The sequence below is a fragment of the Bacillus solitudinis genome, from assembly GCF_002797395.1.
GTDB classification, from domain to species: Bacteria; Bacillota; Bacilli; order Bacillales; family Bacillaceae_D; genus Halalkalibacter_A; species Halalkalibacter_A solitudinis.
This window is the reverse complement of record NZ_KZ454943.1, coordinates 254,066-311,736: the sequence shown is the minus strand read 5'-3', so window position 1 is coordinate 311,736 and position 57,671 is coordinate 254,066. Positions and strand designations below refer to the sequence as shown.

The following is a 57,671-nucleotide window of genomic DNA, read 5'->3' as shown; positions in this document are numbered from 1 at the left end:
CTCCAAACCCGGTGATTGACACATTAGAACTGGGACGCTTTTTATACCCTGAATTGAAAAATCATCGCTTGAATACACTTTGTAAGAAGTTTGATATTGAGCTTGTTAGTCATCACCGTGCAATTTATGATGCCGAAGCAACAGGATATTTACTTTGGAAAATGGTCAAGGACGTAGACGAACGGGATATTCACTATCATGATGAACTAAACAACCACATGGGTGAAGGTAATTTTACTCGTCAACGCCCATCGCACTGTACAGTTTTAGCTCAGACTCAAGCAGGTCTGAAAAATTTATATAAACTTGTTACTCTCTCCCACGTTGAACACTTTTTTCGAACGCCACGAATCCCGCGTTCTCAATTACAAAAGTATAGGGAAGGTCTTTTGATTGGGAGTGCATGTGATAAAGGTGAAGTGTTTGAAGGGATGATGCAAAAGTCGCCGGAGGAAGTTGAAGCAATCGCAAAGTTCTACGACTATCTCGAAGTTCAACCTTTATCAAACTATCAGCATTTAATTGAAAGAGAGCTTGTTAAAGATGACGAATCGCTAAAAGAAATTATTACAAATATCGTTTCGTTAGGCGAGAAACTCGAAAAACCGGTTGTAGCAACAGGGAATGTTCATTACTTGCAAGAAGAGGATTATATTTACCGCAAAATTTTAATTGCATCTCAGGGAGGAGCTAACCCGTTAAGCAGGCAAACTTTGCCAGAGGTTCATTTCAGAACAACTGATGAGATGCTAGAGGCATTTTCGTTCCTTGGTGACAGCGCAAAAGAGATTGTGGTAAATAACCCGCAGAAAATCGCAAATTTAATTGATGACATTCAACCTGTTCCGGATGAATTGTATACTCCTAAAATTGAAGGGGCAGATGAAGAAATTCGACAGATGAGTTATTCTATGGCCCGGAAAATCTATGGTGAAGAGATACCAGAACTTGTTGAAGCTAGATTAGAAAAAGAACTAAAAAGTATTATCGGGCATGGATTCGCCGTGATTTATTTAATATCTCATAAACTTGTTAAAAAGTCGCTAATTGATGGCTATCTAGTTGGCTCTCGGGGGTCTGTAGGATCGTCTTTTGTTGCAACGATGACTGAAATTACAGAGGTTAATCCGCTCCCGCCACACTATGTATGCCCAAGTTGTCAACATTCACACTTTTTTGATGATGGTTCAGTTGGTTCTGGATTTGATTTACCTGATAAAAAGTGTACAGAGTGTGGAACACCGTATGTTAAAGATGGCCAAGACATTCCATTTGAGACGTTTTTAGGGTTTAAGGGGGATAAAGTCCCTGATATTGATTTGAACTTTTCGGGTGAATATCAACCAAGGGCCCATTCTTATACGAAGGAACTATTTGGAGAAGAGTATGTATACCGTGCTGGTACTATTGGTACAGTAGCTGAAAAAACTGCCTACGGTTATGTGAAAGGCTTTCAAGGAGACCATGATTTACTTTTGCGTGGTGCTGAAATTGATCGTCTTGTTTCTGGCTGTACTGGGGTGAAACGAACAACAGGTCAACATCCAGGTGGAATTATTGTTGTTCCTGATTACATGGATATTCATGATTTCTGTCCGATTCAATTTCCAGCAGATGATAGGAAGTCGGAATGGAAAACGACTCATTTTGACTTCCATTCGATTCATGATAACTTATTGAAGCTTGATATACTTGGTCACGATGATCCGACAGTCATAAGGATGCTTCAGGATTTAAGCGGAATCGATCCAAAGACTATACCGACTGATGACTCGGAAGTGATGAAAATATTTAGTGGACCAGATGTGCTTGGTGTAACTGAAGAACAAATAATGTGTAAAACAGGAACACTAGGAATACCTGAATTTGGGACAAGATTTGTACGACAAATGCTTGAAGAAACAAAACCAAGCACATTCTCGGAACTTGTCCAAATTTCGGGTCTCTCACATGGAACGGATGTGTGGCTAAATAACGCAAATGAATTAATATACAACGGTACTTGTGAATTAAAGGATGTTATCGGCTGTCGTGATGACATAATGGTTTATCTAATTTATAAAGGACTTGATCCCTCTCTAGCGTTCAAAATAATGGAGGGTGTTCGAAAGGGAAAGGGCCTTTTACCAGAACAGGTAGAAGAGATGAAGAAGTATGATGTGCCCGACTGGTATATTGAGTCATGTATGAAAATTAAATACATGTTCCCGAAAGCTCACGCAGCTGCCTATGTATTGATGGCTGTAAGGATAGCTTATTTTAAAGTTCATCACCCCATTCTTTATTATGCTTCTTATTTCACGGTTCGTGCAGATGATTTTGATTTGGATACAATGATTAAAGGCTCAGCAGCTATACGTGCAAAAATCGAGGAAATTAATGCTAAGGGGCTGGATGCAGCTCCAAAGGAAAAAGCGGTAGTTATCGTATTGGAACTTGCCCTCGAAATGTGTGAACGTGGATACTCGCTCCAAAAAGTAGATTTATACCGTTCAAGTGCTACGGAATTTATTGTAGAAGGGAAAAGTTTACTGCCTCCATTTAATGCAATGACTGGTGTTGGAACAAATGCGGCTATTAATATTGTTAAAGCAAGAGGAGATGGAGAGTTTTTGTCTAAGGAAGATCTCCAGCAACGAAGTAAGCTTACAAAAACTGTACTTGAGCATCTTGATGAGCATGGTTGCCTAGAAGGAATGCCTGATTCAAATCAATTATCACTTTTTTAAATCAGTCCTCGAAAGCCCTGTATACGTAGGCTCACTGTTGCAAAGGCATGTAGAGTATGATATTGTATTTATGGTAATACTTAGAATAGGGTCGTGAAAAGAGTGGGGAAACCCACTCTTTCGTTGTTCGCTGAGATATTTTATAAACTGTTCGGAAAAGTATATGATTTTACTTTAACTGCAAGGAGGGTACAGGTTGAGTAAGAAGATAACGGAGATTGCAGCTGAAATAGTTACCCCAATTCTAGACGAGCTTGAATTGGAATTGGTTGATGTAGAATTTAAAAAGGAAGGACCGAATTGGTTTTTAAGAATTTTTATCGATTCTGATTCCGGTGTCGACTTAGAAGACTGTGGAAAGGTCAGCGAAAAACTAAGTGAGCAGATGGATAAACTTGACCCAATTCAACAGGCTTATTTCTTGGAAGTTTCCTCTCCAGGAGCTGAGCGTCCACTAAAAAAGGATGCAGATTTTAAGAAGTCAGTAGGGAGAAACATTCATGTAACCACATACGAGCCAATAGATGGAGAAAAAGCATTTGAAGGGGTTCTCCAATCCTTTGATGGGGAAGCTATTAGCATCGAAGTGAAAATTAAAACACGTAAAAAGGTTTTTACCATTCCTATTGATAAGGTTGCAAGTGCACGATTAGCCATTATTTTCTAATCCTGATTTCTTGTTGTATTTATAAAAATGTGGAATTTGTAAATTTTCTTTATATTGAAAGGGGGAAAGAAATCCATGAATAGTGAATTTATGGATGCGCTATCTACGTTAGAAAGAGAAAAAGGGATAGGTAGGGAAGTTATTACTGAAGCAATTGAAGCCGCTCTTATCTCAGGATATAAACGTAATTTTAACCAAGCACAAAATGTTCGTGTAGATGTGAATCGTGAAACGGGGAGCATCCGGGTTTTTGCAAGAAAGACTGTAGTGGAAGAAGTATTTGACGCTAGACTTGAGGCTTCCTTAGATGAAGCTAAAAATATGAACCCAAACTATGAAGTGGATGACATAATCGAAATCGAAGTCACTCCAAAGGATTTCGGACGCATTGCTGCTCAAACGGCTAAACAAGTTGTGACACAACGTGTGCGTGAAGCAGAAAGAGGGATTATTTATTCTGACTTTATTGACCGCGAAGAAGACATTATGACAGGTATTGTTCAACGACAAGACCATCGATTTATCTATGTTGACCTCGGGAAAGTTGAAGCTTTGCTCCCTTTAAATGAACAAATGCCTAATGAGTCTTATAAACATAACGATCGCATCAAAGCTTATATTACGAAGGTTGAAAGAACAACAAAAGGACCACAAATTTTAATTTCTCGATCACATCCTGGTTTATTGAAAAGGTTGTTTGAATTAGAAGTTCCTGAAATTTATGATGGAACTGTTGAAATTAAATCGGTTTCTAGAGAGGCAGGCGACCGTTCAAAGATTGCAGTACATGCTGAAAATCCTGAAGTTGATCCTGTAGGTGCCTGTGTCGGACAAAGAGGGCAACGAGTCCAGACGATTGTAAATGAATTAAAAGGTGAAAAAATTGACATTGTAAGATGGTCAGAAAATCCTGTCGAGTATGTGGCAAATGCTCTAAGTCCGTCTAAAGTTGTGAAGGTCAATGTTAATGAGGATGAAAAAATGACACAGGTCATTGTTCCTGATTATCAACTTTCATTAGCCATTGGTAAACGTGGACAAAATGCTCGTTTAGCAGCAAAACTAACTGGTTGGAAAATTGATATAAAGAGCGAATCCGAGGCAGAAGAACTTGGTCTTTTAGACAATCCAAACTTCTTAGAACCAGTCGGTGTTGAAACTTCATTTGACACTGAAGATCAAGATTAAAGTAGAAGGAGATGGGGCATATGAAACAACGTAAGGTTCCTCTTCGAAAATGTATTGTTACAAATGAAATGAGACCAAAACAGGAATTAATTCGGATTGTTCGTTCACCTGAAGGAGAAATCGCCATTGATCCTACTGGGAAAATGAATGGTCGTGGAGCCTATATAAGCAATAGTCAAGAATGTTTCGAACTTGCAAAGAAAAAGGATGTTCTTTCAAGGCATTTGCAAGTGAAAGTGAGTCCAGAATTGTACGACAATCTTGAAATGGCTCGTTTAAGAGGTCTGAAGCAATGAATGAAAAGCCCAAATGGATTTCGTTACTTGGTTTAGCAGCAAGGGCGAGACAGTTAGTTACAGGAGAGGAGCTCGTCATTAAAGATGTGAGAAGGCGCTCTTTGGCGCTTGTATTATTATCTAGTGATGCAGCCGAACAAACAAAGAAAAAGGTATTGGACAAATGCGGACATTATAGTATACCCGTGCGAATTCTATCTGACCGAGCTACTTTAGGGCAGGCCATTGGGAAGGCAGAGCGTGTCGTAATAGGTGTCAAAGATGCAGGGTTTGCTAAGAAAATGACCGCGTTAATTGACCAATGAAAGTGGAGGTAAGTGTATGAAAAAAATGCGAATATATGAATATGCAAAAGAAAACAATGTTCAAAGTAAGGATGTAATTGAAAAATTGAAAGGTTTTGGCGTGGCTGTTACAAATCACATGTCTATTATCGATGAGGACGCGATTCAAAAGTTAAAAGGCTCAGGGGAAAAGCCGAAAACAAACTCAGAAGAACGCTCTGTAACGAAAAATGATAAATCAGACTCAAAACCCAAGCAGCAGCAAAAGCAAGGTGGTAACATGAAAAAACCTCAAAATCAGCAACAACGTGGTGGTAAACAAAGAAATCAAAGAAATCAGGGGAATCAAGGAAATCAAGGAAAGCAGACTCGGGAGCCTGTTAAGCCAAAGCCTTTGCCAGAAAAAATTACATATTCTGGCTCATTAACAGTAGGTGAAATAGCTAAAAAGTTATACAAGGAACCATCAGAAATTATTAAAAAGCTAATGGGACTTGGAGTAATGGCTACCATAAACCAAGAGCTTGATAAAGACTCAATTGAATTAATTGCTGGAGACTTTGGTGTCGAAGTTGAGGAAGAAATTATCATTGACGAGATGGACTTTGAAAACTATGTGAATGAAGATAAGGAAGAAGACCTTCAAGAACGCCCACCAGTTGTAACAATTATGGGGCATGTTGACCATGGTAAAACTACACTTCTTGATTCGATTCGACATACGAAAGTTACAGCAGGAGAAGCTGGTGGAATTACACAACATATTGGTGCTTATCAAATCGAAGCAAATGGCAAGAAAATCACATTCCTTGATACACCTGGTCATGCTGCGTTTACAACAATGCGTGCACGTGGAGCAAAGGTGACTGATATTACGATCCTTGTTGTGGCAGCAGATGATGGTGTTATGCCTCAAACAAAGGAAGCAATCAGTCACGCAAAAGCAGCCGGTGTTCCAATTATTGTTGCTGTAAATAAAATTGATAAAGAAGCAGCAAACCCAGACCGAGTGATGCAAGAGCTAACGGAGTATGAGCTTGTTCCTGAGGCATGGGGTGGCGAGACAATATTTGTGAATGTTTCTGCTTTAGAAGGAACAGGAATTGATGACCTTTTAGAAATGATTTTGCTTGTTTCAGAGGTTGAAGAGTTGAAAGCAAATCCTGATAAATTAGCTCGTGGTACAGTCATTGAGGCTGAGCTTGATAAAGGTCGCGGCGCCGTGGCGACGTTACTTGTGCAAAGTGGAACATTAAAAGTTGGTGACCCGATCGTTGTTGGTAGTTCTTCTGGTCGTGTTCGTGCAATGGTTAATGATCTTGGTCGTCGTGTGAAATTGGTAGGGCCATCAACTCCGGTGGAAATAACTGGGTTGAATGAAGTTCCTCAAGCTGGTGACCAATTCCAAGCATTTGAAGATGAGAAGAAAGCACGTCAAATCGGAGAAGCTCGAATGTCTCGTCAACGTGAAGCAAACCTTTCAGAGAACTCTAGAGTTAGCCTAGATGACCTATTTAATCAAATTCAACAAGGTGAAGTTAAGGATATTAACATCATCATCAAGGCAGACGTTCAAGGTTCTGCCGAAGCGATGAAAGGTTCCCTTGAGAAGATTGAAGTAGAGGGAGTTAAAGTTAATATTATCCATGTTGGGGTTGGAGCAATTGCTGAATCAGATGTTATTTTAGCATCTGCGTCGAATGCAATTATTATAGGGTTTAATGTTCGTCCAGATGTAAATGCTAAACGTACAGCTGAAGCAGAAAAGGTTGATATTCGTCTACATCGTGTAATTTATAACGCTATTGATGAAATTGAAGCTGCAATGAAGGGTATGCTAGATCCTGAATTTCAGGAGAAAGTTATTGGTCAAGCCGAAGTTCGTACAATATTTAAAGTATCAAAAATTGGTATCATTGCAGGGTCTTATGTGACTGAGGGTAAAGTCTCACGTGATTCAACGGTTCGTTTAATTCGTGATGGAATTGTTGTTTATGAAGGTGCTATAAATGCCCTCAAACGATTTAAAGATGACGCGAAAGAAGTTTCTGCTGGTTATGAGTGTGGTATCACACTTGAGAAGTATAATGACATAAAAGAAGGCGACATTATTGAAGCGTATATTATGGAAGAAATTGAAAGAAAATGATTATAGCTTCTGTTCGATGTGAACTCCTTATCTATAATACCAATTCGTTAAAGGCAAAAAGATCCGTTCTAAAAAGCATACAATCTCGCTTAAAACAACGGTATAATATTTCAGTCGCTGAGACGGATTTTCAAGATATATGGCAAAGAGCAGAGCTTGGCATTGTAACAGTTTCTAATGACCGTGTCGTTTGCGAAAGAGAGCTTCAACGAGCGTTAGCGCTCATTGATAGCGAGATAGAGGTGGAACGCACGGTCACTAACTATGAATGGCTTTAATGCGAATTTAATTAGCCACTTAAAATTGAGGTGAACAGCTATGAGCAACGTTCGTGCGCATCGTGTTGGGGAACAAATGAAAAAAGAACTTAGCGATATCATTATGCGAGAGTTAAAGGATCCTCGGGTGACATTTGTAACTGTTACAGGAGTTGATGTTACTGGTGACCTTCAGCAAGCGAAAGTATATATTTCTGTTCTAGGTAGTGAGGAACAAAAAGAATCGACCTTACTTGGTCTTTCGAAGGCAAAAGGATTTATCCGAACTGAAATCGGCAAAAGAATTCGACTTCGAAAAACACCTGAGATTATGTTTGAAATGGACCAATCTGTTGAATATGGAAATCGGATTGAGACATTATTAAGTGATTTGAATAAAGAACAACGTTAAAAGGATAGAGGGCTTATGCTCCTATCCTTCTTTTGTATAATGAAGAGGTGATTAGATTGAATATTTCAGGTATTTTACCCTTGATGAAGCCAGCTGGTATGACGTCCCATGATTGTGTTGTGAGAACTCGCCGTTTGTTTCAAACAAAAAAAGTAGGGCATACAGGAACGCTAGATCCAGATGTGATAGGTGTATTGCCAATCTGTATCGGCAAGGCAACTAAAGTGGCTCAATATATGTCGGATTATCCAAAGACATATGAAGGTGAAGTCACAATTGGTTTTTCCACAACGACAGAGGATCGTTCAGGTGAGATAGTCGAAGAAAAACAAGTAAAGACAGCTTGGTCTCAAGAAGATATTCAGAGTGTACTTCAAACCTTTGTAGGGGAAATTGAGCAAATTCCTCCTATGTATTCCGCTGTCAAAGTAAAGGGAAAGAAATTATATGAGTATGCACGGGCAGGGCTTGAAGTTGAACGCCCCGTGCGTAAGGTGACGATTTTTTCTTTGAAGTTACTCGGAGATGTCATTCAACATGAGAAAACAACTTCTTTCAGGTTTCAAGTTCATTGTAGTAAAGGAACGTATGTAAGAACTCTTGCAGTTGATTTAGGGAAAACATTAGGGTATCCAGCACATATGTCCGACTTGCAGAGAATAGCGTCTGGTCCTTTCAAACTGGAGCAATGCATTTCTCTTGAACAGTTAGAGGAGATGGACGTAGAAGAACGTTATAATGAGTTGTTTCCACTAGAGACAGCAATTTCCCATATTCCTATGTGTAAAGTGAACCGAGAATTAGAAATTCAGGTTAAAAATGGTTCAGTTTTACCTGAAGAGCTTGTATTAGCACAAAAGCGCTTTACGATTTATAATGAGGATGGAGATTGTTTAGCGATTTATCAACAGCACCCAACAAAACCAGGTCTAATCAAGCCGGAAAAAATGATTTGGACCTCTTAAGGACAATGATTGGTAAGGGGAGTCACCATGGAAATTATCTATTTGCAACATCCAATTGTAGCATCAACTTTACATGTAAGGCCATCTGTTATGGCAGTTGGCTATTTTGATGGAGTACATAATGGTCATAAATGTGTGATTAATACTGCTTCTAAAATAGCAGAAGAGTTTGAAATTGACTTGACGGTCATGACATTTGATCCGCATCCGAAAGAAGTTCTTCGTCTTTTAGATGAGCCCATGCAATTTATCACCCCGTTACAAGATAAAATAAAAAAAATTGAACGTCTCGGCGTGGATACTTTATATGTTGTCCGCTTTACACCTGAATTTGCAAAACTAACCCCTCAACAATTTGTTGACGATTATTTAATTGATTTAGACGTTAAACATGTTGTCGCTGGTTTTGATTTTACGTACGGAACGCTTGGAAAGGGGACGATGGAGACGTTACTTTTCCATGCAAGAAATCGATTTACAAAAACGACCGTGGATAAGTTTAAAGAGGGCGATTTTAAGGTGAGTTCAACTGAAATTCGAAAAAGATTGGCTGAAGGTCGAGTCGATGATATTCCTCGTTTTCTAGGAGAAGAGTATCGGGTAACAGGAATTGTTATTGACGGTGAAAAACGTGGTAGAACAATTGGCTTTCCCACAGCTAATATTGAACTAGTTGACCGCTATGTTGTTCCAAAATTGGGTGTTTATGCTGTAGAAATGAAAATTGGCTCGAACGTTTATCAAGGGATTTCTAATATCGGTTACAAGCCAACGTTCCATGAACAATCGAATTTACCGACGATTGAAGTTCATCTTTTTTCTTTTGATGAAAACATTTACGGAGAAACGGTTGAAATTATTTGGAAAAAAAGAATTCGAAATGAAAAGAAGTTTTCGGGTATTGATGATCTGGTCAAGCAAATATCTCTTGATAAAGAAGAGGCTATTCAGTATTTTAAAGAAAACTGTTGATGAGTCCTTGCATTCTCTTTAAAAGCCATGTATAGTAGTCCTTGTACTCTATGTACGAATCCGTTTCTTGGCAGTTCGAATCACCGACGTTTGCTAGGGAATTGGAGATTTTGAAAAGGAGGTGAATGGGATGGCATTAACACAAGAACGTAAAAATGAGCTTATTGCTGAGTTCAAAACGCATGACACGGACACTGGTTCTCCAGAAGTTCAAGTCGCTATCCTTACAGAACAAATTAACACATTAAATGAGCACTTACGTACTCATAAGAAGGATCATCACTCACGTCGTGGTCTTTTAAAAATGGTAGGTCAACGTCGTAACCTGTTAACATACCTTCGTAACAAGGATGTTACTCGTTATCGTAATCTTGTTGACAAGCTTGGCTTACGCCGATAATTGTTGATGAAAGCGGGAGAACTCCCGCTTTTTTCTTAGGTTAAAAATTGAGGGAAAATTTCCCTCTTTCTTCTAGACAATTTTAGCGAGTTTTTCTTTTATTTTTCGTATAGATAGGCAATAATAAAAATTAGTGAATAATTTTGTGTACGAGAGGAGTACGCGTATGGAACAAGAAAAACAAGTGTTTTCAATGGACTGGGCTGGCCGGAAATTGACGGTAGAAACAGGTCAACTAGCAAAGCAAGCCAATGGTGCTGTACTTGTAAGATATGGTGATACAGCTGTATTGTCTTCAGCGACAGCTTCAAAGGAACCAAAAGATTTAAACTTTTTCCCTCTTACGGTTAATTATGAAGAGAGATTATACGCAGCTGGGAAAATTCCTGGTGGTTTTATCAAGCGTGAAGGTCGTCCAAGTGAAAAAGCTATTTTAGCTAGTCGTCTTATTGACCGACCAATCAGACCACTTTTTCCTGATGGTTTTCGCAACGAAGTTCAGGTGATTAGTATTGTCATGAGTGTTGATCAGAACTGTTCTTCGGAAATGGCGGCAATGTTAGGTTCTTCCTTAGCTCTTTGCATCTCAGATGTCCCGTTTGATGGACCGATTGCAGGTGTAACGGTTGGGCGTAAAGATAATGAATTTATTATTAACCCAACAACTGAGCAGCTTGATCAAAGTGATATTAACCTTGTTGTGGCTGGAACAAAGGATGCCATTAACATGGTAGAAGCTGGAGCAAATGAAGTACCAGAAGAAGTTATGCTTGAAGCGATTATGTTTGGACATGATGAGATTAAACGATTAATTGCATTCCAAGAAGATGTCGCCAAAGCAGTTGGTAAAGCAAAGAAAGATATTACTTTAAAGCAAGTGGATCCTGAATTAGAGGCTGAAATCCGTGGCATAGCTGAAACAGATTTAAAAACGGCTGTTCAAGTTCAAGAAAAGCACGCACGTCAAGAAGCAATTGATGAAATAAAACAACAGATTATTGCTCAGTTTGAAGAGCGAGAAGACATCAAAATTGGTGATGTGAAAGAGACGCTACAAAAAATTGTTAAAGAAGAGGTTCGCCGTCTGATTACAGTTGAGAAAATCCGTCCGGATGGCCGTGGCGTGGATGAAATCCGTGCACTCTCTTCTCAAGTTACATTGCTACCTCGTACCCACGGGTCAGGGCTTTTTACAAGAGGACAAACACAAGCCCTTAGTATTTGTACTCTAGGAGCACTTGGTGATGTACAAATCTTGGATGGTCTTGGTATCGAAGAATCTAAACGCTTTATGCACCATTATAATTTCCCACAATTTAGTGTTGGTGAAACTGGACCTATTCGTGGGCCAGGTCGCCGCGAAATAGGACATGGCGCTTTAGGTGAAAGAGCACTTGAACCAGTCATTCCGAATGAAAATGACTTCCCTTATACAATTCGCCTTGTATCAGAAGTACTTGAATCAAATGGTTCAACATCACAGGCGAGTATTTGTGCAAGTACACTTGCGATGATGGATGCTGGGGTACCTATTAAAGCACCAGTTGCAGGTATTGCGATGGGACTTGTAAAACAGGGAGAACACGTTACAGTGTTAACCGATATTCAAGGTATGGAAGATGCTTTAGGAGATATGGATTTTAAAGTAGCGGGAACAAAAGAAGGTATTACCGCTTTACAAATGGATATTAAAATCTCAGGAATTAATCGTGAAATTTTAGAAGAAGCGTTAGCTCAAGCTAAACGTGGACGTATCCACATTTTGGAAAATATGCTTTCTTCAATTAATGAATATCGAAGTGAACTTTCTGCTTACGCACCAAAAATCATGACAATGAAGATTAATCCGGATAAAATCCGTGATGTTATTGGACCAAGTGGAAAAATGATTAATAAAATCATTGAAGAAACTGGTGTTAAAATTGACATTGAGCAGGACGGAACGGTCTACATTTCTTCAGTTGAAGCAAAAATGAATGAGCAAGCTCGGTCAATTATTGAAGACATCATCCGTGAGGTTGAAGTTGGACAAACGTACCTTGGAAAAGTAAAACGAATTGAAAAATTTGGTGCGTTTGTGGAGTTATTTAAAGGCAAAGATGGTCTTGTTCATATATCTCAGCTTGCGGAAGAGCGCGTAAATAAAGTTGAGGATATCTTAAAAATTGGTGATGAATTATTAGTCCGTGTTACGGAAATTGATAATCAGGGAAGAGTAAATCTTTCTCGCAAAATCATCTTAAAAGAAGAAAAAGAACGACAAGAGCAGCAATAAATTAGTGAGACTGGGTTTGTTGCCAGTCTCTTTTTTTATCTATCACTCCCTTCACCACCTCGGTTCTAACCTGTCCATGTTTTGCATAGGATTGGACTAAGTAGAGGGGGGACTGTCTTGAAGAAACTCATCGTTCAAGCATGTGTGTTTTTTTGTATTGTCATTGTTACATTTGGTGCGGTGCAAAATCCGTTTACCATTCAATACATAGATAGCCTAAAACAGGATAGTATTATGGTAAGTGGAGAAAATAATTCGCTTTATGAAGAAATCAAATTTAGAGCAAATGAATACACTTACGAAGCAATAGATGCCAGAATTGATCAGGTGTGGAAGGCTGTACCAGGTTATAATGGTCTGGTTGTTGACGTAGAAGAATCCTATGTTAAGATGAAGAAGCTTGGCTCTTTTGATGAGAAACGACTTGTTTTTAAAGAGGTAAAACCAAATATAATGTTAAATGATTTACCGTCGTCTCCGATTTATAAGGGGAATGAAGCAAAACCAATGGTTAGCCTACTTGTGAATGTTGCATGGGGAAATGAATTTTTACCTGAAATGTTAAAAGTGTTGAATAATCAAGACGTGAAAACAACATTTTTCTTAGATGGATCTTGGGTGAAAAAGAATCCATCCTTAGCATCGATGATTATAGAAGAAGGTCATGAAATTGGAAATCATGCATACTCTCATCCAGATATGAAAACGTTAACTACAACAAGAATTGATGAAGAGCTAAAAAAAACAAATGATGTCATTAAAGCGACATTGGATGTAACACCCGAATGGTTTGCTCCTCCAAGTGGCAGTTTTAATCAAGTTGTTGTCGATAGAGCAAACACGCTTGGAATGAAAACCGTGTTATGGTCTGTGGACACTGTTGATTGGCGTAAGCCTAATTCAGATGAAATGGTTCAACGTGTGCTATCAAAAGTACATCCGGGGGCGATGATTTTAATGCATCCGACGAAACCGACAGCACAAGGTCTTGAGAACTTAATCAAAGGTATAAAAGAAAAAGGTCTATTAATTGGACCAGTAGGAAGCTTACTATCCGAATCTAGGGTGAATCAGAGTGTAAGTGAAGACAAGAATAGGAGGATAGAATTTGATACAAAAAATTGAATTAGCTAATGGAGTCAGAATTATGACTGAATCGATTCCAACTGTACGTTCTGCTTCAATTGGAATTTGGGTTGGTACGGGGTCAAGGTTTGAAGAAACAAATGAAAATGGAATTTCACACTTTTTAGAGCATATGTTTTTTAAAGGAACAAAAACGCGTTCAGCAGCAGAAATTGCGGAGTCATTTGACCGTATTGGTGGGCAAGTAAATGCGTTTACGTCAAAGGAATATACATGCTATTATGCGAAGGTGCTTGACCAACACGCGACGTATGCTGTGGATGTTTTACAGGATATGTTCTTTAATTCTGTATTCGATGAGGCTGAACTAGCAAAAGAAAAAAATGTAGTGTTTGAAGAAATTAAAATGGTCGATGATACTCCAGATGATATTGTTCATGACTTATTAAGTGAGGCTACATATGGCAAACATTCATTGGGATTGCCGATACTTGGAACCATTGAAACATTAACTCCTTTCAATGGGGATTCATTAAGAAGCTATATGGATCGATATTATACAGGCGATTACGTTGTTATTTCCATTGCTGGAAATATAACGAATGAGTTAATTGAAGAAGTGAAGGAGATTTTCTCCAAGGTTAAGCCGACCACACACTCTTTTAATATGTCAGTCCCACCATTTTTATCCAATAAGGTAGTCAGAAAAAAAGAAACGGAACAAGCACACGTCTGTCTAGGATATCCTGGTCTTGCGGTGGGAGATGAAAATATCTATGCACTGGTTTTGTTAAATAATTTGCTTGGAGGCAGTATGAGTAGTAGGTTGTTTCAAGAGATAAGGGAAAAGCGTGGATTATGCTATTCTGTCTTCTCTTATCATTCCTCCTATCAAGATAGTGGTATGTTAACTATCTACGCTGGAACCGCTCACCAGCAACTCGATGAATTGCTTTTGGCGGTTCAAGAAACGACTAAATATTTAGCGGATAATGGGATGAACGAGAAGGAATTAGGAAATGGAAAAGAACAACTTAAAGGGAATCTAATGCTTAGTCTCGAAAGCACAAACAGCCGCATGAGCCGAAATGGTAAAAATGAGCTTTTACTTAAAAAACACCGAACATTAGATGATATTGTTGAAGAAATAAATTCAGTAACGTTGGCGGATGTTAATCAGTTAGCGCAAAGCATTCTATTAGAACAACCAGCTGTTTCGTTAATTAACTCAACGGGAGAGGTTCCTTTAATCTTAAAATAGATCGTTGACTAGCCTTCTTGATGGGCTGGTCTTTTTTATTATGTGAACTCATACACTCATAAAAATAAGGTTAAAAGGAGTGGTAAAGATGCGATTAAGTGAAATAAGTAATAAAGAAATTATTGACTTTCAAAAGGGTGAACGGTTAGGGATATTAGGTCAAACTGATTTATTAATTAACGAAGAAACTGGTGAAATTGAGGCGTTTATGATTCCAACAATGAAATGGTTCGGATTTGGGAAAAAGGAAAAAGAGGTAACCGTATACTGGGATCAAATCAAAAAAATTGGTCAAGATATGATTATTATCGACATTGGCTATTCTGAATAAGAAAACTACCTTAAATCGGCTTCAAAAAATATGGTTACAAGAAGGCATTGGATAAATCAAGACAAGGGGAATTTGACGAAGACTATGAAATTTAAATAGAAAATATAATTGTTCAAGGGTGTTCCTAAAGGTTGATTTCAACCAGTAGGGCACCCTTTTATTTTTAAAAACGTGGTAAAGAATTCACCTATTATAGGTTCTCATCATATGCTATCGTGAATCGTTATTGTTCATCCCTCCACCCTGTCATAGGGAAGCGATTGAAAAGAAAGGGGAAAGAACGCCATGTTAACAGACAAACACATCGTCATTATTGGAGGCGATGCAAGACAACTTGAAATTATTCGTAAGCTTTCCACACTGGATGCAAAAATTTCGCTAGTTGGTTTTGAGCAACTAGACGACGGCTTTATTGGGGCATCCAAGCAAACAATGAATGAAATTGAGTGGAGCACCGTGGATGCAGTTTTATTACCAATTAGCGGGATGAATCAAGATGGTGAAATAGATTCAATTTTTTCAAATGAAACACTTCAGCTAGAACTAGAACAATTAAAAAGAACACCAGATCATTGTGTCGTTTATTCGGGTATTAGCAATGAGACGTTAGATCAGTTAACGACGAATGCCAATCGAAAATTAGTTAAATTAATGGAACGTGATGATATAGCTATTTATAACTCAATACCGACAGCTGAGGGTGCTGTAATGATGGCCATACAGAATACTGATATTACAATTCATAGTGCAAATGTAGTAGTTCTTGGCTTAGGTAGAGTAGGAATGACCGTTGCAAGGTCGTTTGCTGCACTTGGCGCAAACGTCAAAGTAGGTGCACGAGAATCTCAACATTTAGCTCGTATCACAGAGATGGGGATGAAGTCATTTCATACCGCTAATATAATCGAAGAAATGCGCGAAGTAGATATATGTATTAATACAATTCCAGCTCTTATTGTTACTTCAAAAGTGTTAGCAGAAATGCCTATGCACACTCTTATAATTGATTTAGCCTCTAAACCAGGTGGAACAGACTTTCGTTACTCTGAAAAACGCGGGATGAAAGCTTTACTTGCCCCAGGCCTACCTGGTATTGTTGCGCCTAAAACGGCGGGTCAGATTCTAGCGAACGTCTTGGCGACATTGCTAGTAGCTGAATAAGACTAAATAAGGAGGAGTATGTATGTCTTTAAAAGGAAAACATATTGGGTTTGGTTTATCAGGGTCACATTGTACGTATGATGCAGTGCTTCCTGAAATGAAAAAACTTGTGGATTTAGGGGCTAAGGTTACCCCCTTTGTTTCATATACTGTCCAATCAACGGACACAAAATTTGGTGACAGCGCGGATTGGTTAAAGAAGATACAAGAAATCACACCAGAGCCTATTGTTGACTCAATCGTGAAAGCAGAGCCATTTGGACCTAAAACACCATTAGATTGTATGCTGATTGCTCCGATTACTGGGAATTCTACAAGCAAATTAGCTAATGCACTAACTGATTCACCAGTTTTAATGGGGGCAAAAGCAACGCTTCGTAGTGGGAATCCTGTCGTTTTAGGAATTTCAACAAACGACGCCCTTGGTTTAAATGGTATGAACATTATGAAGTTAATGGCAACGAAAAATATTTATTTCATTCCATTTGGTCAGGATGATCCTGTTAAGAAACCAAACTCACTTGTTGCTAGAATGGGAGCATTAGTCGATACCGTTGAGTCTGCGATAGCTGGGAAGCAATTTCAGCCCGTACTCATTGAAAAATTCAAAGATTAACGCTTTGGTGCAGTTGCATAAAAATAACTTTTCCCTTAAAGTTTAATAGAGCAATAGAGGATTCTCACGAAGAATTAAGAGATTTTATGCTATAATCGTGTAATCATCCTTGTGATGCTATAAAACTTGTGAATGTATGAAGGGAGAACGAATCATGTCAACGAATTATCATGTAGCTGTAGTCGGAGCAACCGGTGCAGTAGGTCAGCAAATGCTAAAAACATTAGAGGAACGTGATTTTCCAATTGCGAGCTTAAAATTACTATCGTCGAAGCGTTCTGCGGGGAAGACGATTACATTTAAAGGAAAAGAATATACTGTAGAAGAGGCTACACCTGAAGCGTTTGAAGGAGTTCAAGTTGCATTGTTTAGTGCAGGAGGATCTGTTTCTAAGGCATTAGCTCCTGAAGCGGTGAAGCGTGGTGCCATTTGTGTTGATAATACAAGTGCTTTTCGAATGGACCCCAATGTTCCACTCGTTGTGCCAGAAGTGAATGAAGCCGCTCTTCACAGTCACAATGGTATTATTGCCAACCCGAACTGCTCAACGATCCAAATGGTTGTAGCACTTGAGCCACTTCGTCAACAATACGGTTTAAAGAAAGTCATTGTCTCTACGTATCAAGCTGTTTCTGGTGCAGGACTTAATGCTATTAACGAAATGAAAGACCAAACCAAAGCGATACTTGATGGTGCCGAAGTAAAGGCCGAGATTCTTCCATGTGGATCTGACAAAAAACATTACCAAATTGCATTTAATGCCATTCCACAAATCGATTTGTTCCAAGATAATGGTTATACATTTGAAGAAATGAAAATGATTAATGAAACGAAAAAAATTATGAATATGGGAGATTTAGAAGTAGCAGCGACTTGTGTACGTCTACCTGTTGAAACAGGGCACTCCGAATCTGTTTATATTGAAACCGAAAAAGGCGGTGCTTCTGTAGCAGAAGTTAAAGAATTACTTGCCGCATCTCCAGGTATTACGTTACAGGACGATCCAGAAAACCAAATTTATCCTATGGCAGCAGAGTGCGTTGGGAAAAATGATGTGTTTGTTGGTCGGGTTCGTCACGATTTAAATCGTGATAATGGCTATCATATGTGGATTGTCTCTGACAACTTATTAAAGGGAGCAGCATGGAATTCAGTGCAAATTGCTGAAAGTCTTGTAAAGCTAAATCTTCTTAAGTAAATTAAAGAAGGTGGCCTATGAAAATCATTGTTCAGAAATTTGGTGGTACGTCGGTTAAAAACGAAGATGTTCGCAAAAAAGCAGCACAGCATGTTTTTAATGCCGTTCGGGATGGTTATAAAGTCATTGTGGTCGTATCTGCTATAGGGCGAAGTCCGGATCCTTATGCGACAGATACATTACTTGGCTTGGTAGATTGTCAGCGTATTTCCAAACGTGAACAAGATCTCCTCGTTTCTTGTGGTGAAATTATCTCCTCTGTTATTTTTTCAGAACTTCTTAATGAAATGGGTTTGTCGGCTTCAGCTTTAACTGGAGCTCAAGCCGGTTTTGTAACAAATAATGAATTTACAAATGCAAAAATTTTGGAGATGAGGTGTGATCATCTCAAGAAACGATTGGAGAAGCAAGATGTACTTGTCGTCTCAGGGTTTCAAGGTCAAACAATTGCAGGAGAGACCACAACACTTGGTCGAGGAGGTAGTGATACCTCAGCTACAGCATTAGGAGCAGCCGTCGATGCAAAATGGGTTGATATATTCACTGATGTTGAAGGCGTAATGACTGCCGATCCAAGAATCGTATCTGATGCGCAACCACTTGAAACAATGACCTACACGGAAGTTTCAAATATGGCATACCAAGGGGCAAAGGTTGTACATCCTCGTGCGGTAGAGATTGCAATGGAATCTAAAATTCCAATACGCATTCGCTCAACAAATTCCGAAAAAAAAGGTACTCTCATAACATCATTTCTTCCTGAAAAAAAAGCACGTGATGTTCAAAATCGTCTAATCACAGGAATTGCACATTTGGCAAACGTAACGCAGATTAAAGTGCTTGCCAAAGAGGGGCAGTATGATCTTCAGGAAAAAGTATTCAAAGCCATGGCTGCCGAGAACATAAGCGTAGACTTTATTAATATAAATCTAACAGGTGTCGTTTACACTGTGCTTGATGAAGTAGCAGACAGGGCTATTCACGTTTTAGAAGAGATGGGTTTTTCTCCTAAAGTGCAGAGACATTGTGCAAAAGTATCTGCAGTAGGAGCTGGGATGGCTGGTGTTCCAGGTGTAACGGCTCAGATTGTTGGAGCTTTAGCAAAAAATAATATACAAATCCTGCAATCTGCTGATTCCCATACGACCATCTGGGTTTTAGTTAAGGAAGCAGATATGAGGAAAGCTGTAAATGCACTCCATCAAATGTTTCGACTTGAAGAGGTAGGAAATAATCACCATGAAGCAGATCGTAAACCCTCGTAAGGAGTTGAGCTGTTATGGAATTCGGCCACATTTGTACGGCGATGGTCACTCCGTTTGACGCGAGAGGGAACATCGACAAGGAAAAAACGAAACATCTTATCGATTATCTCATAGCAAATGGGAGTGATTCACTTGTGATTGCTGGGACTACAGGGGAATCGCCAACTCTTTCAACGAAAGAAAAGCTTGAATTCTTTCAGTTTGTAACGAACTATGTTAATAATCGAGTAGCTGTTATTGCTGGAACAGGAAGTAATAATACATTAGCCTCAACTAACTTAACTAAAAAAGCTACAAGCCTTGGTGTAGATGGTATCATGGTTGTTGCTCCATATTATAACAAACCTTCTCAAAGTGGTATGATTGCGCATATGAAAGAAGTCGCTGCTTCAACGACTTTGCCTGTTATGCTTTACAATGTGCCAGGTCGGACAATGGTAAATATGACGGCTGAAACGGTCGTTGAGTTATCGAAAGTTCCAAATATCGTTGCTTTAAAAGAAGCAAGTGGCGATTTAGAACAGATGGCTACCATTATTCAAAAGACAGCAGATGACTTTTATGTGTATAGTGGTGATGATTCCTTAACGTTACCTTCGATGGCTATAGGTTCTTGTGGTGTAGTGTCGGTTGCATCCCATATTATTGGTAAAGAAATGCAAGAGATGATTCAATTATTTTTAAAAGGTGACGTAAAAAAGGCAGCTGCTACACATCGTCAACTCTTACCACTTATGAAAGGTGTCTTCTTAGCCCCTAATCCCACTTGTGTAAAGTATGCTTTATCTGTTTTAAAGGGAATTGACGTGGGTGAAGTACGGATGCCTCTGCTACCATTAACCACTTCAGAAAAAAAACAAATCGAACAAATAATGTATCATATATAGCAGTCAATCTATTTCAGATTGGCTGTTTTTTTCTATACTACTAAAATAATTATTTATTGGAAAGTCGTGATTTACCAATAAAAATATAGAATTCGTTATTGGAGAAAATTGTGATTAACGTGCAATTAAGGAAGTTGAGTCTTGTGTTTCATTTCAACTATAAGGTATACTTGTTTCAGTTGATTCGTTCGGGTTGTTATACGTAGTCTCATGGAGGTTACGCTGTTACCAATTACCTTTTAAAACCATCTGGCCAAGGATGATATTGAAAGTAGATGCGTTTTTCATTAACGAGAGAAAACGTAGAGTTTCGCACGGAATATAACAGATATATAGTAGAAAAATAGGAGGAACGTCCATTGTCAAAGCAACAAAATGAAAAAGTTCGTGTTTTTGCATTAGGTGGAGTCGGAGAAATTGGCAAAAATATGTATGTTATAGAGGTAGATGAGGATATATTAGTCGTAGACTCCGGATTAATGTTCCCAGATGATGATATGCTTGGTATTGATATCGTTATTCCAGACGTATCATATCTTGTAGAACACCAGGACCGGGTAAAAGGTATTATTTTAACACATGGTCACGAAGACCATATTGGTGGTTTGTCTTATGTTCTTAAGAAAATAAATGTACCGGTATATGGTACGAAGTTAACCCTTGGCTTAGTGGAAGAAAAGTTAAAAGAAGCAGGATTAATCCGCTCGACGACGTTGAAGCTGATTGATGCGAATTCTCGTATCAAAATTGGCTCTACGAATGTTTCATTTTTCCGAACCAATCATAGTATTCCTGATTCGGTTGGTGTTTGTATTGACACATCTCAGGGAGCAGTTGTTCATACAGGTGATTTTAAATTTGACCAAACACCAGTTGACGGTAAACAAGCAGATATCGGAAAAATGGCTTCTATCGGACATCGAGGAGTCTTGTGTTTGTTATCTGATAGTACAAATGCTGAGCGTCCTGGTACCACCCTTTCAGAAACCCATGTGGGTCAAGGGATTATGGATGTGTTTCAAAAAACAGAGGGACGGATTATCGTTACAACTTTTGCATCAAACGTCCACAGAATTCAGCAGGTAATTCAAGCAGCTGAAAGATCGAATCGAAAGTTAGTTGTAGTTGGAAAGAGTATGGTTCGAGTTCTAACAATTGCAAGTAAATTAGGCTATTTAAAAAGTCCAGATGGGTTAATAATTGAGATGGACGAAATAGGGAAATATAAAAACAATCAACTAGTCATCTTAACGACTGGAAGCCAAGGTGAATCAATGTCCGCTTTAACTCGTATGGCTAAAGGGGCACACCGTCAAATCACGATTACAGAAGAAGATACGATTATTATCGCAGCTTCTGCTATACCAGGAAATGAGCGCCCTGTCTCAGCAATTATAGACCGTCTTCATCGAATAGGTGCTGAGGTTGTCTATGGTCGAGCTAATGTACATGCTTCTGGTCATGGTAGTCAAGAAGAGCTTAAATTGATGTTAAACCTCATGAAACCGAAATATTTTATTCCGATTCATGGTGAGTTTCGAATGCAGCATGCTCATCGAGATTTAGCTATTGACGTTGGGGTGAAAGAAGAACGTATTTTCCTTGTTGATAAGGGTGAAGTTATTGAGTTTGCAAATGGACAAGGTCGTCGTGGGGGGAAGGTTCCTTCAGGAAATGTCTTAATAGATGGTTTAGGTATTGGTGATGTTGGAAACATTGTATTACGTGACCGAAGATTACTCTCAAAAGACGGAATTTTAGTGGTTGTCGTAACATTAAATAAACAAAATGGATCAATTGTCTCAGGTCCAAATATCATTTCAAGAGGATTTGTTTATGTGCGTGAATCTGAAAAGTTACTCGAAGATTCAAATGAGCTCGTTAGTGACATTTTAAAAAGGTGTGTAACAGAAAATGTTAACGAGTGGTCTTCGCTTAAGAGTAATGTACGTGAAGGACTAAGTCGTTATTTGTTCGAAAAGACAAAACGCAGACCAATGATTTTACCAATTATTATGGAAGTCTAACCAAAGGAAACATGCCATTGCTGGCATGTTTTTTTGTTTGAGTTAGATTAAATTTTCTAATCTGAGAATGTTTAGGATAATCAACGTTCATACTAGATGAAGACACATTGAAGGAGGACAAAGATATGATGGATACCCCCAATACAGACCAACCTTCTAGCCCGGATCAACCGAAAAAGGAAATAAAAGGGTCGGGCATCTTAGACAAAATCCAAGAATTAGGGCAAACGAATGTACCGGATATGGATCACTCGAACATTCATTGTATGACGATTATTGGTCAAATTGAAGGACATATGCAATTACCACCACAAAACAAGACGACGAAATATGAGCATATTATTCCACAGCTTGTTGCGATTGAACAAAATCCGAAAATTGAAGGCCTTCTGCTCATATTAAATACAGTAGGGGGAGATGTTGAAGCAGGTTTAGCTATTTCTGAAATGGTTTCGTCAATGTCAAAGCCATCGGTTACCCTTGTACTTGGAGGCGGTCACTCAATTGGTGTTCCGATAGCAGTAGCAGCTAATCATTCATTTATTGCAGAATCAGCGACGATGACAATTCATCCCGTTCGTTTAACGGGTCTTGTAATTGGTGTTCCCCAAACATTTGAATACCTTGATAAAATGCAAGAACGTGTTATCAACTTTGTTACAAATCACTCATCAATATCGGAAGAAAAGTTTAAAGAGCTTATGCTATCAAAAGGAAACTTGACTCGAGATATCGGGACAAACGTGGTGGGAACAGACGCAGTTGAGTATGGTCTAATCAATGAAGTAGGTGGAATAGGTCCGGCACTAAAAAAACTTAATGCTCTCATTGAGGATTATCGAAACCAGAACCAAGATGAGGTGATCCAATGATTTTATATACAATGATGCCGCATGAGTTAATATTTCCTCAAGAAGAATCGATCTATGCCACATATCATACAATTCCATGTGAGGATGGGCATCTGATTGTTGAGCAAACAAATACATCTGAATATAAAGTAGTCCGTTTAATCAGTGGAAACCCAATGAATTATTTGAATCAAAAATATACTCCTGGTACGGTAATTCAAGCAAAACCTCAACTTTAACTGTGTAGCCAAGCTTTGTCTTATGCTATAATGATTCCATCCAAGGATGGTTAAAGCAGCCAATATTGGCTGCTTTCTTAAATTTGTCATGAAGTAGAGGGTGAACCAAATGGCTAGACGAAAAAAACGAAAGAAAACAGAGTGGAAATCACAGCTCACCTACGAATTATTTGGACTCGGATTGCTTGTCATTGCTGTTGTTACACTTGCTCGTCTAGGAAGCGTTGGCGAGACTTTTGTTAGGTTGTTTCGATTTTTCTTAGGCGAGTGGTTTATTGTACTTGCACTTGGTATGTTAATTATTTCTATTTATATTATGATGAAACGACAGAAGCCGAACTTATGGTCAAGGAGAATGGCTGGTTTCTATGTAGTTATTTTGTCATTTGTTCTCTTTAGTCACGTAGGCTTATTTCATAATTTACAGAGTGCGGAAGGTTTTGAAGATGGGTCCGTTATTAGGAACACGTGGAATTTGTTTTGGATGGAAATGAGGGGGGAAGTTCCACCTTCTGACCTTGGCGGGGGAATGGTTGGTTCCATTGCTTTTGCTGTCAGTCACTTTTTATTTGCAGAACCAGGAACCTACTTTTTAAGTGTTGTTTTATTTTTGATTGGACTTATTCTAATGACAGGACGCTCAATTTCTGAAATGCTTTCAAACGTACTAAGGAAAATGTATGTCTTTGTCGTTGATACTCTTCAGTTAATGAAGGAAGAGTTTATACAGTTTAAAGAAAAAACCAAAGAGAAACTAAATGAAGAGAAGGCAGCTCAAAAACAAAGAAAAAAACAGCCCAAAAAAGAGGAAGTAGATTCCTCCGAGATACCTAATGGTGAAAAAGAAAATCCAATTGAACCAGAAATTGTTGATTTTTCTCAAAAATCTTATCAATCACAAGCGGTTGGTAGTCAAGAATCAAAAGACATAAAAGGGAAGACAATAAATTCGGAGGAAAAAAAGGAAGACGAGCATTCAGGTGTACAAGCTCCACTCATTACCGCTTCCGAAACGAATGAGTCTTATAAACTTCCGGAACTGGATTTACTGAAATTGCCGAATAATACAGGACAATTTCATGAAAAACAACAATTAACTTCTAATGCGAGAAAGCTTGAGCAAACACTTGAGAGTTTTGGAGTGAAAGCTCGAGTTTCAAAAGTACATCTCGGTCCGGCTGTTACGAAATATGAAGTAAATCCAAATGTAGGCGTTAAGGTGAGTAAAATTGTAAATTTATCTGATGATTTAGCCTTAGCACTTGCAGCAAAAGATATTCGTATTGAAGCACCTATTCCCGGAAAGTCTGCAATTGGAATTGAGGTTCCAAACCAAGAAGTGGCGATTGTTACACTTCGTGAAGTATTGGATTCCGAAAAGTCAAAAAGCGAATCCAATGTATTGGCTGTGGGATTAGGAAGAGATATATCTGGGGAGCCTGTCCTTGCACATCTAAATAAAATGCCCCATCTTTTAGTAGCAGGGGCTACAGGAAGTGGTAAAAGTGTTTGTATTAATGGAATTATTACGAGTATCTTAATAAAGGCAAAACCTCATGAGGTTAAATTAATGATGATTGACCCAAAGATGGTCGAATTAACTATGTATAATGGGATTCCTCATTTACTAACACCAGTAGTTACAGAGCCAAAGAAGGCCTCTCAGGCGTTAAAAAAGGTTGTTTCCGAAATGGAGCGACGTTATGATTTATTTTCCCATACAGGTACTAGAAACATTGAAGGCTATAATGAACTCGTCAGAAAGGAAAATAACATATCCGAGGCAAAACAGCCATTGCTACCTTACATTATCGTAATTGTTGATGAACTTGCAGATTTGATGATGGTTGCCTCGAGTGATGTGGAGGATTCCATTGCTAGATTAGCACAAATGGCTCGTGCTGCTGGCATTCATATGATTATTGCGACGCAGCGTCCTTCTGTTGATGTTATTACAGGTGTTATTAAGGCAAATATTCCTTCAAGGATCGCCTTTGGTGTGTCCTCTCAAACCGATTCGCGAACAATTTTAGATTCTGGCGGAGCAGAGAAGTTACTCGGTCGTGGAGACATGCTTTATTTACCGATGGGGGCAACAAAGCCAACAAGAATACAAGGGGCTTTTTTATCTGATGAGGAAGTCGAGAATATTGTCGACTTTGTTATTTCTCAGCAGAAAGCGAAATATCAAGAAGAAATGACTCCAACTGAGGAGACAGAAGTTACATCTGAAGTGAATGATGATGTTTATGAACCTGCCGTTGAACTGGTTATGGAAATGAATACGGCTTCGGTTTCTATGTTGCAGAGACGTTTTCGTATAGGCTACACTCGAGCGGCAAGACTAATAGATGAGATGGAGTTAAGAGGAATTGTCGGTCCGTATGAGGGAAGCAAGCCAAGGGAAGTCCTTGTTCAAAAGCCGCGAAATGATGAGGTTTCTTCCTCGTAGAACGGAGTGATAGACGTGATAAAAACGGATCAACGGCCATTGTATCTACAAGTGATTGATCGTATTAAAAATGACATTGAAAACAATGTGTTTAAAGAAGGAGAGAAACTGCCTTCAGAATATGAATTATCAAAACAACTAGGGATTAGTAGGGCTACCTTGAGGGAGGCCCTACGTCTTTTGGAAGAGGAGAGTATCGTTATTCGTCGTCATGGTGTTGGGACCTTCGTACATACGAAACCGTTGTTTTCTGCGGGTATTGAAGAATTATCTAGTGTCACTGATATGATTACGCAGGCGAATATGGTGCCAGGTACTATTTTTCTCTCGAAATCTGTCAGAGAGGCAAACGAAGATGATGTTCGTCGATTTGAACGAGATGATTTAGACAAAATCATGGAAATGGAAAGAGTTCGAACTGCCGACAGTGTACCACTTGTCTATTGCCTTGATCGAATACCTAATGAGCTCGCAGAAAATTATTCAATTCATGAAACGAAGTCCTTATTTCAATATTTAGAAGATATAGGTCACACAATCACACATGCAGTGACCTATATTGAACCTATAGGTTACCACGAGATGATTTCGGAGATACTAGAATGCGAACCAGAAACATCCTTGCTTTTATTAAAGCAAACGCATTACGACCAGACAGAGTGCCCGCTTTTATATTCATTGAATTATTTCAGAGCAGATAAATTTAAATTTCACGTAGTAAGACGACGATTGAAAGCATAACCTAAGCCTAGCTGAAACGAAGGAGATGATAGTCATGAAGGGTATGATTGAAAAGAACCACCATTTGCCAGGTATGAATGTACATACCGTAAAAACAGATAAATATAAAACAAACACTTTAGTGTTAATGTTAAAAGCTCCCCTCTCTAATGAAACTGTCGCGAATAGGGCTTTATTACCTCAAGTCCTTCAAAGCTCTACAGCGGGATTCCCCTCAAGAAAACAGTTTAGAGAGAAATTGGATTCTATGTATGGAGCGATGCTCACTACAGATGTTCAAAAAAAAGGTGAGCAGCACGTTATTACATTGCGAATCGATGTAGCTAATGAACGTTTTTTATCTGACTCCACTCCACTATTCCATCAAGCCATTGAATTATTAGGAGAAGTGTTGTTAAATCCTCATGTTGAAGGAAAAGGTTTTACAACATCGGCTGTGGAGAATGAAAAGCGAGCATTGATTCAAAAAATTCAATCAGTTTATGATGATAAGATGAGGTATGCAAACGTTAGAATTACGGAAGAAATGTGTAAGGACGAACCATTTCGCTTAACCGCATTTGGTACGGAACAACAAGTTGAGACACTTTCTAGTGAGTCATTATATGATTATTATCAAACATTACTTAATACCGATCGCATTGATTTATACATGATTGGGGCAATATCAGAAGAAGATGCATTACAAAAAGTTACAGAAGTATTTGGAAAACTCTCTTCTCGTCAAGCCTCTCTTGGCGACGGGCGGCCAAGTTCTCCAAGTCCTGAAGTTAGGAATGAAAACGTTGTTCATGAGGAACAGGATGTGAAGCAAGGTAAGCTTCATATTGGTTTTAGAACATATACAACGTATGCTGATGCTGATTATGTGGCAATGCAGGTGTGTAACGGTTTGTTTGGTGGTTTTTCACACTCAAAGTTATTTATCAATGTTCGTGAGAAGGAAAGTTTAGCTTATTATGCAGCATCAAGATATGAGAGTCATAAAGGGATTCTGGTGGTTATGGCAGGCATTGAGTTTTCTAAATATGAACGGGCTGTAACCATTATAAAAGAACAACTTAAAACGATGCAGTCAGGTGAGTTTACAGAAAAGGAAGTAGAGCAAACAAAAGCGATGCTTAAAAATCAAATACTTGAAACAGTCGATGTCGCTAGAGGGCACGTCGAAATCTCTTATCATCAAGTTGTTAGTGGCTATAATCGGTCTCTAGAGCAATGGATAGAGGAGATCGATGCAGTGACAAAAGAAGATATGATTCGTGTTGCAAAAAAAATTAAGCTCGATACGATTTACTTTTTAAAAGGTAGGGAGGAGAGCCAATGAAACCGGTGAATTTTGAACAATTAGGTGAAACATTATATCATGAGGAACTGAGTAACGGTCTTAATGTTTATATTTTGCCAAAGGAAGGCTTTAATAAAACATTTGCAACATTTACAACAAAGTATGGATCAATTGACAATCAATTTACTCCGCACGGTCAAAAAGATACAATCCGCGTCCCTGATGGAATTGCTCACTTCTTAGAGCATAAAATGTTTGAGGATGAAGAAGGTGATGTGTTCCAAGAGTTTAGTAAACAAGGCGCATCAGCCAATGCATTTACAAGTTTTACGCGAACAGCCTATTTATTTTCGAGTACCTCTAATCTTGTGGAGAATCTTGAAACATTAGTGGATTTTGTTCAACACCCATATTTTACAGAGGAAAGCGTTGAGAAGGAGAAGGGTATTATCGATCAAGAAATTACAATGTATGATGATAACCCAGATTGGCGCGCTTATTTTGGAGTAATTGAAAATATGTTTAAAAAGCATCCTGTTAAAATTGATATTGCAGGAACAGTTGCTTCTATTTCGGATATTACGAAAGATTTGCTTTACACGTGCTATGAGACCTTCTACCATCCAAGCAATATGCTTCTTTTTGTCGTGGGTCCTGTTGACCCTGAGGTAGTTATTAAGCAAGTGAAGGATAATCAGGAGAAAAAGACTTTTACGCAACCTGAAAAAATCGTTCGGTTCTATCCAGAGGAGGACGCAGTGGTTGCAACAAAAAAGAATGTTATTCATATGCCTGTTCAAACGCCAAAATGTTTAATGGGATTTAAAGATAAAGAAACAACACGCCAAGGGACTGAATTATTAAAGCATGAATTAGCTCTAAATGTTCTTTTGGATCTAATGTTTGGCCAAAGTTCAACAAATTATCAGACGCTGTTTGATGAAGGATTAATTGATGATTCATTTTCTTTTGATTATTCAGCAGAGTATGGATTTGGTTTTACTGTTATCGGTGGGGATACAAAATACCCAGATAAATTAGCGGAACGTATTGAAGAAATGGTCCAAACATTTGTTAATCAATCACTAACACAAGATGACTTTGAGCGGGTTATTAAGAAAAAAATCGGCACATTTCTAAGATCCTTAAACTCCCCAGAATATATTGCCAATCAATTTACTCGTTATCAATTTAACGATATGAATTTATTTGATGTGGTTCCAACGCTAGAAGGTTTAACGGTTGATTATTTAGTTGGTGTGATGAAAGAACATTTTAATTTTGAACGATTCACTGTTTGTCAAGTTAAAGCAGAAGGATATGAAGAGTAAGATGAAAACAATTTTAATTACGGGTGCTTCTGGTGAAATTGGCTCAGCGATTGCGCTGGAGCTCGCTTTACCAGGGCACTCGCTTTTTTTACATTATCACCAGAATAAGAAAGCTATACTAAAGATTAAGCAACAATGTGAGCAAAAGGGGGCATTTGTTACTCTTATACAGAGTGATTTATCTCTCCCTGAAGGTGATGAAATTCTATTAAATCATCTACCAAACTTGTCTATAGACGTTCTAATTCATAATGCAGGTATGAGTCAAACCGGATTATTTACAGAAGTCAAAAATGAAGAGATCCATTCAATAATGAACACTCACTTGTTAAATCCGATGAAAATTACCCGTGCCATACTCCCAACTATGATTCGCAAACGTTCTGGAAAAATCATTGTTATTTCCTCCATTTGGGGTCTGACTGGAGCATCGTGTGAAGTCACTTATTCGGCTGCTAAAGGTGGATTAAATAGTTTCGTGAAAGGCTTAGCAAAAGAAGTTGCCCCAAATAATATTCAAGTAAATGGTGTAGCCCCAGGTGCGATTCAAACGAGAATGCTTGATGATTATACAGCTGAAGAAAAACAACTTCTAATGGATGAAATTCCTGCAGGGGTTTTGGGTCTCCCAACTGATATTGCCCATTCAGTTAGCTTTCTATGTTCTGCAAAATCTACATACATAAATGGTCAAATTTTGTCTGTTAACGGTGCATGGTACTGTTAATAATTTATGAAAAGATGTATAAAGTACCCGTTGTTTTGAAAAAATAAGGGCGAAGTACATTTTCAAGGAGGGGTTTTCAATATGTCTGTACTCGACAACTGGAATCAATGGAAAGATTTTTTAGGGGATCGACTTCAACAAGCAGAAAGTGAAGGAATGACAGAAAATGTTATTAATGATGTTGCTTATCAAGTTGGTGAATATTTGTCACAACAAGTTGACCCTAAAAATGAACAAGAGCGTGTTTTAGCCGAGCTTTGGAAAGTTGCAGATGAGCAGGAACAACATGCGATCGCCAATATGATGGTAAAGCTTGTTCAAAACGAAGGGTAATTTTTTGTGAAACGCCGCGATAAGCGGCGTTTTTTCTACTATATACATATTAGACCTTAATTATTACTTAAATAAAGAGAAGCGTTTGTATAGAGAAAGTCCTTTCAATTATAATGAAGATCAATTATCATTAAAAAAGAAGAGAAATTTACATGTTCTTGTCAAAATTTAGATGGTTTGGATGATTAGGTTTGGTTTAGAGAGGGTGACGATTATGGAAGAAAAAGAATGGTATTTAGAATATCAAATACTTAATAATCGTCCAGGGTTGCTGGGAGATATTTCATCTTTGTTAGGGATGCTATCCATTAATATTGTGACGATTAATGGCGTAGATGACAAAAATAGAGGAATGCTTATGAGAAGCCATAGTGACGACCATATCGCTCGTTTTCGCGCCATCCTCGATAAGATAGATAGCATTGCTGTTATGAAATTTCGGCAGCCAAGATTACGAGATCGTCTTGCAATTAGACATGGACGCTATATTGAAAGAGATGCAGATGATCGTAAAACATTTCGCTTTATTAGAAGTGAGCTAGGTCTTCTCGTTGATTTTATGGCGGAGCTTTATAAGCAGGATGGTCATTATTTAGTCGGTATTCGAGGAATGCCACGTGTTGGGAAGACAGAATCCATTGTGGCAGCGAGTGTATGTGCAAGTAAGAGGTGGTCATTTATTTCCTCAACACTTTTAAGGCAGACTGTGCGAACCCATCTTTCAGAAGAAGAGGTCAATAATGATCATATCTTTATCATTGATGGGATTGTTTCGACAATGCGTTCTACGGAAAAGCACCGCTTATTAGTGCATGATGTGATGAGAATGCCAGCTGTGAAGGTGGTCGAGCATCCGGATATTTTTGTACGTGAAACTGAATATGAACTAGATGATTTTGATTGTATGATTGAATTAAGAAATGATGAAGGAGAGAAGATTTCTTATGACGTATTAGAGTCGGGCTTCTCCTCTTTTGATATTAGTTAAAGTAGTAGGCAGGTGTTAACATGTCAGAGTTAGGTCAACATTTAAAAGAGGTACGTGAGCAAAAACAGATTTCTCTTGATGATCTTCAACGAACCACGAAAATTCAAAAGCGTTATTTACTCGCTATAGAGGAAGGGCGCTTCGAAACTTTGCCCGGTTTGTTTTATGCAAGAGCTTTTGTTAAGACTTATGCGGAGGCAATTGGATTAGATTCAGAGCCATTGTTTGCTGAATATCGAGATGAGCTTCCTAATCCAAGGAGAGAATCTGTTGAGCTCCCATCTAGAACAGAACGTTCTAAAGCGCCCCCAATAACAAATAAAAAGAAAAGAGTAACATCTTTTATGCCGGCTCTTATATGGGTTGCATTGGTTCTTATAGCCGTAGTCGGCATTTGGGTCGGGGCCAAGTGGTTGAGCCAACAAAGTGGAGAGGTTGTGACTCCTGATGAGACGAGTGAAAATCTGGATGCTGATTTAGGGACGATTTCGGAAGTTGACGACCCTGAAAGTGAACCTAATACAGGCGAAACTGATGAGGAAGAAGAGTCCGCTGAAGAAGTAACAGAAGAAGAGCCTGTTGAGGAAGCTAAATTGGTATTTATTGAATCACGAGGGAATACGTCGTACTTTGAAATTGAAGGAACAGATCAATTCAAAGCTTTTGTTGAAATAAGTGACCGTTCATATGTTGATATTAAGAATGGGTTAGGTAATACATTCTATTCAGGAGAGCCCACCACGGGTGTAGAAATTTCTGAAGACTTTAGTGCTGAAGAGGAAATCATCTTTAATTTTGGTGCATCTCAGAATGTACAACTAACGATTAATGAAGAACCAGTTGAATTCCCTTTGAATAATGCACATCAAAAAATTAATGTCCGTTTTTCAGAAGAATAAGAGTGAAAGTGTGAGGTTGGAAGTTCTGACTTCTTAAATTAATCAGGTTTACTTTTTCAGCCGAGCGTTTATTGCTCGGCTATTCATTTGCATAATCGTAGAAGTTTATTAAAATAGACCATATTATGGTACAATAAAATGTGTAATAGTGAGCTGCAACCTTTATGTAACTTTTATTCAATTAGATGCTACGAGTGATGCTTAAATATATCTTTTTGCATGCTCTGTACAAGAAAAATGACTAGGTTAAAGTGAAAGGGTGATTTCTATGGCAAAGGAACATTCCTTTGACATTGTTTCAGAGGTAAACTCTCAGGAAGTCGATAACGCGATTGGACAGGCAATGAAAGACATAACAAACAGGTATGATTTTAAGGGGTCAAAAAGTTCAATTGAGCGCACGAGTGATGAATTGATTACTATTATTTCTGACGATGAATATAAGCTTGAAAGTGTTATTGATATTTTACAAATGAAATTTATTAAACGAGGTCTCTCACAAAAATCAATGGAATTCGGGAAAATTGAGAGAGCTTCTGGAGGTACCGTTCGTCAAGTTGTTACACTCGTAAGCGGTTTAAGTGCTGAAAGGGCAAAAAAGGTTTCAAAACTTATCCGTGACTCCGGTTTAAAGGTGAAGGCTCAAATTCAAAATGAACAGGTTAGAGTTACAGCTAAAAATATAGATGACCTGCAAACCGTTATTCAGGAATTAAAGCAACAAGATCTTGATTTTCCTGTTGAGTTTGTAAATATGAGATAACATTTGAAAGAAGGGAGGAACCTTGTGTGAACTTACCAAATAAAATAACAATCTCTAGAATTTTCTTAATCCCCCTTTTTATGGTGTTTCTCTTAGCGCCTTTGCCACTCGGTGAAGTAGAGCTACTTGGTACCATAATTCCTGTTTCTCATCTAGTTGCGACAGGAATCTTTATTTTTGCATCTGCGACGGATTGGCTTGATGGGTACTATGCTAGAAAATTGAATTTAGTTACAAACTTTGGCAAGTTTCTTGACCCGTTGGCTGATAAATTATTAATCACAGCGGCTTTGATTGCCCTAGTGGAGTTACAGATTATTGCAGCGTGGATGGCGATTATTATTATTAGTCGCGAGTTTGCTGTTACTGGAATTCGGTTAGTTGCAGCTGCAGATGGAGAAGTAATTGCAGCAAGCCAATTAGGGAAGCTAAAAACCGTATCTCAGATTGTGGCGATTTCCGCTTGTATGTTACATAATATTCCATTTGCGTTTGTGTCACTACCTTTCGATATGTTGGCTATCTGGATAGCAACAATCCTCACTCTTATCTCAGGAATTGATTATTTTCTTAAGAACCAACATATATTGTTGAAGTCAAGGTAATGAAAGGGTGAGAGGCATGAATGCAGAAATTATCTCAGTAGGTTCAGAATTATTACTAGGTCAAATTCTTAATACAAATGCAAGGTTCATTTCAAAAGAGTTAGCAGAACTCGGGATTGATGTGTATGTACAAACAGTGGTAGGAGATAACGAAACGAGGCTAGCAGATGCTCTTTCACAAGCGAAAGCAAAATCAGATTTAATTATCCTTACTGGTGGGTTAGGCCCAACAAAGGACGATCTCACAAAAGAAACGGTTGCAAATGTCTGTGGGCGAAAATTAGAATTTAATGAAGAAGCGCTTAATTATATAACCGATTACTTTATCCAACGTCAACGTCCAATGACTGAAAACAATAAGAAACAAGCGCTCATTATTGAGGGAAGTAAAGTTCTTGCTAACCATTTCGGAATGGCTCCAGGCATGGTTGTTACGGAAGAAGATTGTACATTCGTTTTACTCCCAGGTCCTCCAAAAGAAATGGAGCCAATGTTTAAATTTGAATTAAAACCTTATTTATTGTCTAAGCTTCAGATGAATACCCCGATTACATCAAGGGTATTACGTTTTTTTAATATTGGTGAGTCGCAACTAGAAAGTGAAATTTTAGATTTGATTGTTAACCAGTCAAATCCAACCATCGCTCCGTTAGCTGGGGATGGTGAGGTCACACTTCGTTTAACTGTTAAGTCTTCTTGTACCAAGGAAGCTAAACGGCTGTTAGATGAAACCGAAGAGTTAATAACAAATCGAGTAGGTTCCTTCCTTTACGGTTATGATGATACTTCATTGGTCGAGCAGTTATTTCAACATTTAAAAGATAATGGGCTGACGATTTCTACTGCTGAAAGTTTAACAGGGGGATTGCTAGCTACAGAGTTAACATCCTTCCCTGGAGCGTCTACTGTTTTTAAAGGTGGAGCAGTGTCTTATTCAACTAGTGTAAAGGAAAATTTGTTAGGTGTGTCGAATACTCTTATTGAAGAGCATGGTGTCATTAGTGAACAGTGTGCAAGCGAAATGGCAAAAGGGGCAAAGCGTGTTTTTCAATCAGATGTAGCGGTAAGCCTTACAGGGGTTGCCGGTCCTGGTTTACAGGAAGAAAAAAAGCCCGGAACTGTATATATAGGTATTAACGGACCAATTCACCAAAAGGTAATTGAGTTGTCCCTTGGTGGAAGTCGACAAGCTATTCGAGAACGAGCTATAAAACATGCATGTTTCGAGCTTTTGAACGAATTGAAAAGGTGGAATTTAGTAAAATGATTTATTTTAAAGATTTTCAAATCTCAGAACCAATTCAAAAAGCGATTAAAGACATGGGCTTTGAAGCGCCCTCACCTATCCAAGAAAAGGCTATTCCAGTTATTCTTGAAGGCGGCGATGTTATTGGGCAAGCCCAAACAGGTACAGGAAAGACGGCGGCTTTTGGAATTCCAATTGTCGATAAAGTGACGACAGAACGTCATGTTCAAGCATTGATTTTGACACCAACGCGTGAACTAGCAATTCAGGTCTCTGGAGAGCTACAAAAACTTTCTACACATAAAAGAATTCGTACATTACCCATTTACGGAGGGCAATCGATTAGTCATCAAATCAGGGCATTAAAGCAGGGAGTTCAAGTCATCATTGGAACACCTGGTCGGATTTTAGATCATCTGCGTAGACAAACTTTACAATTAGATAAAGTTCATACAATCGTTTTAGATGAAGCTGATGAAATGCTTGATATGGGTTTTGTAGAGGACATTGAATCAATTTTGAGACAAGTTAATAAAGATCGTCAAACATTACTATTTTCTGCAACAATGCCATTAGCTATTAAAAAGCTTTCAAGCAAATATATGAATTCACCTAAAATAGTAACGATAAATAAAGGAGAGGTAACAGCTCCTTTGATTAATCAAATGTATTTTAAAGTGCTTGAAAGAAATAAAATTGATTCACTTTGCCGCATTATTGATAGCGAAGATATTGAATTGGGTATTTTATTCTGTCGTACGAAAAAAGGTGTCTCTGAATTAGCTGAAGCACTGCAAGCTCGTGGGTACCTAGCGGATGGTTTACACGGCGATTTAACACAATCACAGCGAGATAGTGTAATGAAGAAATTCAGAGATTCATCAATTGAGTTTTTGATTGCTACTGACGTTGCTGCTCGCGGAATAGATGTAGAAAATGTTACACATGTTATTAATTACGATATTCCACAAGACCCTGAGAGCTATGTTCATCGGATTGGCCGCACAGGAAGAGCGGGTCGGAAAGGCTTAGCTTTAACCCTTGTTACTCCGAGGGAGATGAAGCATTTACGCTCCATTGAAAATGAAATAAAAATGAGCATACCATCACAAGATGTTCCGACGATTGAAGAGGTTGTGGAAAAGCAGCAAAGCTCATGGAAAAAACTAATAAGTGATACAATTGAAACTGGTGGGAAAGAAATGGAGCTTTTCGCTCCACTTGTATCAGAAATCCTTGAAAATCATACTCCGGATCAAGTAGTATCTGCATTGTTGAAAATGAATTTCTCCTCTGATTCACCAGGTGATGAAGCTGGTTACAATTTCGGTGAAACAGGCGGAGCAAAAGGAATGGTTCGATTCTTTATTAATGTCGGACGAAATGTGAACATGAGTCCTAAAGTACTTACTGAGGAAATTTCCGAACTAGTTGGGATTCCAGGAAAAGCTGTTGGTCGTATTGATATTTTTGAGAACTTTACTTTTGTGGAAGTCCCTGAAGAAGTAGCTCCTTTCGTTTATGAGGCACTTCGTTACTCTAGAATTAATGGAGCCAGAGTGAATCTTGAACCAGCAAAACCTCGTCCAAAGCGTGAAAATCGTACGCCTTCTCGATCAAAATAGGTTTGATTAACCCCAAATTTAAATAAACGAAATCAATATGTAAAGCTGCTGTTGGTGTTTAGATTATTCTAAACTAAGAGCCTGTTATGAAACGATTTTTCATAGCCAGCTCGCAGCAGCTTTTACGTTTTTCAATTGCTGTACACATGGTTTCTTCTTTTTACTTTCCCCCTGAAAATAAAAACCCGAATAAATGTTCGTAAAAACTATTGGCAAACGTCGAAAAAAACGTTATGATAATAACGTAGGAAAGATAGATTAGTAATTTTCCAATAAACATAGTTTATTATATATAGAGGAGAGATAATCAATGAGTGATCGCAAAGCAGCTCTTGATATGGCATTACGTCAAATCGAAAAGCAGTTTGGGAAAGGTTCAATTATGAAATTAGGGGAGCAATCTGAACAACGAGTATCGACTGTTTCAACAGGTTCACTTGCTCTTGATATTGCTCTTGGGGTAGGTGGTTATCCACGAGGTCGTGTTATTGAAGTTTATGGACCTGAATCTTCAGGTAAAACAACGGTTGCACTTCATGCAATCGCCCAAGTTCAACGAAATGGTGGCCAAGCTGCTTTCATTGACGCTGAACATGCACTCGATCCATCATATGCAAAGAAATTAGGAGTTAATATTGATGAACTATTACTCTCACAGCCTGATACCGGTGAGCAAGCATTAGAGATTGCTGAAGCTCTTGTTCGAAGTGGCGCAGTAGATATTGTCGTTATTGATAGTGTGGCTGCTCTAGTACCAAAAGCAGAAATTGAAGGGGAAATGGGCGACAGTCATGTCGGTTTACAAGCGCGACTCATGTCCCAAGCGCTCCGCAAATTATCTGGAGCAATTAATAAATCAAAAACCATTGCTGTTTTTATCAATCAAATTCGTGAAAAAGTTGGAGTTATGTTTGGTAACCCTGAGGTAACGCCGGGTGGGCGAGCATTAAAGTTCTATTCTTCTGTTCGTTTAGAAGTTCGTCGAGCTGAAACGTTAAAGATAGGAAATGATATGGTCGGAAATAAAACAAAAATTAAAGTTGTTAAAAACAAAGTGGCTCCACCATTTAAAGTAGCAGAAGTTGATATCATGTACGGGGAAGGGATTTCCCGCGAAGGATCAATTCTTGACATTGCATCTGATCTTGATATTATTCAAAAAAGTGGAGCGTGGTATTCCTTTAATGAGGAGCGTCTTGGGCAAGGAAGAGAAAATTCAAAGCAATTTTTGAAAGAAAACTCTGCAATTACCGAAGAGGTTGAGAAATTAATCCGCGATCATCATGGCCTGAATGGTGAAATTCTTGTTGATGCTCCAAGTGAAAATGAACTTGAAGATGTACCATTAGACTTAAAATAATAAATGTTTTAAGAGGAAGCACCTTTATAGGTGCTTTTTCTTTTCTGATAATCAGTCATGCATTATCATTGTAATTGATGCATTGGTTTTTTTGAATTGAATGAGCGTTACAATAAATGAGGTGTTCGTTTGAAGTTTTTATATTTTACTGATACACATATTCGAGGAACCACTCCTAAAAATCGATTAGATGTGTTTTCGGATACATTAAAGGAAAAGATTGAAGAAATAATGTGCATAGCTGAGAAAGAGCAGGTGGATGTTCTTTTACACGGTGGGGATGTGTTTGATCGACCGGATTTATCTCCAAATGTTGTTGGCGAGTTTGCTAGAATATTTCGAAAAGCAACGATGCCTTTTTACGGTATTTCAGGAAATCATGATACGTTTGGCCATAATCCTCAAACGATTTCACGTACAATGCTGGGTTTACTAGATTCGTTTGGTTTAATTACTATTATCCATCCAAATGAACCGATTTGTATCGAAAAGAATGGAGTCAAGGTTCAAATTTCAGGTCAACCCTATCATTATGATATAGATCAAAGAGATCCTAAACTTGACTACTACCCAACAAATGACCATCAAGCCGACTATATGATTCATATCGTTCATAGCATGTTAGTTGAAAAAGCACTACCTGAGGGGATACCATATACGCTAGTGGATCATATTTGGTCAACAACGGCAGACATTCTATTAACAGGTCATTTTCATGGGGGCTTTGGAATTAAAGAAAAGGATGGCACATTTATTTGTAATCCAGGAGCTATTGCTCGGATTAATAATCACTGGTCAGAAATAGCAAGAAAGCCAAAAGTCATTCTTGGAACAATCACTAAAGCCGGGATAAAGCTTGAAGAAAAGGTATTAGATTGTTCAAAAAAAGGCGATGAGGTTCTTGATCGAAGCTTCTTGGAAAAGGCTGTTCATCAAGAGGAAAAACTTCATGCTTTTGTCCAACAAGTAAAAGAGCAATCTGATTTTCGTTCATTAAATATGGGTGATATCATTAAAGAGTTAGCTATGCTTTCTAATGTGGAGGATAAGGTTAAACACGAAGCGCTTCGAAGAATGACGGTCGTTGAAGAAGTGTGGAAGGGGGGCGAGAATGAGTAATATTAAATCTGTTCGTCTAGAAAACTTTCAATCTCATTTAGATACCCATTTGGATTTACATGATGGTTTAAATGTTCTTGTTGGCCAATCTGATAGTGGGAAAACAGCAGTATTGAGAGGGATTCGTTGGGTATTATTTAATTTACCTCGAGGCACAGACTTTATTAAAGTTGGAGCGGATTTTGTTCGTGTTAGTATTACATTTAGTCATGAGACGACAATTATCCGTGAGCGTACATCTTCGAAAAATCGCTATATCATCCGAAAACCAGACCAAGATGATTTGATACTCGAAGGCTTTGGCACTCATGTTCCGGAGGAGGTCATTCGAGCTCATGGGATGAATTCATTACGAATTGATCGTGATCACGAATTGTTTCTGCATATTTCACAACAGCTAGACGGACCGTTTTTGCTTGAGCAAACAGGTTCACTAAGAGCAAAAACAATTGGACGAATTAGTGGGGCCCACTATCTTGACATGGCGATTCGAGATACATCGAAGGATATTTCACAGCTACAACAACGAGTGAAACTTGATGAACAAGAGATTACAGAACTATCTGACCAACTACAACCGTTTCAAATGCTCACATCATCTAAAGAAAAGTTAGATGTTGTTCAGCAGAAACTAGAACAGTTAACCTTTAAGAAGGATCGTCTAAGCAAATTAAAAGAAAAAAGTGAAACGGCGCAAAGTATTGAAAGAAACTTTAGAAGGACCGATCAAATCATTAGATATGTTCAGCCTCTTGAGGAATGGGAAAAAGTTCATGAAAGTCTAAAGTTACTTGCGAATCGTTTGTTGACTCTTAGACAGAAGTATAATCATTTGGAGGAGCTCGAGCAGACGATTCATGTTTGTCGTACTTGGATTGATAAAACATCAAAGGTATTTGAAGCAAGTCTCATCGAACAGCGAATTCAAAAACAATATGAAAAATACAAAGCTATTTCAAAAACAAAAATAGGTTGGGAGACGCTTCAGAATGAAAATAATAGAGCGGAACGTATCCTTGAAAAAACCACGTTTATTAAAAGCAGATCGATTCACCAATTAGAAAAAGTTGAGGCCGATGAAAAGCAAAGAATGAAATTAGCAAATGTTTCTCACTTATTAACTACAAATGTACAAGAAGAAACACATTTACGTAAATGGACTCACCTTTTTAAGGGAATTGAAAAGGCCAACCAATTAAAAGAGACAATTCATGGTAAGTTAGAGGTACATCAGCAGTTTAAAGACCGATTCATCCGTATTAAAGAGCTTGAGGTACGTTTACAAGAAGGTAGACAATTTTTACACACGCAGAAAACAGAACAGCAAGAGCTTGAGCATAACTATCAGCATCTTTTAGCGAATGAAGGGACTTGTCCAACATGTGGAAATGATTTCGACGCAGGAAAAGTGCAGTCACTATTTAATAGATAGGAGAGTCCGTGAATGAATCAAGTAGAACAAGATTTAACTAAAATGAGAAAAGCAATTGATAAAGCCCGTGATATGCGCTACAGGGCAGAAGCAAAGCTTGAAGAATTAGAAAACCAAAAACAGCGATTGCTACAAGAGTTAAAAGACCTTGGTGTAAAGCCAGAAGATCTAGATGAAGAAATTCTGAAATTAGAAAAAGAAATTGAGGAATCATTACAGGAAGCCTGGTCATTAATCCCTAAGGAATTGATAAAGGATGGGGAATAGCCACGATGACATAACCATTGAGAAATTACAGCAAACATTGCGTCAAGCTCAAGATGAATGGACAAGACTTGATGCAAAACGCCAGTTATTAACTGAACAACTTTCAAAAAAGAAGACGGAATTAGAAGCATATTATGACACGGTTGATGTATACGAAAAAGCACGTATTCTGTTGCAACAATCTGCAGAATACGCGAGAGAACAAGCTAAGCAACAAATGGAAACTCTTGTTACGAATGCTCTTCAATATGTGTTTGGTCCTTTATTTTCGTTTCAAATTGAACTTGAAGAACATGGAAACAAGGCAGTTGCTGAATTTTATGTTATTTCGGACTATGAAGGTGTTAAAATAAAAACAAAGCCACAGGATTCTAGGGGTGGTGGTGTTGTTGACATTGTGACATTAGCTTTACGTGTTGCATTAATAGAAACTGTCCAGCCGAAACAGACAGGCCCACTCTTACTAGATGAACCAGGGAAGCATGTATCAGGTGAATACATCTATTATCTTTATGAGTTTCTAAAATCTTTAAGTACGATGTTTGGTCGACAAATTATTATGATTACTCATAACCATCATTTGGCAGAGTCTGGAGATAAAGCATTTGATGTGGTTATAAGTGATGGTGTTAGTGAAGTTCAAGAAATTGACAACACTTGACAATAACTGAAACGAGCTTTACAATTGAATCGGATGCGGTGAATTCTTGTCATATTATTTTATCCCGCACTCATCTGTATTTCCCGAATACAACGTTAAATAAGTATGAGAAAGTATGACATTGGAACCAACAATTAGATAGCAAGAGGAGGTGAAAGAGTGAGTATTGAGATTAATGTGTTCCTCTTCTCCGCTTTGCTTGTTGTCTCTGCAATTATTTTTGCAGTTGTTGGATATCTTGTTCGAAAATCCATTGCAGAAGCGAAAATTTCCAGTGCAGAACATTCAGCGAAACAAATTGTTGAGGATGCGAAGCGTGATGCAGAAGCGAGTAAAAAGGAAGCCATTCTCGAAGTGAAGGATGAAGTCCATAAAATTCGTATTGAAGCAGAGCGTGAGATTCGTGAACGGAGAAATGAGATTCAAAAACAAGAGAATCGTTTGGTTCAAAAAGAAGAGATCCTTGACCGGAAGAGTGAAACCTTAGATAAAAAAGAGGAAACTTTGGATAAAAGGGAGGAATCTCTCACCAAAAAACAACGACAAGTTGAAGAGATGGATAGCAAAGTAGAAGAAATATTGAACCAACACCAAGCTGAGCTTGAGCGTATCTCTGGATTTACACGTGAAGAAGCTCGTGAAGCTATCCGAACAGAAGTGGAGCAAGAGCTTGCACACGAAACAGCTGTCATGGTGAAAGAGCGAATGGCTCAAGCCAAGGAAGAGGCCGATAAAAAGGCAAAGGAGATTTTATCTCTAGCAATTCAACGTTGTTCTGCAGACCATGTAGCTGAAACAACTGTTTCAGTTGTTGCTCTTCCAAACGATGAAATGAAAGGCCGAATTATTGGACGTGAAGGTCGAAACATTCGCGCTCTTGAGACATTAACAGGAATTGATTTAATTATCGATGATACACCAGAGGCAGTTATTTTATCTGGGTTTGATCCGATTCGACGAGAAATTGCACGTACTGCTCTAGAAAAATTAGTTCAAGATGGTCGAATTCACCCAGCAAGAATAGAAGAAATGGTTGATAAATCTCGTCGCGAGGTTGATGAAGCCATTCGCGAATACGGGGAACAAACAACATTTGAAATGGGAATTCACGGTCTACATCCCGATTTAATTAAGATATTAGGTCGTCTTAAATTTAGAACCAGTTACGGTCAAAACGTATTAAAGCATTCTATGGAAGTTGCTTATTTAACTGGTCTAATGGCATCTGAGCTAGGCGAAGATGTTAAGCTTGCAAAAAGAGCAGGACTTCTTCATGATATTGGGAAAGCAATTGACCATGAGGTTGAAGGAAGTCATGTTGAAATTGGTGTTGAACTTGCTACCAAGTATAAGGAACATCCAGTTGTTATTAATTCTATTGCCTCTCACCACGGAGATATGGAAGCAACATCGATTATAGCTAATCTTGTAGCTGCAGCTGATGCATTATCTGCTGCAAGACCAGGAGCTAGACGTGAAACACTTGAAACGTACATTCGTCGTTTAGAAAAGCTTGAAGAGATTTCTGAATCCTTTGAAGGGGTTGAGAAAACGTATGCGATTCAAGCGGGACGAGAAGTTCGAATCATGGTACGTCCTGATGTTGTTGATGATAACATGGCTTATAAATTAGCAAGGGATATTACAAAGAAAATTGAAGATGAACTTGACTATCCTGGCCATATTCGCGTAACAGTTATTCGCGAAACGAGAGCAGTTGAGTATGCAAAATAAAGTGGTGAAAGCCACTTTATTTTTTTATAGGCGGACACGTAGGGAAAGTAAAGACGAGACAATGGTTATTTAAATTAGCATAAGTTTGTGATATCGATATCACGTAAGCAAAGGGGTCATTATGAGAATTTTATTTATAGGTGATGTAGTTGGCTCACCAGGTAGAAAAATGATAAAGGACTATGTTCCAAGATTAAAACAAAAATATAAACCGACTGTAACGATTATTAACGGTGAAAATGCTGCTTCAGGAAAAGGAATTACAGAAAAAATATATAAAGGTTTCCTTGATGCTGGCGCTCAAGCTGTGACTTTGGGAAATCATTCATGGGCTAACCGTGAAATTTTTGAATTTATTGAAGATGCCAAATCACTTGTAAGGCCAGCGAATTATCCTCCAGGAACACCAGGAAAAGGTTGGACCTATCTAAAAATTAATCATTTAGAAGTAGCGGTTATCAATTTGATGGGGCGTACATTTTTGCCTGCAATTGATTGTCCGTTTCGAAAGGTTGATGAAATCTTAGAAGAAGTGCAAAAACGAACCCCTTTTATATTTGTTGACTTTCATGCAGAAGCAACAAGTGAAAAGCAAGCTATGGGTTGGTATTTAGATGGAAGAGTGAGCGCGGTTATGGGAACACACACTCATGTTCAAACCGCTGATAATCGTGTTTTACCAGGAGGTACGGCCTATCTAACGGATGTAGGGATGACGGGTCCGTATGACGGAATTTTAGGAGTTGAAAGAGAAACTGTAATTAACAAATTTCTGACAACATTACCAGTAAGGTTTGAAGTTGATAATGGCAGGGAACAGTTAAATGGAGTGGTTATTGATATTGATCCGAAAACGGGTTTAGCAAAATCAATTCAGCGGATTCTCATCAATGATGATCAGCCTTTCTTTGAGTAATGTTTGAATCATCAGAATTTTATTTTGGAAAGCAGGAATATGAATTGATTTTGCGAAATACTATTAGATAAAGCATCATCTTGTACAAAAGGCTAGGTGCTGACATAACCATTGACCACGGATCGTCGTCTGTTAGCTAGAACCGATTAGACTCGTACATGGAGGAGGTACAAGAAAATGGAAGTCTTAAAAGTTTCAGCAAAATCCACACCAAATTCTGTAGCAGGTGCTCTAGCCGGAGTAATTCGAGAACGAGGAGCTGCAGAAATTCAAGCTATTGGAGCAGGTGCCCTAAATCAATCGATTAAGGCTGTTGCGATAGCAAGAGGTTTTGTTGCACCGAGTGGTATTGACCTTGTGTGTATTCCTGCATTTACAGATATTGAGATTGATGGAGAAGAGCGTACAGCCATTAAAATAATTGTAGAACCTCGTTAAATTTATGTATATGCCCTGCTTACATTAGTAAGCAGGTTTTTTTTTATTGGAAAGGAAAAAGCCAAGTATAAGAAGTTCTTGCAATTTAGATTCATTCGGTCTATCATTAAATCGCTTAATGATTAAGATAAAATATTCAAATCTACATAAAACGGAGTAAGTCTAGTACATTACTCGGACTTATGCTACAATGACATTACTATTAAAGATTATCAGTGTTAATACACATAGAATGGCATGCGCCAAAGGGGATGGATAGAATGAGAGAGCAATTGTCTTGGAAAGTAGGAGGACAGCAAGGGGAAGGGATTGAAAGTACTGGTGAAATTTTTGCATCAGCCTTAAATCGCCTTGGCTATTATTTGTATGGGTACCGACACTTTTCTTCACGTATTAAAGGTGGTCATACGAATAATAAAATCCGAGTGAGTACAAAGCCTCTTAACTCAATTTCAGATGATTTAGATATTCTTGTCGCTTTTGACCAAGAAACGATTGATGTTAATATTCATGAATTGAGAGAAGAAGGAATTGTTATTGCAGATGCAAAGTTTAATCCTGAATTGCCCGAAGGAAGTGAAGCGAAATTATACGCTGTTCCTTTTACAGAAATTGCAACGGAATTAGGGACTTCTTTAATGAAGAACATGGTAGCAGTTGGTGCATCTAGTGCTATTCTTGGTCTTTCTCCTGAGACGTATCAAGATGTTGTTGAAGATTTATTTTTGAGAAAAGGGCAAGCAGTCGTCGAGAAGAATATGGATGCTATTCGTGCAGGTGCAAACCATTTTATAGCAGAAGCTGGCACGATTTCTAGTAATCTGCAATTAGCTGAGGCTGATGGAAAAAAACGCATGTTTATGATCGGTAATGATGCGATTGGAATGGGAGCAGTTGCTGCAGGGGCTCGTTTTATGCCAGCGTATCCGATTACGCCCGCCTCTGAAATTATGGAGTATTTAATTAAAAAGTTACCTGAGTTCGGTGGAACTGTTATTCAAACAGAAGATGAAATTGCGGCTTGTACGATGGCAATTGGTGCTAACTATGCAGGTGTTCGTTCATTAACTGCTTCAGCTGGTCCTGGTTTATCTTTGATGGCGGAGGCAATTGGACTCTCAGGTATGACAGAAACACCAGTGGTTATCGTAGATACCCAACGTGGGGGTCCAAGTACGGGCTTACCGACAAAACAAGAGCAGTCTGATTTGATGGCAATGGTATATAGTACTCACGGAGATATTCCGAAAATTGTCATGCTCCCAAGTACTGTGGAAGAAGCATTTTATGATACGGTTGAGGCATTTAATTTAGCAGAGGAATATCAGTGTCCTGTTATCATAGTGACGGATTTAGCTCTTTCATTAGGTAAGCAAACTGTGGAGCCTCTTGATTATAGTCGAATTGAAATTCGACGTGGTAAACTTGACATCCATGCAGAACTTCCAGAACGTGAAAATAGTGCGTATTTCAAGCGTTATGAAGTGACAGAAGATGGTGTATCAACTCGTGTAATCCCAGGCATGAAAAATGGAATTCACCACGTGACAGGTGTCGAGCATGATGAAACGGGGAAACCTTCCGAAAGTCCAGAAAACCGTAAAGCTCAAATGGACAAACGATTACGTAAGTTAAGTAACCTTCCTAAGACCTTTAAATCGCCAATTTATGTGAATGCAGTGCATGATGAAGCTGATTTACTTGTTGTTGGTGTCAACTCAACACGTGGAACGATTGAAGAAGCAATGCCTCGTTTGGAAGCCGATGGAGTTAAAGTAAACTTAGCACAAATACGCTTACTTCACCCATTTCCTAAAGATGAATTAAAGGTATTAATGGATAAAGCAAAAAAAGTAGTTGTGGTTGAGAACAATGCGACAGCACAGCTTGCAAATATTATAAAAATGAATGTTGGTAGTGAAAAAATCGAGAACGTTTTGAAATATGACGGAAATCCATTTTTACCAGCAGAGTTACATCAAGTATGCAAGGAGTTGGTTTAATCATGGCGACGTTTAAGGATTTTCGTAATAAAGTAAAGCCAAACTGGTGTCCGGGTTGTGGAGACTTCTCTGTTCAAGCTGCAATTCAACGTGCGGCAGCAAACGTCGGTCTTGAGCCGGATAATCTTGCAGTAATCTCAGGTATTGGCTGTTCTGGTCGTATTTCAGGATACATTAACTCATATGGTTTTCATGGAGTACACGGAAGAGTATTACCAATTGCTCAAGGAGTGAAAATGGCAAATCGTGACTTAACAGTTATCGCTTCTGGTGGTGATGGTGATGGGTTCGCCATTGGGATGGGTCATACCGTTCATTCTATTAGACGAAACATTGATGTTACTTATATCGTAATGGACAACCAAATTTACGGGTTAACTAAAGGTCAAGCTTCACCTAGAAGTGACGCTGGCTTTAAAACGAAGAGTACTCCAGGTGGGACGATTGAATCAGCATTAAATGTCATGGAAATGGCTTTAACTGCAGGTGGAACATTCGTTGCCCAAAGTTTCTCTAGTGATTTAAAAGAATTAACATCGTTAATTGAGCAAGGGATAAATCATAAAGGTTTTTCTCTTATTAACGTATTTAGCCCATGTGTAACATTTAACAAAGTGAATACGTATGATTGGTTTAAAGAGAACATTACAAAGTTATCGGATATAGATAACTACGACCCCGCAAACCGTATGCAAGCTATGCAAACACTGATGGAGCATAATGGCTTAGTGACGGGTCTAATCTATCAAAACAGTAATCAACCATCATACCAAGAACTAGTCAAAGGCTATGACGAAAACCCACTCTCAGCCCAAGACCTAAACCTAGACGAAGAAAAATTCAACAAAATGATGGCAGAATTTATGTAAGAAAAAAAGCACTTGAGGCGTTCTATCTCAAGTGCTTTTTTTTGAAAGCTTGGGCGGGGTTGCCAAGCTAAGCCTTTGGCTTGAGGCGTTCTATCTCAAGTGCTTTTTTTTGAAAGCTTGGGCGAGGTTGCCAAGCTACATCTTTAGCATAAGCGGTAGAGGTAGGGGTCTCATTTCTGGGGGCAGAGTGAGAGCAAAAGAAGTTTGTGAGAAAGATGTGAAACCAATTGATAAGACTGAAGCCATAATTGCAACCTGTTTAAATGTTTTTTTTATTTGTTTTTTCTCCCTTATCTTGTTTTGTTAATGCGTCAATGAAACTTGAGGTACTTGGAAAACGGTTCAACAAAAAAGAAAATAAATATCAGGTAAATCTTGACGATTCTTTTACGGCGGTTGAAACTCATTGTTTTTGTAGATAAACCCACGTATAATATAGTATTGAACGTTTTAATAGGAGGAGTCTGTCATATGAATGAAGACCAACGACTTGGACGCCAAGGAAATACAATTGGAGAATCCGAAGAGGACGTAAAATCCTCGAACGGAAAAGCAAAGAAAGATTATAGTAAATACTTCGATTTTTCAAATGCGAAGGTTCTTTCCGAAGAAGATAATAAAAAGGTGATAAAAATTGCAGGAAGAGAGATTTCAATTTTTGATCAGCCTGATTATAAGCAAGGAAAGCGTCGCGGTAAAGAAGAAATTAAAGTGCTACGTCCAGAGGATATTGTTCCTGATGAAATGAAAGGAATTGGACATGGTAAGAAATTTCTAATTAGAACGTATGGCTGTCAGATGAATACTCATGATTCGGAGAACATGGCTGGTCTATTACTCGATATGGGATTTGAATCAACGGAAGAGACCGAAGAAGCTGACGTTATCTTATTAAATACATGTGCTATTCGTGAAAATGCAGAAAACAAAGTCTTTGGTGAAATTGGGCACTTAAAAACATTAAAAGTAGAAAAACCAGAATTAATTGTTGGTGTTTGTGGATGTATGTCTCAGGAAGAAAATGTCGTTAATCGCATTATGCAAAAGCATCAGCATATCGATTTGATTTTTGGTACACATAATATCCATCGTTTGCCACACTTATTACGTGATGCTCTCTATGGAAAAGAAATGGTTATTGAAGTTTGGTCGAAGGAAGGCGACATTGTTGAAAATATGCCTCGTGCTCGTAAGGGAAAGACACTAGCATGGGTAAATATTATGTACGGCTGTGATAAGTTTTGCACGTACTGTATTGTTCCTTACACACGAGGAAAAGAGCGGAGTCGTCATCCGGAAGATATTATCGCTGAAGTTCGTGACTTGGCAAGGCAAGGTTATAAAGAAATTACTCTATTAGGTCAAAACGTCAACGCGTACGGAAAAGACTTAGAGGGTAACAAATTTGGTCTTGGAGAGTTAATGGCTGAAATTCATAAAATTGATATACCACGCGTTCGGTTTACGACGAGTCATCCACGTGATTTTGATGATTATCTAATTGAAGTTCTTGCCCAGGGTGGAAACCTAGTCGAGCATATTCATCTTCCTGTTCAGCATGGAAGTTCAGAAATTTTAAAGCTGATGGCAAGAAAATATACACGTGAGCAGTATTTAGAACTAGCAAAAAAAATAAAGAATGCTATTCCAAATGCTTCGTTTACAACAGATTTAATTGTTGGGTTCCCGAATGAGACCGAGGAACAATTTGAGGAAATGATTTCACTTGTAAAAGAAGTTGAATTTGACGGTGCCTATACGTATATTTACTCTCCGCGTGAGGGAACACCTGCAGCAAAAATGGAAGATAATGTTCCACATGAAGTCAAGAAGGAGAGACTTGCTAGATTAAACGCACTTGTAAATGAAATTTCCGCGAAAAAAAATCTTGAGTATCAAGATAAAATAGTTGAGGTGCTTGTCGAAGGGGAAAGTAAGAAAAATCCAGAAATACTAGCAGGTCGTACAAGAACAAATCGTCTTGTTAATTTTAAAGCACCAAAGTCTCTTATTGGAGAGATTGTCTATGTTAAGGTAACTGAGGCAAGAACATGGTCACTTAATGGAGATTTGGTTGAAATAGCGGAGGTGAGAGCATAATGACAACAACATATACTAGGGATGACATTAAACTAAAAGCTCAAGAATTAGCAAAAATGTTAGCTGAAACAGAAGAAGTAGATTTTTTCAAACGTGCAGAAAAGCAAATAAATGACCATTTAAACGTCCAGGAGCTTATTGCTCAAATTAAGAAACTTCAAAAAGAAGCAGTCAATTTGCAGCATTATGGAAAGTCAGAAGCATTGAAGGAAATTGAAGCTAAAATTGATTCTTTGCATGATGAGATTGATGAAATTCCACTTGTACAAGAGTTTAAACAAAGTCAAGTAGAGGTAAATGAACTTTTGCAAATGATATCAAATACGATTTCTAGGACGGTAACGAATGAAATCATCACTTCTATGGGTGGCGATGTCTTAAAAGGAACAACTAGTAAAAACCCTTATTTTGAGGGGTGTTAATAAGCTATTCCTAAGCCCTCGTATCGTGTATGCGGGGCTTTTGCCTTTTTATACGTAATTCGTGTACTATTTCCACTCCTGCTCACATATCGTGTTATAGATAGTGCTTTGCTTTTATAATCTTTTTTCATTTTCTGCACAATGGTTATTCGCCCTGCATAGAATGACAATGAAGATATTGGCGGAGCGATACTAGCATTGCCGAACGAGTCACCGACCAACTCGGTTTGATATGAGAAAGAGGAGGGTATTGTTACATGTCTCACAAAGGTGAATTTAATTATCGCGAAATTATTACAAAAGCGGTATGTGGAAAAGGTCGCAAGTTCTCAGAAACTATGCACCATATTAACCCTTCCCACAGACCGTCAAGCATTCTTGGCTGTTGGATTATTAATCATAAGTACAGCGCAGAAAAGAAGGGCGACAACGTTGAAGTCCTGGGGAGTTATGACATCAACGTTTGGTATTCGTATAATAAAAATACGAAAACCGATGTTGCGACGCAAACCGTTACTTACACAGATGTCATTCCGCTATCGATGAAAGATGAACATGTACTTTCTGATGAAATGGATGTTATGGCTCGAGCGATTCAACAACCGAATACGCTTGAAGCGACCATTTCAACAAATGGTGCAAATGTGGATGTGCAGGTAGAACGGGAATTTATTGTGGAATGTATCGGTGAAACAAAAGTAGCTGTGGCTGTTGATCCGAATGGCATTCTAGATGAATTGCCGAAGCAGGAGTATGATGATGAGGTGTCTGACGAAGAATTTGAACGTTTAGATCCAAACTTTTTACATGGTGAACTGGATAAATAGTGCGCTCTAGCCAGGAAGATATCCTTTCTGGCTTATTTTTATTCCCTTTGACAGTTCAGAACGTCTCGTTTTGATAAAAAAATCATCATACGGAGGAAATGTATCATAGACAAGTTTCTCCAAATGATTGCTGATTTCGACTATGGTATAATAAAGTATGAACAAGGACGACGTTGGGGGAGTAATGATGGCACAACATACACCGATGATGAAGCAATATTTAGACATAAAGGCACAGTATCAGGATGCCTTTTTATTTTTTCGTCTTGGCGATTTTTATGAAATGTTTTATGAAGATGCAGAAAAAGCAGCGAGAGAATTAGAGATTACATTAACAGGACGAGGGCAAGGGGAAGACCGTATTCCGATGTGTGGTGTCCCTCATCATTCTGCGAATCAATATATGACGAGATTAATTGAAAAAGGCTATAAAATTGCCATTTGCGATCAAGTGGAGGACCCAAAGCTCGCAAAAGGGGTTGTCAAGCGTGAAGTGGTCAAGCTTCTCACGCCAGGAACAATTATGGATGGGAGCATGCTTCAAGAGAAAGAAAATAATTACCTTTGTTCCGTTAGTCAATTTGAGGACGGTTCATTTGGAGTTGCACGATCTGACTTAACAACAGGTGAAAACGCGGTAACGCTCGTAAGTGATATTCAGGAAGTTATTCAAGAGGTGGCGGCTTCCGGGTCAAAAGAGCTTGTCATAAGTTCAGATTTTAATGCTGTAATATTAGCCCAGGTTCAAGCTTCATTAAAGCTGACAATATCTTATGAGGATGAACTAGAGCTAAGCTCAACCTATGACACTATTTGTGCGCGACTAGAACAGCAGAAATTAAAAAAGACTTTTTCAAGACTATTAAACTACTTAATGAAAACACAAAAACGTTCATTGGATCACTTACAGGCTGTCGACTATTATTCAGCTGACTCCTATTTAAAAATAGATTTGCATTCAAAACGCAATTTAGAATTGACGGAGACACTACGTGAGAAAAAGAAACAAGGCTCCTTATTATCCATCTTGGATGATACCGTCACCGCGATGGGAGGAAGACTATTAAAAAAATGGGTTGAGCGCCCTCTTGTTAACCAAATAGAGATTGAGGAACGATTAACTAATGTTGACATTTTTCTTTCGCATTTTTTCGAAAGGGAAGAGCTAAGAGACCAATTGCGTCACGTCTATGATCTTGAGCGATTAGCCGGACGTATCTCATATGGGAGTGTAAATGCACGAGAACTTGTCCAATTAAAGCGATCATTGCAGCGAATGCCAGCAATTATTAGTCAGCTAAAGCAAATGGACCCCCATTTTCAAGGGAAGTGGTTCTCAAGTGAATACTCTTATGAAGAATTAATTGATTTGCTTGAAAGAAGTATTTTAGACGACCCTCCAATTTCTGTTAAAGATGGTGGTATGATACGAGATGGATTTAATGAAGAACTTGATACATACCGGGATGCAAGTGTAAACGGTAAGAAATGGATCGCTGCGTTGGAACGAAAAGAGCGTGAAGAAACCGGAATAAAGTCTCTTAAAATCGGCTATAACAAGGTATTTGGTTATTATATTGAAGTGACTCGTGCAAATATTGCTAATTTACCAGAAGGCCGTTATGAGAGAAAACAAACCTTAACGAATGCCGAACGGTATGTCACTCCAGAGTTAAAAGAAAAAGAAGCCATCATATTAGAAGCAGAAGAAAAAATGGAGCAATTAGAATATGATTTGTTTGTTTCCATTCGTGAGCAAGTTAAAGAATATGTCCATGATCTTCAACAATTGGCTCATACCTTAAGTGAAATAGATGTATTAGCTGGGTTTGCGGCCGTAAGTGACCACCATCATTATGTGAAACCTAGTTTTTCAGCTGAACGAACAATTGCGGTGAAAGCTGGTCGACATCCAGTTGTTGAAACGATGATTAACAAAGGTGACTATGTTGCAAATGATGTTCACATGAACGATGGCCGTAGTATGCTTCTTATAACAGGTCCGAACATGGCAGGTAAAAGTACGTATATGCGTCAATTGGCTCTCATTTCGGTTATGGCTCAAACCGGTTGCTTTGTTCCTGCGAGCGAGGCCAAATTACCAATTTTCGATCAAGTTTTCACCCGGATTGGAGCAGCAGACGACTTGGCTAGCGGTCAAAGTACGTTTATGGTTGAGATGCTTGAAACGAAATATGCTCTAACCAAAGCGACACAGAATAGCTTAATTTTACTTGATGAAATTGGTAGGGGAACTTCGACTTATGATGGGATGGCATTAGCGCAAGCAATTATTGAATTTATTCATGATAAAGTCAAAGCTAAGACTCTTTTTTCAACGCATTACCATGAATTGACATCATTAGAGAATGATCTGTTTGATTTGAAAAATGTCCATGTCTCAGCAATTGAAGAGGATGGAAAAGTTGTATTTTTGCATAAAGTAATTGATGGACAAGCTGATAGAAGCTATGGAATTTATGTAGCAGAACTGGCTGAATTACCAAAGCAAGTAACGGACCGGGCAGAGCAGTTACTAGAACAATTCGAAGAAACTGCCGTTAAAACAAGAACTAAACAGGAACCAGTTTCAGAAGACATCTTACAGCTTTCTTTATTTGCTGAGGATGAACCACCTATCAAGGAAAAACCTCAGCTTTCAAAACAACATGAAAAACACATTATTGAAAAGTTAAAGCAGACAGACGTTTTGAATTTGACGCCGATTGCGGCGATTCAACTTATCAATGAATGGCAGCAACGTCTTAGATAGGAGGCTGATAAGATGGCAAAGATTATAAAACTTGACGATCTTCTTTCTAACAAAATTGCAGCTGGAGAAGTTGTGGAGCGCCCTGCTTCCATTGTGAAAGAGCTTGTTGAAAATGCGATCGATGCAAAGAGTACTCATATCCTTATTGAAATTGAAGAAGGTGGTTTGTCATCCATTCGAATTGTCGATAATGGTGAAGGAATCGAAGACGAAGATGTGGAAACAGCATTCTTTCGACATGCTACGAGTAAAATTAAAACAGACCGTGATTTATTCAAAATTGGCACCCTTGGATTTCGTGGTGAAGCGTTGCCGAGTATTGCTTCGGTTGCTCATCTAACATTGGAAACAGGAATAGGGCAAGGAACAGGAGCGAAAATCGTTCTAGAGGGTGGAAAAGTTACTGACCGTCACGCAGCGAAAACGCGTCAAGGGACAGAAGTGATAGTGACGAATCTTTTTTATAACACTCCTGCAAGGTTAAAGTATTTAAAAACAGTTCATACCGAAGCTGGAAACGTGAGTGATATCATAAATCGTTTAGCGCTTGCTCATCCCGATATTGCCTTTGATTTTTATCATAATGGGAGAGAAGTACTTAAAACGAATGGGAATAATGACAGGAGACAGGTCATTTCGGCGATTTATGGGCGAAGTGTCGCCAAGAATATGAGAGCGATTCATGGTGTGTCCCTTGATTACAAACTTTCTGGCTTTATCGCTCTCCCAGAGATTACAAGAGCCTCTCGTCAATACATGTCGGTTGTCGTCAATGGACGCTATATTAGAAATTACGCGCTAGCAAGAGCGATTCAAAACGGCTATCATACTCTTTTGCCGATAGGACGTTACCCAATTGTAGTTTTATCGGTTGAGATGGACCCATCGCTTATAGATGTAAACGTCCACCCTTCTAAACTTGAGGTTCGCTTAAGTAAAGAGGACGAGTTAAGTGAGCTTATTACAGATACTATAAAAAAGGTGTTCAAGGAAGAAGTGTTAATTCCATCTGTACAAGTTCCTAAACGAGAAAAACCACTAAGTGAACAGGTTGCTCTAGACTTTGAGGAAGAACCTTCTTTATCAAAGGAAGTCTCATCCAATAAAAAGTGGCATGTTCGAGAGTCGATACAGTCTAAGCATGAGTCTGTTCAGGATGTACCTGATTTTCTTCAAAAGAGTCCACCCCCACCTGATGAATGGGTAAATCTATCTCCTAGTGAAGTGACATCTCGTTACGAGGAGAAATCAGGGGTGAATGATGCTGAAGTTTCTGTGTCAAGTGCTACAAGAGTACCTGTTCTGTACCCAATAGGACAAATGCATGGAACATATATCGTTGCACAAAATGAAAATGGAATGTATTTAATTGATCAACATGCTGCTCAGGAACGGATTAAATATGAGTATTTCAGGGGGAAAGTAGCTGAAGTTGAACCAGAACTTCAAGAACTACTTGTCCCGTTTACGATTGAATGCACAAATCAGGAAATGACATTAATTGAGGAACATAAGAAAAAGCTTCAAGCTGTAGGTGTGTTTCTTGAAGAATTCGGACATCAAACCTATATCGTGAGATCTCATCCTACTTGGCTCCCAAAAGGAGAAGAGGAGGAGACGATTCGAGAGATTGTTGAGCAAGCAATGAAACTAAAACATGTGGATATTGCTAAATTCAGAGAGGATGCAGCAATTCTCATGTCATGTAAAGCAGCGATTAAAGCAAACAGGCACTTAAGGCACGATGAAATATTTGCTTTGTTAGAAACATTGAGAAAGACGAGCAATCCATTTACTTGTCCTCATGGGCGTCCAATTCTTATTCACTTTTCAACCTATGAGCTTGAAAAAATGTTTAAGAGAGTTATGTAGACTAGGGTTGTAGAAGGAGAACATGTAAATGATTGTGACTACTGCAAGAAAAGGAGCAGACCAACTCATCCCAAAAGCAGTTATGTTTGCAGAGCAAGTGAATGGACGTTTTGTAAAGCGTGATGAACAATCGGTGGATGCTATGATTGAAAAGTATGGAGAGCATGTTTTAATTGTTGGAAAAGGAAAAATAACTCTCTATCATCAACATTATGCTGAGCCTTTTTTTTATCATCCAAATTCAGCGATGTTCCGAGTTAAACAATATAAAAAAACCAACTATGACCCTTTAATTGAGACAGCTCAACTAGCAACGGGGATGCATTTTTTAGATTGCACTTTGGGACTAGCTTCCGATAGCCTCGTGGCTCAAATAGCTGTTGGCAAAGAAGGTAAGGTTGTAGGTCTTGAGGCAAATCCACATTTAGCCTACTTGGTCAAATATGGTTTAAAGTCTTGGCTAGAAGGCACTCCAGACTTAATAGAAGCAATGAGAGCAATTGAGGTAATCCATACGAATCATTTAGATTATCTTAAAGAGCAAAAGGAGAATGCATTCGATGTTATATACTTCGACCCCATGTTTGAAAATACGGTTACAGCTTCAAAAGGTATTCAAGGTTTAAAAGCGTTTGCGTGTCAAGATACGTTATCAAATGAAATAATCAATGAGGCTCTACGCGTAGCGACTAAACGCGTTGTGCTTAAAGACGATTGGCAAAGCAAACGTTTTGGGCAATTTGGTTTTACTGTTATGCGGCGACAGCATGCTTCGTTTCATTATGGCTATATTCAAGTATAAAAACTTCAAGTACTATGTTTGAAAGCAATCAAAAAGGGAGAAGATGATGAAAGAAAAATTAATAGTCATAGTTGGCCCAACGGCGGTAGGCAAAACGGCGCTTGGTGTTTATTTAGCAAAAGAGCTAAATGGAGAAGTGATTAGTGGTGACTCAATGCAAGTGTATAAAGGAATGGATATAGGCACAGCAAAAGTAACTGAGGAGGAACAGGAAGGGGTTCCACATCATTTAATTGATATTAAAAACCCTGACGAATCGTTTTCTGTTGCAGAATTTCAAGAACGCTGTTTACCCTTAATTTCTTTTTTAAATGAAGAAAGCAAGCTGCCTTTGCTTGTAGGTGGGACAGGTCTTTATGTCAATGCGGTAATTCATCAGTTTGATTTTCTGAAAAAGCCAATAGAGGATACAGATTACCGTCAAAGTTTAGAGCAATTTGCAGCTGAATATGGTGCGGAAAAACTTTATCAAAAACTACTTGATGTTGATGAAGGGGCTAGTGAATTAATTCATCCAAACAATATTAGGCGTGTGATTCGTGCGTTAGAGGTATATCATACAACAGGGATACCCTTCTCTTTGCAGCAAACAGAAGAGAATGTTCAGTCTCCATACGATGTTATCATGATTGGTCTGACACTTGACCGAAGCGAATTATATAGCCGAATTGAACAACGTGTTGATAAGATGATAGAGGACGGTTTATTTGAAGAAGTAAAGATGCTTTTTGACAAGGGGATTGATAATTGCCAATCCATTCAAGCAATAGGCTATAAAGAAATTTATGATTACTTTAAAGGAAACAGTTCCAGGGAAGAATCGATACATAGACTAAAACAAAATTCAAGACGATATGCAAAGAGACAGCTTACATGGTTTCGAAATAAGGCGAATGCGACGTGGTTTGATATGACAAATCAATCAAAAGATGAAATATTTCATGAAATCCGTAAATTCGTTGAAGGAAAATTACAGCAAATATCGAAATAAAGAGATAGACAATTTGAGGAGGACAAATCGATGAAACAACCTATTAATATCCAAGATCAGTTTCTAAACCAACTACGTAAGGATAATATTTCAGTAACGGTATTCTTGCTGAACGGGTTCCAGCTTCGTGGACACGTGAAGGCTTTTGATAACTTTACAATTATTTTAGAAACGGAAGGTAAGCAACAGCTTGTTTACAAACATGCCATTTCAACATTTGCTCCTCAACGAAACGTTCAACTTAAGTCAGAAACAGAGTAATAATGCTAAAAACCCTTCGAAAAAAATGTCGAAGGGTCTTTTTTTCTTTACATATAATCTTCAGGCAATAATAGATTAAGGTTTTTTTTCGGCATGAATTTAATGGTATAGAAATAACGTTGTAAAGAGAGTGGATTACGAAAACCGAGATTTTGGACAAGGGTGTCAATGTCAATTTTCTTAATAAGATTTCGCAATATATAGGTATTTCGTAAATGCTGTGCTGATATGCCCTTCCGTAAACCTGCGCGAGCTACTTCGAGCCGAAGCATTTTTTGAATAGCGATTTCTGTTAATGCTTTTGGCTGGT

General features: G+C 38.5%; 54 protein-coding genes (2 of these 54 running past the window's edge). 53 read left to right on the top strand and 1 reads right to left on the bottom strand.

Annotated elements, in window-relative coordinates:
* From CEF19_RS01535 to hfq, 53 genes are all read left to right on the top strand, one after another.
* Nucleotides 1–2,729, top strand: the 3' portion of a protein-coding gene (locus CEF19_RS01535) for a PolC-type DNA polymerase III (RefSeq protein ID WP_100404451.1). The gene continues 1,570 nt to the left of window position 1, outside the view; only the last 2,729 of its 4,299 coding nucleotides appear in the window; the start codon falls outside the window, past its left edge; its stop codon occupies nucleotides 2,727–2,729.
* A 196-nt stretch (nucleotides 2,730–2,925) separates the two neighbouring features.
* Nucleotides 2,926–3,396 carry a ribosome maturation factor RimP gene (gene rimP / locus CEF19_RS01530; protein ID WP_100404450.1) on the top strand — a complete coding sequence of 157 codons (471 nt, stop codon included), beginning with the start codon at nucleotides 2,926–2,928 and terminating at the stop codon, nucleotides 3,394–3,396.
* A 75-nt stretch (nucleotides 3,397–3,471) separates the two neighbouring features.
* Nucleotides 3,472–4,584: a transcription termination factor NusA gene (nusA, locus tag CEF19_RS01525; protein WP_100404449.1), complete on the top strand. Its 1,113-nt coding sequence runs from the start codon at nucleotides 3,472–3,474 to the stop codon at nucleotides 4,582–4,584.
* A 20-nt stretch (nucleotides 4,585–4,604) separates the two neighbouring features.
* Nucleotides 4,605–4,880: an RNase P modulator RnpM gene (gene rnpM / locus CEF19_RS01520; RefSeq protein ID WP_100404448.1), complete on the top strand. Its 276-nt coding sequence runs from the start codon at nucleotides 4,605–4,607 to the stop codon at nucleotides 4,878–4,880.
* The gene (locus CEF19_RS01515) at nucleotides 4,877–5,185 is read left to right on the top strand and encodes a YlxQ family RNA-binding protein (protein ID WP_100404447.1); all 309 of its coding nucleotides are present in this window, start codon (nucleotides 4,877–4,879) and stop codon (nucleotides 5,183–5,185) included. The genes rnpM and CEF19_RS01515 overlap by 4 nt, the downstream gene beginning before the upstream one ends.
* A gap of 16 nt (nucleotides 5,186–5,201) precedes the next feature.
* Nucleotides 5,202–7,313 carry a translation initiation factor IF-2 gene (infB, locus tag CEF19_RS01510; protein WP_100404446.1) on the top strand — a complete coding sequence of 704 codons (2,112 nt, stop codon included), beginning with the start codon at nucleotides 5,202–5,204 and terminating at the stop codon, nucleotides 7,311–7,313.
* The gene (locus CEF19_RS01505; protein WP_100404445.1) at nucleotides 7,310–7,591 is read left to right on the top strand and encodes a DUF503 domain-containing protein; all 282 of its coding nucleotides are present in this window, start codon (nucleotides 7,310–7,312) and stop codon (nucleotides 7,589–7,591) included. The genes infB and CEF19_RS01505 overlap by 4 nt, the downstream gene beginning before the upstream one ends.
* Before the next feature lie 40 nt (nucleotides 7,592–7,631).
* On the top strand, nucleotides 7,632–7,982 hold the full coding sequence (rbfA, locus tag CEF19_RS01500; protein WP_100404444.1) for a 30S ribosome-binding factor RbfA: 351 nt from the start codon (nucleotides 7,632–7,634) through the stop codon (nucleotides 7,980–7,982).
* Nucleotides 7,983–8,038: 56 nt separating this feature from the next.
* Nucleotides 8,039–8,947, top strand: a complete 909-nt coding sequence (gene truB / locus CEF19_RS01495; protein WP_319830057.1) for a tRNA pseudouridine(55) synthase TruB — start codon at nucleotides 8,039–8,041, stop codon at nucleotides 8,945–8,947.
* A gap of 27 nt (nucleotides 8,948–8,974) precedes the next feature.
* Nucleotides 8,975–9,919, top strand: a complete 945-nt coding sequence (ribF, locus tag CEF19_RS01490; protein WP_100404443.1) for a bifunctional riboflavin kinase/FAD synthetase — start codon at nucleotides 8,975–8,977, stop codon at nucleotides 9,917–9,919.
* A 130-nt stretch (nucleotides 9,920–10,049) separates the two neighbouring features.
* Entirely contained in the window at nucleotides 10,050–10,319 is a 270-nt protein-coding gene (gene rpsO, locus CEF19_RS01485) for a 30S ribosomal protein S15 (RefSeq protein WP_012959342.1), read from the top strand.
* Nucleotides 10,320–10,485: 166 nt separating this feature from the next.
* Nucleotides 10,486–12,594: a polyribonucleotide nucleotidyltransferase gene (pnp, locus tag CEF19_RS01480; protein ID WP_100404442.1), complete on the top strand. Its 2,109-nt coding sequence runs from the start codon at nucleotides 10,486–10,488 to the stop codon at nucleotides 12,592–12,594.
* Between the two features lie 117 nt (nucleotides 12,595–12,711).
* Nucleotides 12,712–13,719, top strand: coding sequence for a polysaccharide deacetylase family protein (locus CEF19_RS01475; protein WP_100404441.1), 1,008 nt, complete (start codon nucleotides 12,712–12,714; stop codon nucleotides 13,717–13,719).
* Nucleotides 13,703–14,941 (top strand): M16 family metallopeptidase, encoded by a 1,239-nt coding sequence (locus CEF19_RS01470; protein WP_100404440.1) that lies wholly within the window; start codon nucleotides 13,703–13,705, stop codon nucleotides 14,939–14,941. Before CEF19_RS01475 ends, CEF19_RS01470 begins: the two co-directional genes overlap by 17 nt.
* Nucleotides 14,942–15,029: 88 nt before the next feature.
* Complete coding sequence (locus CEF19_RS01465) at nucleotides 15,030–15,272, top strand: YlmC/YmxH family sporulation protein (RefSeq protein ID WP_100404439.1); 243 nt, start codon at nucleotides 15,030–15,032, stop codon at nucleotides 15,270–15,272.
* 285 nt (nucleotides 15,273–15,557) lie between these two features.
* Nucleotides 15,558–16,433 (top strand): dipicolinic acid synthetase subunit A, encoded by an 876-nt coding sequence (gene dpaA, locus CEF19_RS01460; RefSeq protein WP_100404438.1) that lies wholly within the window; start codon nucleotides 15,558–15,560, stop codon nucleotides 16,431–16,433.
* Nucleotides 16,434–16,455: 22 nt separating this feature from the next.
* The gene (dpaB, locus tag CEF19_RS01455; protein WP_100404437.1) at nucleotides 16,456–17,049 is read left to right on the top strand and encodes a dipicolinate synthase subunit B; all 594 of its coding nucleotides are present in this window, start codon (nucleotides 16,456–16,458) and stop codon (nucleotides 17,047–17,049) included.
* 154 nt (nucleotides 17,050–17,203) lie between these two features.
* The gene (gene asd, locus CEF19_RS01450) at nucleotides 17,204–18,247 is read left to right on the top strand and encodes an aspartate-semialdehyde dehydrogenase (RefSeq protein ID WP_100404436.1); all 1,044 of its coding nucleotides are present in this window, start codon (nucleotides 17,204–17,206) and stop codon (nucleotides 18,245–18,247) included.
* Nucleotides 18,248–18,264: 17 nt separating this feature from the next.
* A complete protein-coding gene (gene dapG, locus CEF19_RS01445; protein ID WP_100404435.1) occupies nucleotides 18,265–19,512 on the top strand; it encodes an aspartate kinase in 1,248 nt (415 codons plus the stop codon).
* Between the two features lie 14 nt (nucleotides 19,513–19,526).
* Entirely contained in the window at nucleotides 19,527–20,399 is an 873-nt protein-coding gene (dapA, locus tag CEF19_RS01440; protein ID WP_100404434.1) for a 4-hydroxy-tetrahydrodipicolinate synthase, read from the top strand.
* 359 nt (nucleotides 20,400–20,758) lie between these two features.
* Nucleotides 20,759–22,426, top strand: a complete 1,668-nt coding sequence (locus CEF19_RS01435; protein ID WP_100404433.1) for a ribonuclease J — start codon at nucleotides 20,759–20,761, stop codon at nucleotides 22,424–22,426.
* 125 nt (nucleotides 22,427–22,551) lie between these two features.
* Nucleotides 22,552–23,298, top strand: a complete 747-nt coding sequence (locus CEF19_RS01430) for a ClpP family protease (protein WP_100404432.1) — start codon at nucleotides 22,552–22,554, stop codon at nucleotides 23,296–23,298.
* Nucleotides 23,295–23,516 carry a YlzJ-like family protein gene (locus tag CEF19_RS01425; RefSeq protein WP_100404431.1) on the top strand — a complete coding sequence of 74 codons (222 nt, stop codon included), beginning with the start codon at nucleotides 23,295–23,297 and terminating at the stop codon, nucleotides 23,514–23,516. Before CEF19_RS01430 ends, CEF19_RS01425 begins: the two co-directional genes overlap by 4 nt.
* 109 nt (nucleotides 23,517–23,625) lie before the next feature.
* Nucleotides 23,626–25,968, top strand: coding sequence for an FtsK/SpoIIIE family DNA translocase (locus CEF19_RS01420; RefSeq protein WP_100404430.1), 2,343 nt, complete (start codon nucleotides 23,626–23,628; stop codon nucleotides 25,966–25,968).
* Nucleotides 25,969–25,983: 15 nt separating this feature from the next.
* On the top strand, nucleotides 25,984–26,709 hold the full coding sequence (locus CEF19_RS01415) for a GntR family transcriptional regulator (RefSeq protein ID WP_100404429.1): 726 nt from the start codon (nucleotides 25,984–25,986) through the stop codon (nucleotides 26,707–26,709).
* A 34-nt stretch (nucleotides 26,710–26,743) separates the two neighbouring features.
* Nucleotides 26,744–28,036, top strand: a complete 1,293-nt coding sequence (gene yfmF / locus CEF19_RS01410) for an EF-P 5-aminopentanol modification-associated protein YfmF (protein ID WP_100404428.1) — start codon at nucleotides 26,744–26,746, stop codon at nucleotides 28,034–28,036.
* Nucleotides 28,033–29,328, top strand: a complete 1,296-nt coding sequence (gene yfmH / locus CEF19_RS01405) for an EF-P 5-aminopentanol modification-associated protein YfmH (RefSeq protein WP_100404427.1) — start codon at nucleotides 28,033–28,035, stop codon at nucleotides 29,326–29,328. The genes yfmF and yfmH overlap by 4 nt, the downstream gene beginning before the upstream one ends.
* Before the next feature lies 1 nt (nucleotide 29,329).
* Nucleotides 29,330–30,055, top strand: coding sequence for an elongation factor P 5-aminopentanone reductase (ymfI, locus tag CEF19_RS01400; RefSeq protein ID WP_100404426.1), 726 nt, complete (start codon nucleotides 29,330–29,332; stop codon nucleotides 30,053–30,055).
* 81 nt (nucleotides 30,056–30,136) lie between these two features.
* Entirely contained in the window at nucleotides 30,137–30,388 is a 252-nt protein-coding gene (locus CEF19_RS01395; protein ID WP_100404425.1) for a DUF3243 domain-containing protein, read from the top strand.
* 214 nt (nucleotides 30,389–30,602) lie between these two features.
* Nucleotides 30,603–31,376: a DUF3388 domain-containing protein gene (locus CEF19_RS01390; RefSeq protein WP_100404424.1), complete on the top strand. Its 774-nt coding sequence runs from the start codon at nucleotides 30,603–30,605 to the stop codon at nucleotides 31,374–31,376.
* Nucleotides 31,377–31,396: 20 nt separating this feature from the next.
* The gene (locus CEF19_RS01385) at nucleotides 31,397–32,275 is read left to right on the top strand and encodes a helix-turn-helix domain-containing protein (RefSeq protein ID WP_100404423.1); all 879 of its coding nucleotides are present in this window, start codon (nucleotides 31,397–31,399) and stop codon (nucleotides 32,273–32,275) included.
* Nucleotides 32,276–32,543: 268 nt separating this feature from the next.
* A complete protein-coding gene (locus CEF19_RS01380; RefSeq protein ID WP_100404422.1) occupies nucleotides 32,544–33,038 on the top strand; it encodes a YajQ family cyclic di-GMP-binding protein in 495 nt (164 codons plus the stop codon).
* 26 nt (nucleotides 33,039–33,064) lie between these two features.
* Nucleotides 33,065–33,643 (top strand): CDP-diacylglycerol--glycerol-3-phosphate 3-phosphatidyltransferase, encoded by a 579-nt coding sequence (gene pgsA / locus CEF19_RS01375; RefSeq protein WP_100404421.1) that lies wholly within the window; start codon nucleotides 33,065–33,067, stop codon nucleotides 33,641–33,643.
* 16 nt (nucleotides 33,644–33,659) lie between these two features.
* Nucleotides 33,660–34,910 (top strand): competence/damage-inducible protein A, encoded by a 1,251-nt coding sequence (locus CEF19_RS01370; protein ID WP_100404420.1) that lies wholly within the window; start codon nucleotides 33,660–33,662, stop codon nucleotides 34,908–34,910.
* Entirely contained in the window at nucleotides 34,907–36,514 is a 1,608-nt protein-coding gene (locus CEF19_RS01365) for a DEAD/DEAH box helicase (RefSeq protein WP_100404419.1), read from the top strand. The genes CEF19_RS01370 and CEF19_RS01365 overlap by 4 nt, the downstream gene beginning before the upstream one ends.
* A 310-nt stretch (nucleotides 36,515–36,824) precedes the next feature.
* On the top strand, nucleotides 36,825–37,874 hold the full coding sequence (gene recA, locus CEF19_RS01360) for a recombinase RecA (protein ID WP_100404418.1): 1,050 nt from the start codon (nucleotides 36,825–36,827) through the stop codon (nucleotides 37,872–37,874).
* Nucleotides 37,875–38,003: 129 nt separating this feature from the next.
* The gene (locus CEF19_RS01355) at nucleotides 38,004–38,993 is read left to right on the top strand and encodes a metallophosphoesterase family protein (RefSeq protein WP_100404417.1); all 990 of its coding nucleotides are present in this window, start codon (nucleotides 38,004–38,006) and stop codon (nucleotides 38,991–38,993) included.
* Nucleotides 38,986–40,425: an AAA family ATPase gene (locus CEF19_RS01350; protein WP_100404416.1), complete on the top strand. Its 1,440-nt coding sequence runs from the start codon at nucleotides 38,986–38,988 to the stop codon at nucleotides 40,423–40,425. The genes CEF19_RS01355 and CEF19_RS01350 overlap by 8 nt, the downstream gene beginning before the upstream one ends.
* Nucleotides 40,426–40,437: 12 nt before the next feature.
* Nucleotides 40,438–40,692 (top strand): hypothetical protein, encoded by a 255-nt coding sequence (locus CEF19_RS01345; RefSeq protein ID WP_100404415.1) that lies wholly within the window; start codon nucleotides 40,438–40,440, stop codon nucleotides 40,690–40,692.
* The gene (locus tag CEF19_RS01340; RefSeq protein WP_100404414.1) at nucleotides 40,682–41,353 is read left to right on the top strand and encodes an AAA family ATPase; all 672 of its coding nucleotides are present in this window, start codon (nucleotides 40,682–40,684) and stop codon (nucleotides 41,351–41,353) included. The genes CEF19_RS01345 and CEF19_RS01340 overlap by 11 nt, the downstream gene beginning before the upstream one ends.
* Nucleotides 41,354–41,518: 165 nt before the next feature.
* Complete coding sequence (rny, locus tag CEF19_RS01335) at nucleotides 41,519–43,087, top strand: ribonuclease Y (protein ID WP_100408156.1); 1,569 nt, start codon at nucleotides 41,519–41,521, stop codon at nucleotides 43,085–43,087.
* A gap of 121 nt (nucleotides 43,088–43,208) precedes the next feature.
* Nucleotides 43,209–44,003 (top strand): TIGR00282 family metallophosphoesterase, encoded by a 795-nt coding sequence (locus CEF19_RS01330; protein ID WP_100404413.1) that lies wholly within the window; start codon nucleotides 43,209–43,211, stop codon nucleotides 44,001–44,003.
* Nucleotides 44,004–44,180: 177 nt separating this feature from the next.
* Entirely contained in the window at nucleotides 44,181–44,441 is a 261-nt protein-coding gene (locus CEF19_RS01325) for a stage V sporulation protein S (RefSeq protein ID WP_100404412.1), read from the top strand.
* A gap of 260 nt (nucleotides 44,442–44,701) precedes the next feature.
* Entirely contained in the window at nucleotides 44,702–46,444 is a 1,743-nt protein-coding gene (locus CEF19_RS01320; RefSeq protein WP_100404411.1) for a 2-oxoacid:acceptor oxidoreductase subunit alpha, read from the top strand.
* Between the two features lie 2 nt (nucleotides 46,445–46,446).
* Nucleotides 46,447–47,313, top strand: coding sequence for a 2-oxoacid:ferredoxin oxidoreductase subunit beta (locus tag CEF19_RS01315; RefSeq protein ID WP_100404410.1), 867 nt, complete (start codon nucleotides 46,447–46,449; stop codon nucleotides 47,311–47,313).
* Between the two features lie 471 nt (nucleotides 47,314–47,784).
* Nucleotides 47,785–49,413 carry a tRNA (N6-isopentenyl adenosine(37)-C2)-methylthiotransferase MiaB gene (gene miaB, locus CEF19_RS01310; protein ID WP_100404409.1) on the top strand — a complete coding sequence of 543 codons (1,629 nt, stop codon included), beginning with the start codon at nucleotides 47,785–47,787 and terminating at the stop codon, nucleotides 49,411–49,413.
* Nucleotides 49,413–49,835, top strand: a complete 423-nt coding sequence (locus tag CEF19_RS01305) for a YlbF/YmcA family competence regulator (protein ID WP_100404408.1) — start codon at nucleotides 49,413–49,415, stop codon at nucleotides 49,833–49,835. Before miaB ends, CEF19_RS01305 begins: the two co-directional genes overlap by 1 nt.
* 257 nt (nucleotides 49,836–50,092) lie before the next feature.
* Nucleotides 50,093–50,662, top strand: coding sequence for an outer spore coat protein CotE (locus CEF19_RS01300; RefSeq protein ID WP_100404407.1), 570 nt, complete (start codon nucleotides 50,093–50,095; stop codon nucleotides 50,660–50,662).
* 187 nt (nucleotides 50,663–50,849) lie between these two features.
* A complete protein-coding gene (gene mutS / locus CEF19_RS01295) occupies nucleotides 50,850–53,435 on the top strand; it encodes a DNA mismatch repair protein MutS (RefSeq protein ID WP_100404406.1) in 2,586 nt (861 codons plus the stop codon).
* Nucleotides 53,436–53,447: 12 nt separating this feature from the next.
* On the top strand, nucleotides 53,448–55,307 hold the full coding sequence (mutL, locus tag CEF19_RS01290; protein ID WP_100404405.1) for a DNA mismatch repair endonuclease MutL: 1,860 nt from the start codon (nucleotides 53,448–53,450) through the stop codon (nucleotides 55,305–55,307).
* A gap of 28 nt (nucleotides 55,308–55,335) precedes the next feature.
* Nucleotides 55,336–56,109: a class I SAM-dependent methyltransferase gene (locus tag CEF19_RS01285; protein ID WP_100404404.1), complete on the top strand. Its 774-nt coding sequence runs from the start codon at nucleotides 55,336–55,338 to the stop codon at nucleotides 56,107–56,109.
* 46 nt (nucleotides 56,110–56,155) lie between these two features.
* Nucleotides 56,156–57,100 carry a tRNA (adenosine(37)-N6)-dimethylallyltransferase MiaA gene (miaA, locus tag CEF19_RS01280; protein WP_100404403.1) on the top strand — a complete coding sequence of 315 codons (945 nt, stop codon included), beginning with the start codon at nucleotides 56,156–56,158 and terminating at the stop codon, nucleotides 57,098–57,100.
* A gap of 30 nt (nucleotides 57,101–57,130) precedes the next feature.
* Nucleotides 57,131–57,361 carry an RNA chaperone Hfq gene (hfq, locus tag CEF19_RS01275; RefSeq protein ID WP_100404402.1) on the top strand — a complete coding sequence of 77 codons (231 nt, stop codon included), beginning with the start codon at nucleotides 57,131–57,133 and terminating at the stop codon, nucleotides 57,359–57,361.
* Between the two features lie 47 nt (nucleotides 57,362–57,408).
* On the opposite strand, the gene CEF19_RS01270 is transcribed toward hfq, so the two are convergent.
* Nucleotides 57,409–57,671, bottom strand: the end of a protein-coding gene (locus CEF19_RS01270; protein WP_100404401.1) for a tyrosine-type recombinase/integrase. Its footprint extends 739 nt past the window's final position; 263 of the gene's 1,002 nt are visible here — the last part of the coding sequence; the start codon falls outside the window, past its right edge — the gene reads right to left on this strand; its stop codon occupies nucleotides 57,409–57,411.

Excerpts from the sequence above, each read along its gene's own strand:
- CEF19_RS01300 (WP_100404407.1), top strand. The coding sequence starts at position 50,093 with ATGTCTCACAAAGGTGAATTTAATTATCGCGAAATTATTACAAAAGCG.
- CEF19_RS01330 (WP_100404413.1), top strand. The coding sequence starts at position 43,209 with ATGAGAATTTTATTTATAGGTGATGTAGTTGGCTCACCAGGTAGAAAA.
- CEF19_RS01320 (WP_100404411.1), top strand. The coding sequence starts at position 44,702 with ATGAGAGAGCAATTGTCTTGGAAAGTAGGAGGACAGCAAGGGGAAGGG.
- CEF19_RS01395 (WP_100404425.1), top strand. The coding sequence starts at position 30,137 with ATGTCTGTACTCGACAACTGGAATCAATGGAAAGATTTTTTAGGGGAT.
- ymfI (WP_100404426.1), top strand. The coding sequence starts at position 29,330 with ATGAAAACAATTTTAATTACGGGTGCTTCTGGTGAAATTGGCTCAGCG.
- dpaA (WP_100404438.1), top strand. The coding sequence starts at position 15,558 with ATGTTAACAGACAAACACATCGTCATTATTGGAGGCGATGCAAGACAA.
- mutS (WP_100404406.1), top strand. The coding sequence starts at position 50,850 with ATGGCACAACATACACCGATGATGAAGCAATATTTAGACATAAAGGCA.
- CEF19_RS01345 (WP_100404415.1), top strand. The coding sequence starts at position 40,438 with ATGAATCAAGTAGAACAAGATTTAACTAAAATGAGAAAAGCAATTGAT.
- ribF (WP_100404443.1), top strand. The coding sequence starts at position 8,975 with ATGGAAATTATCTATTTGCAACATCCAATTGTAGCATCAACTTTACAT.
- CEF19_RS01380 (WP_100404422.1), top strand. The coding sequence starts at position 32,544 with ATGGCAAAGGAACATTCCTTTGACATTGTTTCAGAGGTAAACTCTCAG.
- CEF19_RS01425 (WP_100404431.1), top strand. The coding sequence starts at position 23,295 with ATGATTTTATATACAATGATGCCGCATGAGTTAATATTTCCTCAAGAA.
- yfmF (WP_100404428.1), top strand. The coding sequence starts at position 26,744 with ATGAAGGGTATGATTGAAAAGAACCACCATTTGCCAGGTATGAATGTA.
- rbfA (WP_100404444.1), top strand. The coding sequence starts at position 7,632 with ATGAGCAACGTTCGTGCGCATCGTGTTGGGGAACAAATGAAAAAAGAA.
- CEF19_RS01350 (WP_100404416.1), top strand. The coding sequence starts at position 38,986 with ATGAGTAATATTAAATCTGTTCGTCTAGAAAACTTTCAATCTCATTTA.
- rpsO (WP_012959342.1), top strand. The coding sequence starts at position 10,050 with ATGGCATTAACACAAGAACGTAAAAATGAGCTTATTGCTGAGTTCAAA.
- dpaB (WP_100404437.1), top strand. The coding sequence starts at position 16,456 with ATGTCTTTAAAAGGAAAACATATTGGGTTTGGTTTATCAGGGTCACAT.
- CEF19_RS01305 (WP_100404408.1), top strand. The coding sequence starts at position 49,413 with ATGACAACAACATATACTAGGGATGACATTAAACTAAAAGCTCAAGAA.
- CEF19_RS01385 (WP_100404423.1), top strand. The coding sequence starts at position 31,397 with ATGTCAGAGTTAGGTCAACATTTAAAAGAGGTACGTGAGCAAAAACAG.
- CEF19_RS01365 (WP_100404419.1), top strand. The coding sequence starts at position 34,907 with ATGATTTATTTTAAAGATTTTCAAATCTCAGAACCAATTCAAAAAGCG.
- dapA (WP_100404434.1), top strand. The coding sequence starts at position 19,527 with ATGGAATTCGGCCACATTTGTACGGCGATGGTCACTCCGTTTGACGCG.
- miaA (WP_100404403.1), top strand. The coding sequence starts at position 56,156 with ATGAAAGAAAAATTAATAGTCATAGTTGGCCCAACGGCGGTAGGCAAA.
- yfmH (WP_100404427.1), top strand. The coding sequence starts at position 28,033 with ATGAAACCGGTGAATTTTGAACAATTAGGTGAAACATTATATCATGAG.
- miaB (WP_100404409.1), top strand. The coding sequence starts at position 47,785 with ATGAATGAAGACCAACGACTTGGACGCCAAGGAAATACAATTGGAGAA.
- CEF19_RS01285 (WP_100404404.1), top strand. The coding sequence starts at position 55,336 with ATGATTGTGACTACTGCAAGAAAAGGAGCAGACCAACTCATCCCAAAA.
- CEF19_RS01315 (WP_100404410.1), top strand. The coding sequence starts at position 46,447 with ATGGCGACGTTTAAGGATTTTCGTAATAAAGTAAAGCCAAACTGGTGT.
- CEF19_RS01515 (WP_100404447.1), top strand. The coding sequence starts at position 4,877 with ATGAATGAAAAGCCCAAATGGATTTCGTTACTTGGTTTAGCAGCAAGG.
- recA (WP_100404418.1), top strand. The coding sequence starts at position 36,825 with ATGAGTGATCGCAAAGCAGCTCTTGATATGGCATTACGTCAAATCGAA.
- CEF19_RS01325 (WP_100404412.1), top strand. The coding sequence starts at position 44,181 with ATGGAAGTCTTAAAAGTTTCAGCAAAATCCACACCAAATTCTGTAGCA.
- CEF19_RS01505 (WP_100404445.1), top strand. The coding sequence starts at position 7,310 with ATGATTATAGCTTCTGTTCGATGTGAACTCCTTATCTATAATACCAAT.
- CEF19_RS01390 (WP_100404424.1), top strand. The coding sequence starts at position 30,603 with ATGGAAGAAAAAGAATGGTATTTAGAATATCAAATACTTAATAATCGT.
- CEF19_RS01465 (WP_100404439.1), top strand. The coding sequence starts at position 15,030 with ATGCGATTAAGTGAAATAAGTAATAAAGAAATTATTGACTTTCAAAAG.
- dapG (WP_100404435.1), top strand. The coding sequence starts at position 18,265 with ATGAAAATCATTGTTCAGAAATTTGGTGGTACGTCGGTTAAAAACGAA.
- pnp (WP_100404442.1), top strand. The coding sequence starts at position 10,486 with ATGGAACAAGAAAAACAAGTGTTTTCAATGGACTGGGCTGGCCGGAAA.
- CEF19_RS01430 (WP_100404432.1), top strand. The coding sequence starts at position 22,552 with ATGATGGATACCCCCAATACAGACCAACCTTCTAGCCCGGATCAACCG.
- asd (WP_100404436.1), top strand. The coding sequence starts at position 17,204 with ATGTCAACGAATTATCATGTAGCTGTAGTCGGAGCAACCGGTGCAGTA.
- nusA (WP_100404449.1), top strand. The coding sequence starts at position 3,472 with ATGAATAGTGAATTTATGGATGCGCTATCTACGTTAGAAAGAGAAAAA.
- hfq (WP_100404402.1), top strand. The coding sequence starts at position 57,131 with ATGAAACAACCTATTAATATCCAAGATCAGTTTCTAAACCAACTACGT.
- infB (WP_100404446.1), top strand. The coding sequence starts at position 5,202 with ATGAAAAAAATGCGAATATATGAATATGCAAAAGAAAACAATGTTCAA.
- CEF19_RS01420 (WP_100404430.1), top strand. The coding sequence starts at position 23,626 with ATGGCTAGACGAAAAAAACGAAAGAAAACAGAGTGGAAATCACAGCTC.
- rnpM (WP_100404448.1), top strand. The coding sequence starts at position 4,605 with ATGAAACAACGTAAGGTTCCTCTTCGAAAATGTATTGTTACAAATGAA.
- CEF19_RS01370 (WP_100404420.1), top strand. The coding sequence starts at position 33,660 with ATGAATGCAGAAATTATCTCAGTAGGTTCAGAATTATTACTAGGTCAA.
- CEF19_RS01340 (WP_100404414.1), top strand. The coding sequence starts at position 40,682 with ATGGGGAATAGCCACGATGACATAACCATTGAGAAATTACAGCAAACA.
- mutL (WP_100404405.1), top strand. The coding sequence starts at position 53,448 with ATGGCAAAGATTATAAAACTTGACGATCTTCTTTCTAACAAAATTGCA.